Here is a 54,442-nt window from a genome sequence, read left to right as displayed (position 1 = left end):
CATGTGCCCGGGCAGGCGGCCCGCCACCGGGTGGATGCCGAACTTCACGTCGACGCCGCGCTCGCGCAGCTTGCGAGTCAGGTCGGCCACGGGGTACTGCGCCTGGGCCACCGCCATGCCGTAGCCCGGCGTGATGACGACGCTCGACGCGTCCTTGAGCATCTCGGCCACGCCGTCGGCGTCGATCTCGCGGTGCTCGCCGTAGTCCTTGGCGTCGCCGGCGGATGCCTCGATGCCGAAGCCGCCGGCGATCACGGAGATGAACGAGCGGTTCATGGCCTGGCACATGATGTAGCTCAGGTAGGCGCCCGACGACCCGACGAGGGCGCCGGTGACGATCAGCAGGTTGTTGCTCAGCAGGAAGCCGGCGGCGGCCGCGGCCCAGCCCGAGTAGCTGTTGAGCATCGAGACGACGACCGGCATGTCGCCACCGCCGATCGACGCCACGAGGTGCCAGCCGAGCGCGAGCGCCAGGGCGGTGACCAGGACGAGCAGCCAGATGTTCGGGTTCGCGACGAACACGACCGTCAGCACGAAGAACAGCACGAGCGCGCCGAGGTTGAGGTAGTTCTTGCCCGGCAGGACGAGGGGTGCGGACTTGATGCGGGCGCTCAGCTTGAGGAACGCGACGATCGAGCCGGTGAACGTGACCGCACCGATGAAGACGCCGACGAAGACCTCGCCCGAGTGGATCCGCTCCAGCGACTCGAGCGGGTACTCGGGGTGCTCGAGGTAGCCGTTCCAGCCCACCAACACGGCGGCCAGACCGACGAAGGAGTGCAGCAGCGCGATGAGCTCGGGCATGCCGGTCATCTCGACGACGCGAGCCCGCCAGAGACCGATCGCAGCACCGATGGCCACGGCGCCGACGAGCAGGACGACGCCCACGGTCTCGGCGTCCTCGACAGCCAGGATGATCGTGGCCACGAGCGCGATGGCCATGCCGGCGATGCCGTAGGCCACGCCCGACGACGCGGTCTCGTGCTTGCTGAGCCCCGCGAGGCTCAGGATGAACAGCAGGGCGGCGACGATGTACGCCGCGGTGGCGATGCTCTCAGCGGTCACAGCGATCAGCCCTTCGAGAACATGCCGAGCATGCGTCGGGTCACGGCGAAGCCGCCGAAGATGTTGATGGACGCGAGCAGCACCGCCACGAACGCGAGCAGGCGGATGGCCCACTCGTTGTCGGCACCCTCACCGACGCCGATCTGCAGCAGGGCACCGACGACGATGATGCCGCTGATCGCGTTGGTGACGCTCATCAGCGGGGTGTGCAGCGCGTGGTGGACCTTGCCGATGACGTAGTAGCCGATGACGATCGACAGCGTGAGCACGAAGAAGTGCTCGGGCAGCGGCGGCGGCGCGAACGCATTGATCAGGAACAGCGCGGCGATGCCCGCGGCGATGAGCAGGTACTTGCCGCGCTGCGTCAGACCGGGCTTCGGGGCGGGCGCCTCCTTGACGGCCGGCATCTCGGCGGTCGGGGCCGGGGCGGCCGAGACCTGCACCGGCGGCGGGGGCCAGAGGACGTCGCCCTCGTGCACCACGGTCACGCCACGCTGCACGACGTCGTCGTGGTCGAGGACCAGCTGACCGTCCTTGCCGGGCGTGAGCAGCGTGAGCAGGTTGACGAGGTTCTGGCCGTACAGCTGCGAGGCCTGCGTCGGCAGACGACCGGGCAGGTCGGTGTAGCCGAGGATCGTCACGCCGTTCGCGGTCACGACCTTCTCACCCGCCACGGACCCGGCCACGTTGCCACCCTGCGCCGCGGCCATGTCGACGACGACGCTGCCCGGCTTCATCGCGGCCACGTCGGCCTCGGTGAGCAGCCGCGGCGCCTGGCGCCCGGGGATGAGGGCCGTGGTGATGACGATGTCGACGTCGGCGGCCTGCTCCGAGTAGATCTCCGCGGCGCGTCGGTCGTACTCCTCGCTGGTGGCCTTGGCGTAGCCGTCGGTGGACTTCTCGACCTCCACGTCGACGGCCAGGTACTCGCCGCCGATGGACTTGACCTGGTCGGCCACCTCGGGGCGGGGGTCGGTGGCGCGCACGATGGCGCCGAGGCTCGACGCAGCACCGATGGCGGCGAGCCCGGCCACACCGGCGCCGGCCACGAGGACCTTGGCGGGCGGGACCTTGCCGGCAGCCGTGACCTGGCCGGTGAAGAAGCGGCCGAACTCGTGCGCGGCCTCCACGACGGCGCGGTAGCCGGCGATGTTGGCCATGGACGAGAGCACGTCCATCGACTGGGCGCGCGAGATGCGCGGCACGGCGTCCATCGCGAGGACGGTGAGCGGACGAGCGGCGAGGGCCTCGAGGAGCTCGGGGCTCGTCGCGGGAGCGATCAGGCTGACGAGCGTGGCGTGGTCGTTCAGCCGCGCGATCTCGTCGGTCGTCGGAGCGTTGACCTTGAGCACGACGTCGGCGGACCAGGCGTCGGCTCCGGGCACGACCGAGGCACCGGCCTCGGCGAAGGCCTCGTCGGCGAAGGCGGCGCGGGCACCCGCGCCGGACTCCACGAGCACCTCGTAGCCGAGCTTCTCCAGACGTACGACCGTCGCGGGAGTCGCGGCCACCCGGGTCTCCCCTGGGCGCGACTCGGCGACCACTCCGATCCTCATTCCGCGGACACTAGCGGAGGGCCTCGGGGGCGACCACCTCATGAGACGCGTGTCTCAGGGAGCGGATCCGTGCGACGAGCGGCGGGTGGCGCGGGACGAGTGGTCGCACCAGGGCCCTGCTCAGCAGCCTGCGAGCACCTCCCGGAGCGCGGACTTCTCGGCGGAGTCGACGGCCAGGCCCCAGCGGTGCTTGACCGCGATCCAGTCCGACACGTAGGTGCAGCGGTACGACGTGGAGGGCGGCATCCACGAGTCCGGGTCCTGGTCGCTCTTGGACCGGTTCGACGACGCGGAGACGGCGATGAGGCTGCGCCCGGCCCCCAGGTCGTTGGCGAAGTCCTCGCGCTTCGTCGCGCTCCAGCCCGAGGCGCCCGAGATCCACGCCTCCTTGAGCGGGACCATGTGGTCGATGTCCATGCCGCCCGCGTCGGTGAAGCGCACCCCGTCGTAGGCCGACGTCCACGACCCGCTGGTGATGGTGCACGTGCCGGTGTGGCCGGTCGACGTCGAGGACTCGTCCTTCAGCACCTCGGCCCGCGTGGTGCAGCCGTCGCCGTCGGCGTCGATCCAGTGCCGGAAGGCGTCACGGTCGTACGTGGTCCCGCCGGCCTCCGACCGGACGGTCAGCTCGGCCAGCTGGGTCTCCGGCGAGGCCGACGCGGCCGGGGCCACGAGCACGGTGGCCACGAGCGTGGCGGCGAGTGCGACGAGAAGCGTGCGAAGCCGCCGCCGTGGCCGCCGCCGTGGCACGAGGTCGGACGAGTGGTGAGCAGGCGCGATGACAGGCACCGACATGGTGGGACTCCCCCCGAAGTCACTGGTCAGGTCGAGAGGACCGTAGGCACGAGAACAGACCGAGGGGAAGGGATCGACGCGGTCGTTCACCAGAACGTCATGCCCCGGCGTCTCGACGCGTTGGTGTCGATCCATCGGCGACGGATCGACACCAACGCGTCAAAACGCAAGCCCGGCCCGCCGCGCAGAACTATTCATGATCTTGACTACTTGACTCCACGAACTACTCGCATCTACGGTCGCAACATGAGCGAACCGTCGGAGGCCGAGTGGCTGCGCGGGGCCCTGCCCTTCCTGGCCCTCCTCACGCTGCGCGACGGCGCGCTGCACGGCTATGCGATCGCGCAACGACTCGAGGAGCTGAGCCTGTTCGGGCTCAAGGTCGGCACGCTCTACCCCGTGCTCAACCGGCTGGAGTCGCAGGAGCTGGTGCGAGCCGAGTGGGTCGCGGGCGACGGTGGCCCCGGCCGCAAGCAGTACGGCCTCACCGACGCCGGCCGCACTCGCCTCGACTCGATGAGTGACGCGTGGGGCGACTTCGCCTCCCGGATGGCCGCCGCGATCGCCCCCACGACGACGAGGAGCACCCGATGAGCGCCACCGAGCTGACCTGGCCGCAGAAGCAGGACGGCGACTGGGCCGACACCTTCACCTGGCACGCAGCCTGGGCCACGGCCGCCCGCAAGGACGACATCCGAGGCTGGCTCGACGTCGTGCACGAGGCCGTCGTCGACTCCGGCAGCACGGCCGAGGACCTCTTCGGCCCCGCGCGCGACGCGGCGGAGACCTTCGCCCAGGACCTCCCCCCGGAGCAGCGCGCGGCCGGCGACCTCGACGAGGGCACGTGGTCCGACCTCCCACGCACGCTTCTGGCGATGGCGGGGTGGTTCCTGATGGCGCTCGGCATCGCCAGGCTCGTGAGCGAGGGCTGGAGCACCGACCTCACCGCCCCCGGGGCCGCGGTCTTCGCGGCGCTGGTCCTCGGCGCGGGAGGGCTGGGCACGGCCGGCCTGGCCTGGCGGTCGGGACGACCGGTCGCCACCGGCGCGTGGGTGCTCGCCAGCCTCGCGCTCGTCGTCGTGGCGGTCTACGCGGCGATGGAGCTCCTGGACCGGGAGCGGAGCCTCGGCTCGGTCCCGACCCTGACGCTCCCGGCGTTCGGCGCTGTCCTGCTCGTGGTCTGGTGGAGGCTGCCCGAGCGCAAGCCCGCGATCGACGACAGCTCCCGCACCTGGCCCGCCGAGCGCTGGTTCACCCGCATGGAGTGGCTGCTGCGCGGACGTCACAAGATGCCGCGCGAGACGGCCCGTCGACTCACGGCCGAGACGCGCGCCCACGCGGAGGAGACCGGCGAGCACCCGTTCGAGTCGTTCGGTCCGCCGCAGGTGCACGCGCTCGCCCTGGCCGAGGCCGACCTCCGCACGGTGGTCTACCGCGACCGGTCCGAGCGTCGCTGGCACCTGCTGTTCGCGATCTTCGCGGCCGCGGTCGTAGTGACCAACATCGTCAGCGGGACCATCGACTGGTCGACGTGGTTCTTCGGCGCGGCCGGCCTGCTGGCCCTGCTCCTTGCGCTTCCCCGCGGCGAGCGGACGACCGCGGGATAGGTCGTCCGGACATGACGGCGGGCAGGACCCGAGAGTCCTGCCCGCCGTCATGCTCCCAACCGGGAGGTCAGTTGCCGTCGTCACCCGAGGTGGTGTTGACGGTGATCTTGGCGATGCCCACGAGCAGCTCGGGGGTGACCGCGTCGGTGTCGAAGGTCTGGTTCAGCAGGTCGGCGGCGACCGGGCTGATGAGCACCTGGGTGCCCTCGAGGATCGCGGTCTCACCCTCGGACTGCAGCGGCTTCAGGGTGCTGCCGTTGAGGGTGAAGATGTAGGCGCTGGTCACGGCGGTCTCGCCGTTGACCGCCACGTCGCCGTAGACGCGCGAGACGCCCGGGTCGACGTTCAGGTTGGTGATCTCGACCTTCGTGTCGCCGGCCTCGAGCGAGAAGCCCGAGCCCTCGTGCTGGATCTGGCCGATCACGTAGGGCGAGACCTCGCCCGGCGTGAAGACCTCGACGTTGCCGCCGGTGATCGGGAAGACGAGCGAGCCGTCCTCCAGGGCGCCGTCACCGACGGTGCCGGGGGTGAGTCCGAGGGACTCGAGGGCGTCGGTGAAGCCGGTGTCGAGAGCGACGGCGGTGTCCTCACCGGTCAGCGCGGTGATCGAGGCGACGGCCTTCGGAGGCGTCGAGCTCGAGGAGCTGCTCTCCGACGAGGCGTCGGAGTCCGAGCCCGAGCTGCAGGCGGCGAGGGGGAGTGCGGCGACGGCCACGACGGCCAGGCTCGCGAAGAACTTCTTGGTGGGGTGCAGGGTGCTCATGGGAGCCACGTCCTTGATCGGGGGCACCCGCCATGTCTTGGCGGGTGGAAGTACCCCTAGTTCGCCACCATGTCGATCACGTATTGGTGTGGTGACCCGCGACACCCCGTCCAGGACGGCTCAGTAGTACCAGGGGAACTCCGACCAGTCGGGGTCGCGCTTCTCGAGGAACTGGTCGCGACCCTCCTGCGCCTCGTCGGTCATGTAGGCCAGGCGGGTGGTCTCGCCCATGAGCACCTGCTGGCCGACGAGACCGTCGTCGATCATGTTGAAGGAGTACTTGAGCATGCGCTGGGCGGTGGGGCTCTTGCCGTTGATCATGCGGCCCCACTCCAGCGCCGTGGCCTCGAGCTCGTCGTGCGGGACGGCGCGGTTCACCGTGCCCATCCGCACCCCGTCCTCGGCGGAGTACTCCTCGGCCAGGAAGAAGATCTCGCGGGCGAACTTCTGACCCACCTGGCGGGCCAGGTAGGCCGAGCCGAAGCCGCCGTCGAAGCTGCCGACGTCGGCGTCGGTCTGCTTGAAGCGGGCGTGCTCGGCGCTCGCGATGGTGAGGTCGGAGACGACGTGCAGGCTGTGGCCGCCGCCGGCCGCCCAGCCCGGCACGACGCAGACGACGACCTTGGGCATGAAGCGGATGAGGCGCTGCACCTCGAGGATGTGCAGGCGGGCCAGCCGCGCCTTGTCCACCGGGCTGGGCTCCTCGGCCCCGGTGTCCGACCCCGACGCCGACCCGTCCTCGTACTGGTAGCCGAACCGGCCGCGGATGCGCTGGTCGCCACCGGTGCAGAAGGATCGCTTGCCGTTCTTCTCGCTCGGGCCGTTGCCGGTGAGCAGCACGCAGCCGACGTCGGCCGACGTGCGCGCGTGGTCGAGGACCTGCAGCAGCTCGTCGACGGTGTGCGGGCGGAACGCGTTGAGCACGTCGGGGCGGTCGAAGGCCACCCGGACGGTGCCGTGGTCGACGGCGCGGTGGTACGTGACGTCGGTCAGGTGCTCGAAGCCGGCCACCTCGTTCCACGCGGAGGGGTCGAAGGTCTCGGACACGCCGGGCAGTGCACTCATGGCGTGACCGTATCGTTGACACGATGAGTAACCAACTGGTTACCTGTTGCGCATGGACGTCTACGCCGCGCTCGCCGATCCGGTCCGGCGAGCCCTGCTGGCCCGGCTCGCCGAGGGTCCACGACGGGTCGCCGACCTCGCCGCCGAGCACCCGGTGTCCAGACCGGCCGTCAGCAAGCACCTGCGCCTGCTGTCCGAGGCCGGACTCGTCACCGCCGACGAGCGCGGCCGTGAACGGCACTACCGCCTGCACACCGAGCCCCTCGGCGAGGTGCGGCGCTTCGTCGACGCCCTCACGCCTCGACCGCCGGTGCCCGAGCAGGCGCTCGACGCCCTGGCCACCGAGGTCGCGCGCACCCGGCGCGAACGTCGTGACCCCGCGACCGACCGCCCCGTCACCGACCGTCCCACCACCCGCACCCACGAGGAGTCGGCATGACCGCACCCACCCCCACCGGTCGCCACGAGCGACGCGGCACCGACGACCACCTCGTCTGGGAACGGACCTTCCGCGCCCCGATCGACGACGTCTGGGCGTCGGTCACCGAGTCCGACCGCCTGGCCCGCTGGTTCGGCACCTGGACCGGCGACCCGGCCGACGGGTTCGTGGTGGTCCAGATGAACGCCGAGGGCGACGCCGCCGAGCCGTCCCGCTTCGAGATCCGCGCGTGCGACGCCCCGACCCACCTCGCCGTCGACGTCGTGGACGAGGGCGGGGCCTGGTACCTCGACCTCGAGCTGCGGGAGTCCGACGGGACCACGACGCTCCTCTTCGCCCAGCGGATCCACGACGTCTCGATCGTCGAGCACACCGGCCCCGGCTGGGAGTGGTACCTCGACCGGCTCGTGACCTCGGCGTCGGGAGCGGACCCCGACGACCTCGACTTCGACGCCTACCTCGCCGCCACGCACGACCACTACCGCGCACTCCAGGAGACGCTCACCCCCGACCGACCCCGGTGACCCCCCCTCGCACGATGCGTCACACCTGCGTGACGAACTCAGATACCGTCGGTATGTTGACCGCATGGCACTCTTCGCCCGCAAGGGCTTCTCCGGCAAGGTCCTGGTCGTCACCGGCGCGGCGCGCGGCATCGGCGCCGGGGTCGCACGGGCCTACGTCGCGAAGGGCGGCCGCGTCGCGCTGCTGGGCCTGGAGCCCGACCTGCTCGAGGCGCTCGCCACGGAGCTGGGCCCCGCGGCGGCCTGGTGGGAGGCCGACGCCCGCGACGGCCGCGCCATGACCGCCGCCATCGATGCCGCCGCCGCCCACTTCGGCCGCATCGACCACGTGCTCGCCAACGCCGGGATCGCCTCGTACGGCACGGTCCGCCAGATCGACGAGGCCTCCTTCGAGCGAGTCATCGACATCAACGTCAACGGCGTCTACCGCACCCTGCACGCGTCGATCCCGCACCTGGAGAAGACCAAGGGCTACGCGCTCGTCGTCGCCTCCCTCGCCTCCTTCACGAACCTGGCCGGGCTCGCGTCGTACAACGCCAGCAAGGCCGGCGCGGAGTCGCTGGCGCTCGTCGCCCGCCAGGAGGTCGCGCACCTCGGCGTCAAGGTCGGCGTCGCCCACCCGTCGTGGATCGACACCGACATCGTCCGCGGCGCCGAGGCCGACCTGCCGACGTTCAAGGTCATCCGCGGCAAGCTCCCGTTCCCGGCGAACGCCACCACGACGCTGGCCGAGTGCGTCGACGCGATCGTCGCCGGACTCGCCAAGCGGAAGACCCGCGTCTACGTGCGACGCGGCGTCGTCGTGGCCAACTGGACCAAGCCGCTCGTGAACTCCCCGATCGGCTGGGCCGTCATGCGCCCGCAGCTGAAGAAGCACGTGCCCGACCTCGAGCGCGAGGTCGCGGCGCTGGGCCGCTTCCAGCACGCCCACGTCCCCTTGACCGACCCCAAGAAGCCGGTGGTCGAGGAGCCCGAGGGCCCCTGACAGCCCGGCCGGCCCAGCCGCGTCAGGCCTGGACGGACCCGGCGAGGCTCACCATGTGGCCCAGCCGGGCCAGCTCGGAGGCCAGGAACTCCGGTCCGCCGTGGCGTCCGACCACGACGACGAACACCTGACCGCTGCGGTCCTTCGCCTGGGTGCCGGCGAGCAGCGTCGACGACCAGGCGTCCACCGAGTCGAGCGCACGCGAGCTGCGGATCGACAGCCACGACGCCGCGTCGGGCACCAGCTTCGGCGCCGAGGGCGAGGCACTGAGCACGGCGGGCTCCCCGTCGACCCGGTGCAGCGCCATGGCCCAGTCGGTGCGGAAGGTGGCCGGCACGACCTCCACCAGTCGCTCGACAGCGTGCTCGGGTTCGGCCGTGAACGCCTCGACGGCCTCGAGGTCCATGCTGAGGTTCGCGCCGGCGTTGTAGCGGCTGATCCAGTGGACCCGCACGCCCTCCAGCTCGTGGCACGCGGTGATCAGCGCGTCGGCCATGACCTGGGGCGGCAGCTCGAGGAGCACGTCGTCCACGGCCTTGCCGTCGGAGCGGTGCTCCACGATCTCGATGGCCTCGATGTCGGCCCCGGCGCCACCGAGCGCCGACGCCATCGCGCCCAGGGAGCCCGGTACGTCGGGCAGCTCCACGCGCAGCAGGTAGGCCATGGGCACATCTCACCACGCCGGTGTTTCTTTTGCGTTGCGCCGCTACCCTGACCGCCGTGAACGCCGCCAGCCGCACCGATTCCCCCTCCCACGACGGCACCCACCCGGCCTGGGTCCGACCGACCTTCCGCGCGCTCGCGTTCGCCGAGGCCGTGTCGTGGGCCGTCCTGCTCGTCACGATGTTCTTCAAGTGGGTGGTCCAGGACGACCCGCACAGCGGCATCGAGGGTGGCGTCCCGATCTCCGGCCCCATCCACGGCGCCTTCTTCGTGGCCTACTGCGCGTCCGCCCTCGTCGCCTGGCGCACCTTCGGCTGGAACCTCAAGACGCTGGTCCTGGCGCTGCTGGCCGCGATCCCGCCGTTCTTCACGGTCGTGTTCGAGGTGCTGGCCGACCGACGCGGGCTCCTCGGCCGCCCGGCACGAGCCGACTCCCGGACCACATCCGCCCCCACGCCTCAGGCCTGATCCAGGCCCCGCCGGGCCTGCTTCCGCTCGTACATCCGCGCGTCGGCCCGGGCCAGCAACGACGCCGGGTCGTCGTCGGCCCGCGCCTGGGCCACCCCGACGGACCAGGAGGCGGGCGCTCCCTCGGCGAGCCGTCGAGCCACGACGTCACCCACCCCGTGGTCCGCGCCCGGAAGCACCACGAGGAACTCGTCGCCACCCAGGCGACCCACCTCGTCGCCGGGTCGGAGCCCGGAGCGCAGGTGGTCGACGATCCCCCGCAGCAACGCGTCGCCGGCCGGGTGACCGTCCCGGTTGTTCACCGCGCGCAGGTCGTCCACGTCGAGCGCCAGCACCGTGAGCGGCGTGCCGAGTCGCGCCCTGCGCGTCAGCTGCTGCGTCACGAGGGCGTGCGCACCTCGACGGTTGAGGGCCCCGGTGAGCTCGTCGGTGCGGGCCAGCTGGTCGAGCCGGGCCCGGAGCCTGCCCAGGACCTCCGTCGCCACCACGACCTGCACGGCCACGGTGACGGCGGGCACCAGCAACGTCTCGTCGGCGTGGCTCGCGATCGCGAGTCCCCACACCGCCGTGCCGACGTACGCGATCACCCGCGCAAGCCCGATCGCCAGGAACCAGACCGCGAACACCGAGAGCATCGGAACGCTGGAGCCGTTCGCGAACGCCGCCAGCTCGCGGTCCGTCCCCCAGGTGAGCGCGGCGAGAGCGCCGAACGCCAGGGCGACCATCACGGCCACGTCGCGCTGCTCGAGCAGCGCGCCGCGCGCCAGCGTCCAGACCAGGCCGGCGACCGCCGTGACGATCAGCGCGACCAGCGCGGACCTGGGGTTGTTGTCAGGGCGCCACGTGAGCAGCGTCAGCGACAGCATCGCGATGGCGATCAGGTTGAGCAGCACGGTGGCCACGGTCATCGCCGGGTACCTGCGGCCGGCGACGACGACGGAACCCGGCACGTGCACCCCTGCTTTCCCCACCCCGAACCGCTCGGCCCCGATCGTCGGGGTCCATGATCACCGATCAGCGAAGGCACCGGGGCCGGAACGGCCGGACGGGGGACCAAAGCCTCTGCCGGGCGCCGATACCCTGACGACGTGGAGCAACACGCGCGCGGCGCCCAGCGGATCAACCGGTCCAACGGCGCCCGGTTCCTGGCCGAGCCGCCCGTGCGGATCATCGGGGCCCTGACGATCCGCTCCGACACGCACGTGGGCGCCTTCACCGAGTTCGGCAAGATCGTCGAGATCCAGTCGGCCGACGTCGGTCGGTACGGCGAGATCGGTCCGGGCAGCATCCTCGGCGCCATCAGCCACCCCACGACGTGGCTCAGCGCCTCCGCGTTCCAGTACCGCGCCAGCACCTGGGGGTGGCACCCGAGCGCCGACGCCGTCGAGACGGTCGACCCCGAGGCGGACGGACGGACCTCGTTCCGCGGCACCCGCGGCGAGGAGCCCGCCGTCATCGGCAACGACGTGCACCTGGGTGCCAACGTGGTGGTGCTCAAGGGCGTGCGCATCGGCGACGGCTGCGTCGTCGCCGCCGGCGCGGTCGTCACGAAGGACCTCCCGCCGTACTCGATCGCCGCCGGGCTGCCGGCCAGGGTCCTGCGTCGCCGACTCCCCGACGACGTCGTCGAGGAGCTGCTCCGGCTGCAGTGGTGGCGCTTCTCCCCCAACCAGCTGAGCGGCGTCCCCTTCGCCGACCCCCGAGCGGCCGCCGCCGAGATCGGTCGCCGCGTCGACGCCGGCCTCGAGCCCTACGCGCCGGGGTTCGTCGAGATCGCCAAGCCGACCGCGCCGGCCCCCGCGTCTCGCTGGCGCCGCGCGGCCCGTCGCCTGCGCGGCTGACCCGAGAGTCCAGCACCGCCACAGGGTGCACCGCAGGGGCACCGGCGATAGTGTCGACAGCGAGAAGCACCATCGACCACCGAGGAGCCGTGTCAGCATGCCGCTGAGGAAGAACAAGACCGTCAAGGACAAGCTCCAGAGCCGCCTCGAGGACCTCCTCGCCCAGGCCGACGACGTCCGTCAGCAGCTCGTGGACCACGCTCCCGAGGTGCGCGACAGCGTCGTCGCCAAGACCCAGTCCGGTGCCGCCGACGTGCGCGACATCGTCGCGGCGAAGGCCAGCCACGGCGTCGCCGAGCTGCGCGAGCGCCTCCCGGAGCTGCGCGACGAGCTGCTCGAGCGCACGCCCGAGCTCAACGAGAAGACCTACGACAAGCTGCCGAAGCGCGTGGCCGACCGCCTGCCCGACGAGGTCAAGCCGAAGAAGAAGCGTCGTCTGCGTCGCATCGTCGGCCTGGGCCTGATCGCCGGCGCCGGTGCTGCCGCCTTCGCCACGCTCAAGGGCAAGCAGGCCCCGCCCCCGCCGCCGTACCAGCCGGCTCCGGCGCCTGCGCCGCGTCCGCCGTCGGGCTCGACGCCCCCCGGCGCCGCCCCCACCGCCGACTCGCTCGACGCGGTCGACGGACCCGGCTCCAAGTAGCCGCAGCAGCACGCCCACGTCGGGCCGGGACCATGGTGGTCCCGGCCCGACGTTCGTGTGCGGGCTGGCCGTGGCCCTTCCACTGAGGAAGACTGGATCCATGCGCTCGATCTGGAAGGGCTCGATCAGCTTCGGGCTGGTCAACGTGCCGGTGCGCGTCTACAGCGCCACCGAGAACCACGACGTGTCCCTGCACCAGGTGCACGCCGACGACGGTGGGCGCATCCGCTACCAGCGCCGGTGCGAGATCTGCGGCGAGGTCGTGGCCTACGAGGACATCGCGAAGGCCTACGACGACGGCGAGAACACGGTCGTCCTGACCCCGGAGGACTTCGCCTCACTGCCGGCCGAGACGGCCAAGGAGATCGAGGTCGTGGAGTTCGTCCCGGCCAAGCAGATCGACCCGATCCGGCTCGACAAGGCCTACTTCCTGGAGCCGGACAAGACGGCCATCAAGCCGTACACCCTCCTGCGGCGTGCCCTGGAGGACACCGACCGCAGCGCGGTCGTGCGGTTCGCGCTGCGGCAGAAGACGCGGCTCGCGGTGCTGCGGGTGCGCGACAAGACGCTCCTGCTGCAGACCATGCTGTGGGACGACGAGATCCGCGAGGCGGAGTTCGACGTGCTCGACCAGGTGCCGCGGATCAGCGCCAAGGAGCGCGACATGGCCGCCCAGCTCGTCGACTCCCTGGCGGCCGACTTCGACGCGTCGCAGTTCACCGACGACTACCAGGAGCAGCTCCGCACGCTCGTGGAGGCCAAGCTGGAGCAGGGCGACACCATTGACACCGCGGCCACGTTCGGCGAGAAGGACGACGAGGGCGAGGACGCCGAGGTCGTCGACCTGATGGAGGCGCTGAAGCGCAGCGTCGAGCGCAGCAAGGAACGGCGTGGCCAGGGCTCGGGTGACGCGACCAAGCCGCGCGCCCGCAAGAAGGCCTGACCGCGGTCGTGGCGGGTCGCGGGTCGTCGCAGACCGTGCAGGTCGACGGTCGCCGCCTGCGCGTCACCAACCTCGACAAGGTGCTCTACCCGGCGTCGGGCACGACCAAGGCCGAGGTGATCTCGTACTACGTGGCGGTCGCCGACCGGCTGCTACCGTGGGCGACCGGGCGCCCCGCCACCCGCAAGCGCTGGCCCGACGGCGTCGGTGTGCCGGACCGTCCCGGCGAGGTGTTCTTCGAGAAGAACCTGCCCGACTCGGCCCCCGACTGGGTGCGCCGGGTGGTGGTGCGGCACAAGAGCCACGTGAACGTGTACCCGATCGTGGACTCCCCGGCCACCCTGGCGTGGCTCGGGCAGGTGGCGGCACTCGAGCTCCACGTGCCGCAGTGGCGGGTCGACGCCGACGGCACGCCCCGCCATCCGGACCGCCTGGTGCTGGACCTCGATCCCGGGCCCGGGGCAGGTCTGGCCGAGTGCGTGGAGGTCGCACTCGCCGCGCGTGAGCTGCTCGACGACGTGGGGCTCACGGCCTGGCCCGTCACGAGCGGCAGCAAGGGACTGCACCTGTACGCCCGGCTCACCGGCGAGCACGGACCCGACTACGTGAACGCCTTCGCCAAGCAGGTCGCCGCGGCCCTGGAGGACGCGCTGCCCGACCTCGTGGTCTCGTCGATGAAGAAGTCCCTGCGCGACGGCAAGGTGCTCGTCGACTGGAGCCAGAACAACCAGGCCAAGACCACCATCGCTCCCTACTCGCTGCGTGGCCGCGCGGCGCCGGACGGCGAGGGCCCCTTCGTCGCTGCGCCACGGCACTGGGACGAGCTCGGTCCCGACCTGCGGCACCTGACGATGGCCGAGGTGCTGGAGCGCTCCGACGACCCCCTCTCCGGCCTGGGGGCTGGAAGCAGCGACACCGACACGGCCGCGTCCGCGACCGCCGCGCCCGACCGCCTGACGGTCTACCGGTCGATGCGCGACGCCAGCCGCACGCCCGAGCCCGTCCCCGCCGACGCCCCGACAGACGACGGGGCCGACGACGGGGCCGACCCGGACCGCGACGGGCCGGTCTTCGTCGTCCAGGAGCACCACGCCACCCGCCTGCACTACGACGTGAGGCTCGAGCGGGAAGGGGTGCTCGTGTCGTGGGCCGTGCCCAAGGGGCCGCCGGAGGACCCCGGGAAGAACCACCTGGCGGTGCCGACCGAGGACCACCCGATGGACTACGCCACGTTCGAGGGCACCATCCCGAAGGGTGAGTACGGCGCAGGCGAGGTGACGATCTGGGACCACGGCACGTACACGCTCGAGAAGTGGAAGGACGGCGAGGTCATCGCCACCCTGCACGGCAGCGAAGGCGGCGGGCTCGGCGGCAGCGTGCGGTTCGCGCTCATCCGCACCGGGGAGAACTGGCTCATGCACCGCATGGACCCGGCCCGCGCGCCGGTCGAGCACACGCCGGAGAGCGACGAGGCGAGCAGCGACGACAGCGCCGACGAGGGGGCGTCGCCGGACCCCGGACGGCTCGACACGGTCGCACCCATGCTCGCCACGCGCGCCGGCACGTTCGACGCCCACGCCCACGCCGACGCGGAGGCCTGGGCGTTCGAGATGAAGTGGGACGGGGTGCGCGTGGTGGCCACGTGCGACGCGGGCGCCGTGCGGCTCGTCGGGCGCAGCGGTCGCGACGTCACCGCCACCTACCCCGAGATCACCGAGGCACTGGAGACGCTCGACCTCGACGACACCGTGGTCGACGGCGAGGTGGTCGCCCTCGACGACGCCGGCGCGCCCTCCTTCGGACGCATCCAGCAGCGCATCGGGCTCACGAAGCCGCGCGAGGTGACCGCGGCCCGCCGCAGCGTGCCGGTGCGGTTCGTCGGGTTCGACCTGCTCAGGCTCGGCGGTGCCGACGTGACCGGGCTGCCCTACGAGCAGCGTCGCGAGCTGCTGCTCGGCCTCGACCTCGACGACGCCGACGGCGTGGACGTGCCGGCCGCCTTCGACGGTGACCTGGAGGCCGCGATGGAGGCCAGCCGGGAGCTGGGACTCGAGGGCGTGGTGGCGAAGCGTCGCACCAGCCGGTACCGGCCCGGTGCGAGGTCGGCGCACTGGGTCAAGCTCAAGCACGAGCAGCACGTGGAGGTCGTGGTGGTCGGCTGGCGACCCGGCAGGGGAGGCCGCGGCGGCGGCATCGGGTCGCTCCTCGTCGCCGTTCCCGACGCCGAGGGCACGCTCGTCTACGCCGGTCGCGTGGGCACCGGGTTCGCCGAGCGCACGCTGGCCGACCTCGCGGCACGACTGGAGGAGGCACGTCGTGACGAGGCGACGGTGGCGGCGCCACGCGACGTCTCCCGCGAGGCCGTGTGGGTGGAGCCCACGATCGTCGGCGAGGTGACCTCGGCAGGCTGGACCGACTCCGGCCACCTGCGCCACCCCGTGTGGCGCGGGCTCCGCGACGACAAGACCGTGGCCGACGTGCAGCCGGTCAGGCTCCCGGCGCGCTGAGCCGGATCATCTGGGCGGTGCGCCAGCCGGTGGGATCGGCCAGGTAGCGGTCGGTCTCGGCCACCCACGGCGACGTGGCGTTGGCCGAGGACCCCGTGACCCGCAGGCCGGCGGCCAGCGCGCCGTGGCCGAGCGCCGCGACGGCGCCCACGGGCGTCGTCTCGCGCAGCGACCCGGGCGACCGCCCGAGCGCGGCCGACGAGAGGCTCGCGGCGGCCACCGTGCCGGCCGTGAAGAGGGTGCGGTCGATGAAGCTCGCGCCGCTCCACCACTGGTCGAGCTGCTGGAGCAGTCCGGCCATCCACGCCTGGCCGGCGTCGGCCGCGGACTGGACGTCGTCGGCCACCGCCGGGGCGACGAGCATCGTCACCGCACCGAGCACGACGAGGGCCACCAGGGCCACCGAGCGGACCACCGAGGGGCGCGACGGAGCGCCATCCAGGTGCTGGACGATCTGTCGCATCTCTCGCTGCATGGCCAAGAGCGTACGAGAAGACCGCAGGATCGACCATCGGTTCGTCCCATCCTGGCTCCCGACGACCTCCGCGAGCTGGCGCACGTCGCGCCCGACCACGTGGCCGAGGTGGCCGGCGCTCTCCACCACGGGGGCTCCGAACCGCGCAGGGCCGTCCGCGGCGCGCCAGCGCTCCGTCGTGTCGAGCAGCCGGTCGAGCCAGGCGGGGGTGGGACCGTCCTCCAGGCTGGCGTCCCGCCAGCGGGCGAGACGTCGGGCGTCGACGAGCTGCACCAGCAGGAGCACCAGCAGCACCGTCAGCGTGCGTCCCCACGCAGGTGGCAGCAGCGCCTCGGTGAAGGCCATCGGCCCCGGCAGGTCGACGCCGACGCCGAAGGCGTTGAGCGCGGCGTGCCGCACGACGAAGAGCCACCACACGAGCACCGGGAGCGCGACGCCGGCGACGAGGAGCGCCGCCCTACGCCAGCCGATGTCGCGCCGTGCCCGACGCACCAGCGCGATGCCCAGCCCCACCGCTGCACCCGTGATGCCGGTGGCGGCGTGGTGGCCGGGATAGGCCACCGCCCCGTCGTAGGCCAGCTGCAGCCCGGAGACCCCGAACGACAGGAAGCTGTCCGGGACGCCACCACCCTCGAGACCGATGCTCGCGGCCCGTCGGATGAACTCCTCGACCGCCGTGAAGGCCGCGCCGCTCGCCAGGGCGACGAGCACCCAGTCGGCCACCGAGAAGCGGTGCACCCGTCCTGGGGCGAAGACCGCGATGAGCAGCAGGGGCGCCAGCTTCAGCGCCTCCTCGCCGATCGACGCGATGCCCACCGCCGGACCGGCTGCCTCGGCGCCCCCGGCGGAGACGGAGGAGGCGAGCGAGCCCAGACCGACGCTCGCGACGAAGGACCAGCCGAGCGAGACCGTGAAGATCCACCAGTACGTCGACCAGGCGACCGTCTTGGTGCGCAGCAGCACGAAGCCCAGCAGCGCCAGCCAGGCACCACCCAGCCACGCACCGAGTCCCGCACGCAGGACCGGCGAGACGCTGACCGTCACGACGAGCACGGCGAAGGCGACGAACAAGGCGGTGCGGACCACCCCGTCGAGGGTCCGTGCGGTCCCGACGTGACCCTCGCGCCACCGCTCACGCGCGTCGGCGAGACGCTCCCACCACTCCGCACCCCACAGGCGGTCCGTGTCGGGTCCGTCCATCTCGGCGTCGCTCACGGCCGCCCCTCCCCCGGGTCCCGGACGGCGTCCAGGCGTCGTCGACGCACCGTCGGAGCGTCATCGTAGCGACCACCCCGAGGCGTCGTACACGAACGAAAGTCCAACTTCGGATATGCTGCCCTGGGCACGCCCGCCTCCAGGGGTGTGGCGCGATGCCCGGACGGACGTCCCGGGGCCCTCGAGAAGCGCCGGGGCGTCCGATCCCTCTTCGTCGGACGCGCACCTTCGGCAGCGGTCGCCATGCGGCATCACCCACCCGCTCCTAGCGTGGGTGGTGCCCCTGCTCCCCCGACGCGAGGACGTGTCGTGCCTGACTCCCCCACCGCTCTGCCGCCGCACGTCGTCGTGCTCTTCGGCGCCACCGGCGATCTCGCCCGTCGCAAGCTGTTCCCCGGCCTGTACCGCCTGGCCGCAGCCGGCCGCCTCCCCGCCGACTATCGCGTGATCGGGTCCGGACGGCACGAGCCCGACGGCGACTTCGCCCAGCAGGTGCTCGACGGTCTGCGCGACACGGTCGACGAGCTCGACGCCGACGTCGCCGACGCCTTCGTCTCCCGCGTGACGTTCCAGACGTCGGACGCCGACGACGGCAGCGCCCTGGCGGCTGCGGTGCGCGATGCCGAGTCCGAGCTGGGCGGCGACGCCCGTCGACTGGTCTACCTGTCGGTGCCCCCGGCCGCGATGGAGCCGATGATCCGCATGCTGGGCACCGAGGGCATCGCCGACGACGCCCGCATCGTCGTGGAGAAGCCGTTCGGCACCGACCTGGAGTCGTCGCGCTCGCTGCAGGCCACGCTCGACGACGTCGCCGGCGAGGACGCCGTGTTCCGCATCGACCACTTCCTGGGCAAGGAGGCGGTGCAGAACGTGCTGGCGCTGCGGTTCGCGAACGGGCTGCTCGAGCCGTCGTGGAACGCCGAGCACGTGTGCGCCGTGCAGATCGACGTGCCCGAGGAGCTGACCATCGAGGGTCGGGGCGCGTTCTACGAGGCCACCGGAGCACTGCGCGACATGGTCTCGACGCACCTGTCGCAGGTCCTCGGCTTCCTGGCCATGGAGCGACCCGACGGCATCGACGCCGACCACCTGCGCGACGCGAAGGCCGCCGTGTTCGAGGCGGTGCAGCCGCTGGGCCCCGACGACGTGGTGCGCGGGCAGTACGAGGGCTACACCGACGAGGACGGGGTCGACGCCGACTCCACGACGGAGACCTTCGTGGCCGTGCGCGTGCACGTGGACACCGACCGCTGGCGCGGCGTCCCGTTCCTCCTGCGCACCGGCAAGGCCATGGCGGCGACCCGCCGCACGGTGACGCTGTTCTTCCGCGCACCCGAGCCGCTGTTCGAGTCGCGCGAGGACGGCGACGACCGGCTCGTCCTCGAGCTGGGCGAGGTGCCCGAGGTGACGGCGAGCCTCAACGTGAAGCGCCCCGGGCCGACGTTCGAGCTCGAGCGCGCCGCGGCCACGCTGACGCTTCCCGACGCCGAGGACGAGGACGCCGACCACCGGCCGCTCGAGGCGTACGAGCGCCTGCTGCTCGACGTGATGCAGGGCGACCAGATGCTCTTCACCCGGGGCGACGAGGTCGACCGGCTGTGGCAGGTCATCACGCCCGTGCTGGAGGACCCGCCACCGGTGCAGACGTACGCCCAGGGGTCCTGGGGACCGCAGGCGGCGCTCGACCTCGCCGGCGAGCGCGGCTGGCACCTGCGGTGACTCCCCCGACCACGCCACCGCTGCCGATCGCGGACCACGGACTGATCGGTGACCTGCGGACCGCCGCACTGGTGGGCACCGACGGCACGATCGACTGGTTCTGCCCGGGTCGTTTCGACGCGCCGAGCGTCTTCGCGTCGGTGCTCGACGCCGAGCGCGGGGGGTCGTGGCAGCTGTACCCGGTCGACGGCTCGGTCCGCTCGCAGCAGTTCTACTTCCCCGACACCGCCATCCTCGCCACGCGCTTCCTCACCGAGGAGGGCGTCGTGGAGGTGCACGACTTCATGCCGGTGCTGAAGGCCGAGGACGCCGACCACCGCCAGCGGCTCGTGCGGCGCGTGACCGCGGTGCGCGGCCGGTCGGTGGTGCGATCGCGTGTGGCGGCGCGGCCGCACTACGCACGGCAGGACCCCGAGGTCGAGGAGGTCGACGGTGGCGTGGTCGTGTCGGCTCCGGCGCTCGGCGACGACCCCGCCGTCCGGCTCGGGATCAGCTCCACGGTGGCGCTCGAGGTCGACGGCCTCGACGTCGTGGCCGAGGTGACGCTCGACGAGGGCGAGCACGCGCTGTTCGTGCTCGAGGTCCTCGACGTCGGCGAGGACCCGACGGGAACCTCCGACGGTGGGCCGTCGTCGCAGTTCCAGGCGTGCGGCGTCGAGGACACGTCGGAGCTGTTCGTGGCGACGTCGGCGTTCTGGCGCCGGTGGATCTCCCAGTCGACCTACACGGGCCGCTGGCGCGAGACGGTGCACCGTTCGGCGATCACGCTCAAGCTGCTCACGCACGAGCCGACGGGTGCCGTCATCGCGGCGCCGACGACGAGCCTGCCGGAGACCATCGGCGGATCCCGCAACTGGGACTACCGGTACGTCTGGATCCGCGACGCCGGGTTCAGCCTGTACGCGCTGCTCCGGCTCGGGTTCACCTCGGAGGCGAACGCCTTCACGCGCTGGCTCTCCGAGCGCCTGGGCGAGAAGCGCGACGACGCCGAGCGGCTGGGCCCTCTGCGGGTCCTCTACGACATCGACGGGTCGATGCCGGTCGAGGAGCACGCCCTCGACCACCTCGCGGGCTACGCCGACTCCCGTCCGGTCCGGGTGGGCAACGGCGCGGTCGACCAGCTGCAGCTCGACATCTACGGCGAGGTCATCGACGCGGTCTACCTGTTCGACAAGTACGGACCCGGGATCAGCCACGACGCCTGGAACGACCTGCGTCGCGTGCTGGACTGGGTGATGGAGCACTGGGACTCCCCCGACGCCGGCATGTGGGAGATCCGCGGCGACGTGCGGGCGCACACCACCAGCCGGCTCATGTGCTGGGTCGCGGTGGAGCGGATGATCCGCATGGCCCGCCAGCGAGGTCTGCCCGGCGACCTGTCGGCGTGGGCGCGGGTGCGCGACGCGATCCACGACGAGATCATGACGAATCACTGGGACGAGCACCACCGCACGTTCACCCTGGCCGAGGTCGACCCCGATGCGGACCAGGCCGACGCCCCCGTGCTCGACGCGGGCGTGCTGCTGATGCCGATGGTCAAGTTCTGCTCGCCGGTGGACCCGCGGTTCCTCTCCACGCTCGCCGCCGTCGAGGACCAGCTGGTCGCCGACAGCCTGGTGTTCCGCTACGACGTGCACGCCGCGCCCGACGGCATCGCCGACACCGACACCGACGGCGACGGCCTGCACGACGGCGAGGGCACGTTCAGCCTGTGCTCGTTCTGGTACGTGGAGGCCCTGACCCGGGCCGGACGGCATCGCGAGGCCGAGGTGGCGCTGGAGAAGATGTTCACCTACGCCAACCACCTGGGCCTGTACGCCGAGCAGATCGGCGCCACGGGCGACCAGCTGGGCAACTTCCCGCAGGCCTTCACGCACCTCTCGCTCATCAGCGCCGCGATCAACCTCGACCGCGCCCTCGGCTGACCCGCGCCAGTCCCTCCGTCTCGGACACTTCCGGGGCACTTTCGGGCCCCGGACACCCCCGGAAGTGTCCGAAACGGGGAGACGTTCGGGTCAGCGGCGGCGGGAGCGCAGGGAGTCGGACAGGATGCCGACGAGCGCCTCGAGCTGGACGTCGGTCGCCTCGACCTCCGTGTCCTCACCGTCGAGGGCACGGGCGGCGAGCCCGGCCTTGCTGTCGATGAGCTCGACGATGCGGCTGTCGATCGTCTGCGAGGCGATGATGCGCCACGCCGTGACGGGCTCGCTCTGACCGATCCGGTGCACGCGGTCGATGGCCTGCATCTGCTCGGCGTCGGTCCACGACAGCTCGGCCAGGACCACGTTCGACGCGACCTGCAGGTTGATGCCGACGCCGGCCGCGGTGAGCGAGCAGACGATGATCTGCGTGTCCGGGTCGTTCTGGAACGCGTCGATCGCCTTGGTGCGCGCGGCGGCGGTCTGGTCGCCCCGGATCGAGGAGTAGCCGATGCCGCGCTCCTCGAACGCCTTCTGCGCGGCGTCCATCACGTCGAGGTGCTTGGCGAAGAACACGACCTTGCCGACGCTGCGCGCCAGCTGGGCGGTGTAGTCGGCGGCGAGCCCGGCCTTGGCCTGGCCGATGCGACGCACCATGGAGAACACGTTCTCGCCCGTGGACTCGTTGGCCTCCTCGCGCTCCCACGCGGCGACCTTGCGCACGAGGTCGAGGTCGAGGACCTCCGCGACCGGGTGTCCGGCCTCGATGCGGGCGGCTGCGGCGCGGTCGTAGCGGGCCACCAGACGGCGGGCCAGCTCGGCCTCGGCCGCACGGATGGACCGCCCGGCCTCGCCGTCGAGCTCGACGGGCATGTCGGCGATGCGACGGGCGGGGATGTCGGCGGCGACGTCGATCTTGCGGCGTCGCACGATCCCGAGGTCGATGACGGCCTGGCGCGCGGCGGGGAAGAAGCCGGCGTCGAGCGGGGTCAGGCCCGTCTCGTCGAGCGCGTGCATGAGCTCGGGCATCGGCTTCTTCTCGTCGATCCACCCGAGGAACTGCCAGATGGCGCGGAAGTCGTCGACGTCGTTGATGAGGGGGGTGCCGGTGAGCGCCATCATGAGCGGCCGCGAGGTGCGGCTGCGGATGCGGTCGGCGATCTTGAGCACGTGGCGGGAACGCTGCGACGACGTGTTCTTGATGAAGTGGGCCTCGTCGAGCACCATGCCGCGGAAGCCCAGGTCGCCGAGCCAGCCGGCGTGCCGGTCGAGGATCTCGTAGTTGACGACCACGATGTCGGCGAAGGCGTCGATGTCGTCGCCGTTGCCGTGCACCACGGTGACGGGGCGGTGCGGCGTCCAGAGCCCGGCCTCGCGTGCCCAGTTGGCCTTGACCACGTTGGGGACGACGACGAGCAGCGGGAAGGCACCCGCGGCCTGGGCCGCGAGCAGCGACTGGGCCGTCTTGCCCAGGCCCGGCTCGTCGGCCAGCAGGAAGGTGCGGTGACCGTCGGCCGCAGCAGCGACGAGCTCGGCCTGGTGGCGCATCAGCTCCGGGCCGCGCACGATGCCGGGGATCGGCTCGGGCAGCTCCATGCAGGCCGGGGCGCCGGCCGCGGCGCGCTCGAACGACGACAGCAGCGGGCCGAGGAGCTCCCACGTGGCCAGGCGGCTGGGGCCGGTGCGCGGGGGAGGTTCGTCGGTGAAGTCGGGGGCCATGAAGGGGTTGGCCAGCTGGCGCGCGATGACGGAGCGGGGGACCACGGAGCGGTCGACACGCACGGCTGCGTCGGGGGTGGGCTCGGCGGCGAGCTCGAGGCCGGCGGCCGCCATGAGCTCGCGCTTGAGTGCCAGAGTGGAGCCGGAGACCTCGGCCTCCTCGGTGAGGAGCATGAGGAGGGCGGGCTCGCGGGTGGCGGTCTTGGCCAGGATGGTGGCCACGCCGTCGAGTCGCTTGAGCTGGTCAGCGCGCTGGGGCTCGGTGAGGTCGGTCGCGGTCTTGACGCGGGCGCGCTCCTCACGGACGAGCAGGCCGACGGCCTGGAAGGTGGCGCGGGTGGTGGCGGTGACGCGGCGTCGCTGGACGGCGTTCTCGACCTCGCGCACGGCCTTGGCGAGCACGGGCATGAGGCCGGTGTCGTCGTCGTGCTTCTTGCGCCGTGCCCCGTTGCTGCCTCGCTGCGCGTTCTGGCGCTGAGCATTCTGGCGCTGGGGGTTCTGGCGCTGGGTTCGTGTGGCCAACAGGCTCCTCCTCCGCGACCGGACGTCCGTCACGGTCGGCGGCGGACGGCTGGTCCGTCCCCCGCGGCAGGGCGTACGACGGCTCGCCCGCCAGTGAGATCGGCGGTGGGGCGGCGGCTGAGCGCCATCCCCACGAGCGCGGGCCGTGCGGCACCTGCTGCGCCAAGTGTAGACCGTTGAGGCCACGATGCCTGCGTGCGGGGCGTTTCGGGGTGCGGGAGCCTCTCAGCCGACCGTCGAGCGGACGATGAGGGCCACGGCCGATGCCCCGCTGACGAGCAGCACGAGGGGTCGCACGACGTGGGCCGGAAGCCGCCGCCGCAGCGGCCCGCTCACCGCGAAGCCGAGCACGAGCGCCGGCACGGCGGCGAGCGCGAACCAGGCCTCGTCGACGGTGAGCTCGCCGGCCCAGGCGAGCCCGGCGAGGCTGAGCAGGGACCCGAGCAGGAAGTAGACCGCGAGCGTGGTCCGGATCTGCCGGGGCGACCGTCGCTGGAGCAGCAGGGCGAGCGGTGGACCGCCGATCGACGACGCGGTCCCGGTGACGCCGCTGACGAATCCGGCACCGCTGAGGGTTCCTCGGTTGACCGGGATGACCACGGTGCGCGCGGTGAGGAGCACCGCCACCAGGACCATGGCGCCGACGGCGATGCCGAGCTGACGGTCGTCGACGCTCGCCACGACCCACACGCCGACGACGGTCCCGACGACGCGCGCCGGGAAGGCCCAGCCGAGTCCGCCCCAGTCGATCTCGTCGCGCTCACGGGCGAGCGTGACGATGGGCAGCAGCACGACCACCATGAGCATCCCGCCGGGCATGAGCTGCGGGGCCGCGAGCGTGACCACGGGAGCGGCGACCAGACCGAGACCGATGCCCACCGTCGACTGCACGAAGGCACCGAGGACGACCGCGAGGAGCACGACGACCAGCGCGACCGTGCCCATCTCCCCCACGCGACCACCCTAGGCACCGCCCCGTCACTCCCGCGCGGGGCCTCCGGGCTTGGGACGTCAGTGAACGGCGGGCGCGGGCTCGGCGTCGGGCTTGCGCAGGAACGGCACCAGCGCGACGAGCAGCAGGCTGAGCAGCGCGCCCACCAGGAACGCCCGTCGCACACCGTCGACGAAGGCGGGACCCTCACCCATGCCGGCGTTGACGCCGGCGCTGGAGACCACGGTCATGATCGTGATGAACAGCGCCGCTCCCGCAGCACCGGCCACCTGCTGGAGGGTGCTGACCACGGCACTCGCGTAGGAGTAGAGCCGCGGCTCCACCGATCCGAGGGCGGTCGTCATGAGCGGCGTGAACGTGGCCGACAGGCCGAGCATGAGCACGAGGTTGGCGCCGACCAGCCAGGCCAGCGACGTGTCCGCGTCGACGTCGACGAGCAGCCAGAGGCCGGCCGAGACGAGCACCGACCCGGGCACCGCCAGGACCCGCGGGCCGTACCGGTCGTACAGCCGGCCGACGAAGGGACCGGTGACGCCCATGACGATGCCGCCGGGCAGCGTGATGAGGCCGGTCTGCAGCGCCGAGAGCCCGAGGGCCTGCTGCGCGAACAGCGGCAGCAGGAGGAACGACCCGAACATGGCCGACATGCCGATGAGCATCGCGCCGAGCGCGATGCGGAACTGGCCCGACGTGAACACGCGCAGGTCGAGCAGGGCGCGGTCGGTGCGCTGCAGGTGGAGCTGGCGGGCGACGAAGGCGGCCAGCGCCACCGTGCCCACGACGAACGGCAGCCACGTGGGGGTGCCCGACGATCCCTGGGCGTGCTCGCCGATGCCCACGAGGCCGTACACGAGCCCGCCAAGGCCGAGCGCCGACAGCGGCACCGACACGACGTCGATGCGCTGGTTTCCCGTGGCCGAGACGCTCACGACGTAGCGGGCACCGATCACCAGCGCGCCGAGCGCGATGGGAGCGACGACGCCGAAGATCCACCGCCAGCCGAGGTGGTCGAGCACGAAGCCCGACATCGTGGGCCCGAGCGCCGGGGCAACCGCGATGACCACGGTGATGTTGCCCATCATGGCGCCGCGGCGGGCGGCCGGGACGATCGTCATGACCGTGGTCATGAGCAGCGGCAGCATGACCGCGGTCCCGGACGCCTGGACCACGCGGGCCACGAGCAGCACCGCGAACGTGGTGGAGAAGAACGCGAGAACGGTGCCGGCCGTGAACAGCGACATGGCCGCGACGAACAGCGTCCGCGTGGCGACCCGCTGGATGAGGAAGCCCGTGAGCGGGATGACCACCGCCATCGTGAGCATGAACGCCGTGGTGAGCCACTGACCCGTCGACGGCGGCACGCCCAGGTCCTCCTGGAGGACCGGGATCGCGACGCTCATGACGGTCTCGTTGAGGATCACCACGAACGACGCCACCAAGAGGGTGGCGATCACGAGCACGTGCTCGCGCGGCAGTGGCCCGCTGCCGGTCGTCTCCGGGCCGGACGTCTCGGCGTCGACGTCGTGCTGGGTCGTGCTGGTCATGCCACCCCTGGTGCTCGGTGCTGGTGCGCGTGGTGCGCTGGTCCGTGAGGTCAGTGTTCCTGATCGGAACACGATGCGGACCATGTCACCACGGTCCGCCGTCAGAACGTCTCAACACCGTCCCCCGACCAGGTGTTCCCCTTCCGGCGGCACACCGGACGGCGTCTCGGCTCAGAGCCCGTTGAGCACCCGCACCATGTCGTCCTCGGTGTCGCTGCCGATCTTCTCGAAGACCAGCTTGACGACGGGGGTGGCGAGCTTGGCCGCACCCTTCATCTCGATGTTCGCGACGTAGGTGATCTCGCTGCCGGTGCCGTGCGGCTCGACGGTGATCGTGTCGGTCGTGTGGGCGGTCTCGTTGGTGCCGACGAACTGCACGTGGCGGTCGTCGAGCTCGGTGAGCTCGTACGTCAGCTCGGTGCTCACGCCGGCGATCTTCGAGGTGTTGTGCCACGTGGTGCCGACGACGACGGGACCGGCGCCGTTCTGCGTGCACGACTCGGTGCCGGGGTCCCACTGCTCGGCGTGGGAGAAGTCCTTGAGGTACTCGAGGACGGTCGCGGGGGCGGGCTCGACGGTGAAGGTCCTGCTGATCTCGGTCATGTCTCCAGCCTGCGCGACGATCCGGAAGCGGGCATCCCGACGAGCGACTCGCTCGGGCTGCGGCCCCCCGGAGCCCGACCTACGTTGGAGGAAAGACACCACGACGAGGGGAACGAACATGAGCACCGAGGACGAGAAGACGCTCGACGACCTGCTGACCGACCTGCGGATCGGCATGTTCACCACCACGACCGACGACGGCACGCTGCGCAGCATCCCCATGGCGCGCCAGGACACCGACCTCGACCCCGCCGAGCTGTGGTTCATCACGGCCAAGGACACCGAGCACACCCAGGACGTGGCCAAGCGTCCCGACGTGCAGCTGACCTTCAGCTCCTCGGATTCGTGGGTGGCGCTGACCGGTCGCGCCGAGGTCGTCGACGACCTGGACAAGCTCAAGGAGCTCTGGAACACCTTCGCCGAGGCCTGGCTTCCCGAGGGCCCCGAGGGCAGCAACTCGACGCTGATCAAGGTCACGGTCGACAAGGGCGAGTACTGGGACACGCCCGGCAGCAAGGTCGCGTCGGCCATCAGCCTGGTGAAGTCCAAGATCACGGGCGAGCCGTACAAGAGCGACCACGGCGTCGTCGAGAACCCCTGAGCCGATGAGCGGCAGGCACCAGCCCCCGAAGGGCGTGCAGGAGACGGCGCAGCGTGCGGTGCGGTGGATCGATGACGGCAAGGCTGGACGGAACTTCACCGACACCGGCCGGCACCGTGCCCACCAGCTGGCGAACGGCGAGAAGCTCAGCGACGAGCAGGCCACGAAGATGCGCGCCTACTTCGCTCGGCACTCGGTCGACAAGGACGCCGAGGGCTTCACGCACGGCACCGACGGCTTCCCGTCACCCGGGCGCGTCGCCTGGGACGCCTGGGGCGGCGACGAGGGCGAACGCTGGGTGGGCACCCTCGACCTCTGACAGACGCCTTCACGACCCAGCACCACCGACAGGCCGCGCCGGGCACCGCGCCCGGGGCGGCCTTCCGCTGTGCGGGACGTCGTGGTTGACCGGCTCTACATCGGGTACGCCCAGGACGGCGGATCGAGTCCGCCGCGATGGACCGAGAGGACGGACGCATGACGTTGACCGAAGCCGTGGACGCCGCCACCGCTCGCCCCTGGCTGCGCGTCGCGTCGGTGCCCGCCTCCCACGTGTACGTCCGGCACCTGTCCGCCCCCGACCCGTTGCACGACGACGGGGTGCGCCGACTGAGCGACCCGTCTCCCGAAGGAGGGACGCTGGTCCCGGGCACCCCGTGGTGGCCGCCGGCGATGCTCGATCCCCAGTGGATCGAGCGCCACCACGACGAGTTCGACCTGATGCACCTGCAGTTCGGCTTCGACGCGCTGGCACCGTCGCAGCTGGAGGAGGTCGTGCACGCGCTCGCCGTCCACGACAAGCCGCTCGTGCACACGGTCCACGACCTGCGGAACCCGCACCACCCGACGCCACACCTGCACGACGAGCAGCTCGACGTGCTCCTGCCCGCCGCCGACGTGGTCGTCACCCTCACCTCCGGTGCGGCCGACGAGATCCGACGCCGCTGGGGACGGGACGCCGTCGTGCTCCCGCACCCGCACGTGGTGGACCTCGCCGAGATGGAGCGGCGCGCCCGCGTGCGCGAGGCGCCCGCCGCGCGGATCGCCCGATCCGGGGGCGAGTTCCGCGTCGGCCTGCACGTCAAGAGCCTCCGTGCCTGCATGGACCCCATGACGGTGCTGCCGGTGCTGGTCGACACCGTGGGCCGGCTGCCCGGCGGCGTGCTGCAGGTCGACGGGCACACCGACGTCCTCGATCCCGACGGCGCCCGCTTCGAGCCCGAGCTCGCAGGGATGCTCGCCGACGCCCCCGACCACGTCGATGTCCGGGTGCACGACTACTTCTCCGACGACGAGCTCGTCGACCACCTGGCCGGGCTCGACCTCTCGGTCCTGGCGTACCGCTTCGGCACCCACTCGGGGTGGCTGGAGCTCTGCCGCGACGTGGGGACGCCCGTGGCCGCGCCGACGTGCGGCTACTACGCCGACCAGGCCCCGGTGCACTCCTTCACCCTCACCGAGGACCGGTTCGACGCCGCCAGCCTGGAGGCGGCCGTGCACGACGCCTTCACCGCGACGCCGGTCCCGGCACCGACGGCCGCCGAGCGCCTGCGCGAACGCCAGGACCTCGCAGCCGCGCACGCCGAGATCTACGGCGGCCTGGTCACCGACGCGTGCACGCTCCCCGCGGCGGGACGGCGATGAGGGTCTGCCTCGTCGCATCCTCACGCTTCCCGATCGCGGAGCCGTACCAGGGCGGTCTCGAGGCTCACACCGCCACGCTCGCGACCGCGCTCCGGGCCCGGGGCCACCGGGTCAGCGTGTTCGCCGCGCCGGGGTCGGACCCCGCGCTCGGCGTCGAGGAGCTGCCGGTGCGACGGTTCCACGCGAGCGACGCCGCACGCGCCGACGTCGGGGCGCACCCGGACGCGTGGATGCAGGAGCACCACGCCTACCTCGCGCTCATGCTCGACCTGGTGCACCACGGGCACGAGCGCTACGACGTCGTGCACAACAACAGCCTGCACCACCTGCCGATCGCCATGGCGTCGGCGCTGAGCCTGCCGATGGTGACGACGCTGCACACGCCGCCGCTCGGCTGGCTGGAGTCGGCGATGTCACTGGCGCCGCCCACGACCCGCTTCGCGGCCGTGAGTCGTCACACCGCCCAGGCGTGGTCGCACGTGGTGAGCGCCGACGTGGTGCCGAACGGCGTGGACACCGACCGGTGGCGTCCAGGTCCGGGTGGTGACCGAGCCGTGTGGACCGGCCGCATCGTCCCCGAGAAGGCTCCGCACCTCGCCATCGCCGCGGCCCGCCGCGCCGGCCTGCCCATCGACCTCGCGGGCCCGGTGCTGGACCAGGGCTACTTCGCTCGCACGGTCGCGCCGCTCCTCGGTGCCGACGCGCGCCTGCTCGGCCACCTCGGCACCGACGAGCTGGCCGACGTGGTCGGCCGCGCCCGGGTGGCGCTCGTGTCACCGCAGTGGGACGAGCCGTACGGGCTCGTGGCCGCCGAGGCGATGGCGTGCGGCACCCCGGTGGCCGCGTTCGCCCGCGGCGCTCTGGACGAGGTGGTGGGGGTGGACGCCGGCCGACTGGCACGACCCGACGACGTCGACGACCTGGCGCGCGCGGCACTCGAGGCCGCGTCCCTCGACCGCACGGAGGTGCGTGCCCACGCCGTGCGGCACTGCTCGCTCGACCGGATGGTCCGCCGCTACGAGGACCTCTACCGCCGCGCCGGGGCGCCCCGTCCGTCGAGCACCGTGTCGTCGGTCGTGGAGACGTCGGCATGATCGGCTACTACGTGCACCACCACGGCCGCGGGCACGTGACGCGCGCCGGCTCCCTGCTCGCCCACCTGCCGTCGGGCACGGAGGTCACCGGACTGTCGTCGTTGCCGCGTCCGCCCGGGTGGCCCCAGCTGTGGGTCCAGCTCGACCCCGACGCGGACGCCGACCCGTTCGAGCTGCCCGAGGACGCCACCGCGGGTGGGACCTTCCACTGGGTCCCGCGCGGGCACCCTGGGCTGCGCTCGCGCATGTCGACGATCTCGCGCTGGATCGACGCGACCCGGCCCGACGTCGTCGTCGTCGACACGTCGGTCGAGGTGGCCACGCTGTGCCGGCTGCACGGCGTCCCCGTCGTGTCCCTGATCCAGCCCGGCGACCGGACGGACCCTCCGCACACCCTGGGCCTGGGCCTCGCTGAACGGCTCGTGGCACCGTGGCCGGCCGACGTCGCCGACGTCGTGCGCGGGGTGGCACCCGACGACCCGCGCCTCGTGCACGTCGGGGCCTTCTCCCGGTTCGACGGCCGCGAGCCCGTGACGACCGCGGCGCCGTCCGAGGACGGGACGCGGAACGTCGTGGTCCTGTCCGGCGCGGGGGGCAGCGCACTCACGACCAAGGGCCTCGACCTGGCGCGGGCGTCGACACCGGGCTGGACCTGGACGCTGCTGGGCGGACCCGACGGCACCTGGGTCGACGACCCGTGGGCCGCACTCTGCCTTGCCGACGTCGTGGTGACCCACGCCGGGCAGAACGCCCTGGCCGAGGTGGCCGCGGCCCGCCTTCCGGCCGTGGTGATCCCGCAGGAGCGTCCCCACGACGAGCAGCGCACGAGCGCGGCGGCCCTCGGTGCCGACGGTCGCCTGCCCGTGGTGGTGCTCGACGAGTTCCTCGACGCCGGCTGGCCCGACGTGCTGGACCGCGTGGCCGCCCGGGACGGAGCCGGCTGGGCGGTCTGGAACGACGGCAAGGGTGCCCGACGTCTGGCCGAGGTGGTCCTCGAGGTCGCGGGACGGGTGGGCGCGTGAACCCGGACGCCGGAGCCCGCATCGCCGTCGTGACGGTCTCGCACGGTCGCCACGACCACCTGCAGCTGCAGCACCGGTCCCTCGGTCGCTCGGCCGTGCTCCTCGACGACTGGATCGTCGTGGCGATGGACGACCCGTGGCCGGCGCGGTGGCGGACCGGCTTCCCGCCCACGCCGCACGTCGTCGAGATCGACACCGGGGACGCCGGCCTGCCGCTGGCCGCGGCCCGCAACCTCGGAGCCCGCACGGCGCTCGAGCGAGGGGCGGACCTGCTGATCTTCCTCGACGTCGACTGCCTGGCCTCGCCCGGTCTCGCCCTGGCGTACGACGTCGCCTCCCGCCGACCCGACTGCGACGGCGCACTCCTCTGCGGACCTGTCGCCTACCTGCCGCCGGCACCTCCCGGCGGCTACGACCTGCGCTCCGTGGCCGAGCTGGGCAGACCGCACCGGTCGCGTCCCGCGCCCCCGCCGGGCACGGTCGAGCTCGACCCCCACGGGCACCGGCTGTTCTGGTCGTTGTCGTTCGCCGTGACGGCCGCGACGTGGGAACGCATCGGTGGCTTCGACGAGGCCTACGTCGGCTACGGCGGGGAGGACACCGACTTCGCCCAGCGCGCGGCGGCGGCCGGGGTGCCGATCGCGTGGGTGGGTGGGGCGCGCGCCGCCCACCAGCACCACCCGACGCAGGACCCGCCCGTGCAGCACCTGCACGACATCGTCCGCAACGCACGCGTCTTCCGCGACCGGTGGGGCTGGTGGCCGATGGAGGGCTGGCTCGACGCGTTCGTGCGACGCGGCCTCGTCCGTGCCCTCGACGACGACTACCGCGTGGTCCCCACGGACGTCGCCGACGCCCGGTGAACGACGTGGGAGGTCCGGTCGGGTGCTACGGGAAGGAGTGGTGGACCGCCTCGACGTTGTTGCCGTCGAGGTCGCGGAGGAAGACGCCGTAGTAGCCGCGGTGGTACTCCGTCCACACGCGTGGCTCGTGGAGGATCTCGGCTCCCGCGTCCACGGCCGCTCGGTGCACCTCGTCGACGGCGTCGGTCGTCGCAGCGGCGAGCGCCAGGTGGACGGGCCTGTGACCGGCGTCGACGAGAGGACCGAGCCACAGGTGCGGGAATCCGTCGGGTCCGGACAGACCGACGACGGTTCCCTCCGGCCGACCGACGCGCATCGCCTCGACGACACCGAGCGCCGCGAACACGCGCACGTAGAAGCTCGCACTGCGCTCGACGTCCGAGGTCTGCAGCGAGACGTGGTCCAGCATGGTTCGACCCTAGACCGGGAGCGGCGCCGTGACAGGTCGTCGGGGCCGAGGTCGTGCGCCGACCGGCGCGTCCGGCGAAAGAAGACCCCCGTCGCCGCGAGGACGCCGGGGGCCTTCGTCTGTCCGGGTGGCCAGGTACTGCACTCTGCGCGCCCGTAGGGATTCGAACCCCAAACCTTCTGATTGGGTGTCTGTCCAGGTCAGCGACTTCACCGCGTGTGGCTCGTGCTTCGAACGGGGTTGGACGTGCCCGCTCGACGGCCAGCCGACCTGCCCCGGCGAAGTGTGCGCCTCGTGCGACTACCGATGGACTGACGACGTCGTGGTCGATCTGGCGGCGTACCGCGAGCGGGTGGCCTAGTGGCCGAGCTGCGGGTTGTCCTCATCGTGGACGACGGGCGCGGGCAGTCCGCCCTCGTGTTCAAAGACCAGGAAGCGGCGCAGGCGTGGCTAGACCACGCCGGTCCCGAGGTCGAGGACACGGCGCAGGGCATCGTCCCGATCGTGTCTCGCCGGTCGGTCCTGCGTGAGGTCAAGCGGTCCAGGACGAACCCGGACGAACGTCCCGGTCCGACCTGCGAGGGGTCATGAGTCGGGTCACCGTCGGGGGTATGACTTGGCACAACGCAATCAGCATGTACGTGACCTATCTCCAGAGCGGCGGAGCGTCGCCGGGGACGATCGCCACGCGGCGTCAGCACCTACGGCAGTGCGCTCGGGCGGTGGGTGAGGACGCTCGCCCGTGGGACGTCGACCCGCTCGCGCTAGTGGCGTGGTTCGGGGCGCAGTCGTGGGCGCGTGAGACGCGGCGGAGCGTCCGGAACACCCTGTTGGGGTTCTACCGGTGGGGCGCGTCCCACGGGGCCACGACGCTCGACGTGGGGGCATTGCTGCCCATCGTCAAGCCGTCGCCCCCGTCCCCTCGTCCGGTGACTGACGAGGCGTACCGCTACGCCCTGGCCCGAGCCGACGAGCGCGAGCGTCTCATGCTGCGCCTGGCGGCTGAGTGCGGCCTGCGCCGCGCTGAGGTCGCACAGGTCCACACTCGGGACCTGGTCCAGGACCTCGACGGGTGGAGCCTGCGCGTCCTCGGCAAGGGCCAGCGCGAGCGCGTCGTCCCGCTGCCCCGTGGGCTCGCTGCCGAGCTGCGGTCGCGACCCAAGGGCTACATCTTCCCCGGGGACGATCACGGGCACCTGTCACCCCGCTGGGTCGGGACGCTCGTGGGCAACGTCCTGCCGGACGGCTGGACCATGCACAAGCTGCGCCACCGTGCGGCGACCCGCTGGTACGCGGTCGACCGCGACACATTCACCGTGCAGGACCTGCTCGGGCACGCGAGTCCGGCGACCACGAGGGCCTACGTCGCCATTCCGAACGACTCCCTACGCCGCACCGTGGAGGCTGCCGCATGAGCCAGACCGTCAAGGCGGGCTTGACGCCCAAACGCACGAGGGAGCATCACGAGTACATCGGGATGCTGCGTCGGATGATCCGGGCCGGAGGGCGGCGAATCGGTGACGCCGACGAGGTCGACCTCCAGGACTTCCTGACCCTGCGGTACGCCCTGGAGGAGGCCATCACGGAGGCCGTGAGGGGCCAGCGGAGGGCCGGTCAGTCGTGGTCCTACATCGGGCGTGGGTTGGGCGTGACGAAGCAAGCCGCGCAGATGCGGTACGGGCACGTGGACAACGACTAGAGGTCGGTGGGGTCGCCCCCGGCCTCCAGGTACTTCTGGCGCAGGTCCTCGATCTGGGCCGGGATGCGGTCGCGGTTCGCGCGGCGCTCCTGCTCGTTGATGCACGCGTTCAGGAGGTCGTTGAGCTTGTCGTCGTCGTAGTTCTCGATGGCGGGGAGGGCCATGATTCGTTCTCCTGTCAGAGATTGGGGATAGCGCCATTGGCGGCGCCCGGGAGGGTCGTGGGCCAGGCGTCTGCGGTCATCCAGGCGCCCGAAACGATCACGCTCGCGGAGCGGGTGGTGATTCCCGCCGAAAGCTCCCCGTTCCATCGCGCAAGGGCGTTCAGGTCCTGCGCGTTGGCGCCCGCGCTCGCAACCCCCTTGATCGGAATCACCGAAATCGTGGACGGGCGGAAGCCGACAGGGAGGTTGGCATAGGCCGCGGCGGACGCATTGGCCGAGTCAAGGTTGAAAGCCGTCAGGTAGACCATGACCCCGACGCGGCGAATGAGGACGACCCCGAGCGAGCCCAGTGCCCAACCGTTGACGAGCAGTGAGGACACGTCCCGTAGGCCGGTGTCCCCGTAGACGAGCTGGTCTCGACCGTTGAGGTCGTCCCAGGTGTAGATGGCCCGACCTGCGGTCTGGTCGACGCGCTGCGACGGGATGAAGCGCCAGGGGTCCCACGTGCCGCCGTTCTGGCGACGCTGCCAGATGCCTCGGGCGGCGGAGAGGATGCCTCCGGTGGGCGTGATGCGCTGGAGGGTGAACCCGACCCCGAGGCGGTAGACCTCCAGGATGCAGAGCGCCGAGGCAAACGGGTAGTTAGTAGCCAGGGTGGCGTTGGCGGGGGTGCCCTGAATGTAGATGCCGGGCGAGACGACGGTATTGAGGTCCTGCGTTCCCAGGGCGGTGCCGTTGAAGCTGAGGGCCTGGACGGCGGCCCTGGCGGCCTCGGCGGCGGCGCGCTCTGACTGCGCTCCCGCGCGTGCGTCCTCGGCGCCCGTGCGGGCGACCTGGGCGGCCTGGCGGTGGCCGTCGGCCTGGTCGCGTGCGGCCTGGGCGGCGGCTCGCTGGCCGTCGGCGTAGCTGGCGGCGGCCTGGGCGTTCTGGCGGTGGGTGTCGGCCGCGAGGGCGTCCTCATCGGCTGCGAGGGCGAACCGGCGGGCGTCCTCCACGAGGTCGAGGACCTGGTCGTAGACGGGGGTGCCGTCGGGCAGGGCCGGTGGGCCGGAGCCGAGGACGGTGTCGACGTCGAGGGGCTCGGGGTCGCTGTCGGCGTAGAAGGTGGCGGTCGCGGCGACGCGGGCGGCGGGGTCGGTGCCGTCCTGGATGACCGCGACGTAGGGGAACCGCTCGATGATGCCGCCCTGGGCGTCCACGAGGTCGAGGGCGTCGGAGGCGAGGACCTGGACCTCGGTGGGCTCGTCGGTGGCGTGGACGACGACGGACTCGACGGTGATGGGGGTGCCGGTCGGGGCGTGCATGATGCGGCGGGCGTCGCCGAGGGCGGGGCGGATGGTGACCCGCACCGGCCCCGGCGTCCCGCCGACGGCGAGGACGTCGGGGCGGATGCGGACGGCCCGGGTGGGGGCGTCGGGGTAGAAGTTCACGGGTGCTCCTCGCGGCCCACCACGTTGGCGTCGGCGAGGCCGAGGGCGGGGGCGATGAGGGCGACCCACAGGAGGCTCTTGGCGTCGCTGATGGCGCCGTAGCCGACGAGGAGGCCGACGACGGCGAGGGACAGGCGGTAGAGGTACTGGCGGGTCGCGGGAGCGAGACGGGTGGGACGAGGGAGACGGTGACGCATGGCGGGTTCCTTTCAGCGGGTGAGGGTGCGGCGGATGCGGAGGCCCTTGTGGTCAGACAGCTCGGGGCCGCCGATGGACTCCATGACGGCGTCCCCGGAGGAGAACCCGTAGTCGAGGCGCTTGCGGGAGGGGATGAACGTGGCGACGTTCTCGTACTTGGTGCCCTTGGCGACGTTGCGCAGGCCCATGGGGGCGAGGACGCGGGCGACGAGGGCCTCGCTGTTGGTGTCTCCGGCGTAGAGGACGTTCTCGTCGCGGACGCCGTACCTCTTGGCGAGGGTGCGGGCCTGGGCGATGATGCTGGTCATCTGGTCGACGCGCTTGGAGTCGGCGAGGGTTCCGGACTCGGACTCCAGGTGGAACGAGACGTCCATGCCTCGGACGCCCTCGACCTCGTAGACGACCCACCCGGCCTGCTTGTCGTCGCCCTTGTACCAGGTGGACTTGGAGGCGGTGATCATGCCTCCGGCGATGCGCTTCAGTCGCTTTCCGATGCGGACGTAGCGGCCCTCGCCGCCCCCGACACGGGTCATGAATCCCTTGAGCTTGGAGTCCAGGGTGGGCCGGATGCCGGAGGCGACGGTGTCCTCCTGCGTGAGGAGGACGTCTGTGGGGACGTTGCGCCGGTGGGCGGCGTAGGCGGTCGCGCGGCTCTTGCCCGTCTTGGAGAGGACGGCGTTGTTCCCGCCCATGTTCTGGACGGCCGTGGTGACGACGGGGCCCTTGGAGGCGGAGACGGTGAGGAACCTGGGCGTTCGGTCGGACTGGTAGTGGTACTTGGTGAACTCGGCGTAGTGGAGGTGGGCGCCGGTGACGTTGCCGGTGGCGCCGGATAGGCCGATGTGGTCGCCGATGCGGACGGTCTGGTTCTTCTTGACGTCGGCACGGCTCAGGTGGGCGTACAGGTGCCAGACGCCGTCCGTGAGGATGATGACGTGGATGCCGAATGCGGGGCCGAGGCCGCCGCGTCCTGCGTGGACGACCTTGCCGCCGATGGTGGCGTTGACCTTGGTGCCGGAGGGGACGCCGTAGTCGACGCCCCGGTGGATGTACTTGGGGTCGAAGCGGGCCTTCTGGCGGTAGCCGAGGGTGATGGGGTGCTTGCTGGAGACGGGGAGCATGTCAGTCCTTCCTGGGGGTGAGGACGGCGTCCTCGAGACGGGTCAGGCGGTCGCCGTGGTCGAGCTGACCGCGCTCGATGCGGCCGAGGGCGGCGCGGACCTCCTGGGCGAAGCCGTTCCCGGTGGGCTTGGAGCGGGCGGCGGCGAGCTGCGCGGCGGCCTCGGTGCGCTTGCTGCGCTGGTCGAGGTACCAGCCGAGGAGGAGCGTGCAGACCGCCGTGACGAGAGGCGCGAGGATGCCGCCGAGGGTGATGTAGTGCTCAAAGCCGAGGGCGGTGACGAGGGCGGTGTAGGGATGCACGTGGCGCCTTTCAGGGGGAAGGGTGCCCGCCCGGGCGGCCGAGGAGGAGGGCGACGGCCCGGGCGGGGGTCATGACTCGACGCTGGCGGTGACGGTGCGCGCGGCGACGACGGGCTTGAGGGTGTAGGTGGCGCGCCACGAGTCGGGGGTGACGGCGTGGGACTCGCGGATGATCCGGTAGACAGCGTCGTGACCGCTCGGGGTGTGTTTGATCCGGATGGGGGTTTGGTAGAGGAGGTCCGTGGGGACGCTGGTCACGAGCTGGCGGGCCTTGTGCATGTCGACGCTGATGGACTTGACGCGGAACGCGGGGGCAGGCTTGGTGGCGAAGATGTCGCGGACTCGCTGGGCGACGGTGTAGCCGCCCGTGGCTGTGCCGGGGACGATGGTGGCTGCGCCCTCGGAGCGTCCCCACTCGCTCGTGAGGGACTGCTCGCTCCAGGTGCGGTTCAGGTCGCCGACGGGCTCGGTGACGGCGAGGGAGTTGCGGAACGTCTCCAGGTCGTGCGTGAGGTCGATGGCCGTGTAGGAGAGTGCGCCTGCGGCGACGTCGACGGCCTTGTCAGAGAAGGTGTGGACAGCGTCCGTGGGGATGACTGTGGTCTGCCCGAACCCCCGGAACCCGTAGGTGTTCCACCGGCTGGCCCAGAGAGCGCACAGGGGCCACGAGTCGAGGACGACGCCAATGCGGGCCAGCATGGTCTGGTCGCCCGCGTCCACGAGGTTCGTCCGGGTGATGTCGTCCGAGGATGAGCCAACGTTGGGGTCGATGATCTGCCCGCCCGGCCGACGCGAAACGGCGTCGAAGATCTGTTGCCGAAACGACCCGGTGCGGTACATGGTGACAGCGGGCTTGTTGTTCGAGACGAGGTTGACGGCGTCCGTGGCAGCGACAGCGCTGACGACTCGTCCGGCGTCGTCGTAGGAAGCGCTCGGGATGCCGAGCTTGCCGCTCCAGATCGTGTTCCAGGAGCCACCGGCGTCCATCGCCTGGACCTCCGCCGCTCGCGTGGGGCGAACGACTGGGTCCGGGAGGGAGGGGTCTCCGGTCGCGCCGAGGAAAGCGGCGGCCAGGGTCCCGACGGTGGGCTTGTCGACGGAGTCCGTCTGCTCGTTGCCGCGCTCGAACGTGAGGGTAGTGGAGTCGCCGAGGACGTTGACCCACGACCTGCCGGGGATGAAAACCTGGAGGCGGATTACATCGCTGGACTTGGTCACAGGGGGGCTCCGATCAGGAGGCCCTGGGAGCGGGCGGCGCGGATGAGCTTGGCAAGCGCTGCGCCCTGCTGGGCCTCTGTCATGTTGGTGTCCAGGTGGACGGTGAGGGTGATGTAGTTGACGACTTGGCCGACGGCGCGGGTGATCTTGCCGGGGAGGGTCACGGCGCCGGACAGGTTGAACGGGGTGGCGGCGACCACGCCCGCGATGGCGCCGGAGGCGGTGGCGAGGGCGCCCCGACGATCACGTAGGCCGAGGATGAATCCCTGGACGGTGTCGCCGCCCATGGCGCGGAACACCTTGGACGGGGATGCGATCCCAAGGGCCTTCTTCACGGGGCCGGGAATCTTGTCGATGACGTAGGACTTGATGGCCCTCACGAGCGATCCGGCCATACCTCGGATGCCGCTGATAAAGCCTCGGACGACGTCGCCGCCTGCGCTCTTGAGCCAACCACCGGCGCCGGAGACGGCGCCTCTGATCTTGCCGGGCAGGCCACGAAAAGCGCTGGAGACGTTGCCGAGGGCGGAGCGCACGGCGGGCCAGATGGCTCGGGCGCCGGAGGCGACCAGGCGGAACGGGAGCGTGTAGAGGGAGACGGCGCCTCGGATGATGGCCCCGACGGCTCGGAACCCGGCGCCTACGGCTCGGATGGCCCCACCGGCGACGGAGCGGAGGACTCCGGCCGCTGCCTGGATGGCGGAGAATGCGCCCTGGACGACGTTGCGGAAGGTCTGCGAGCGGCGGTACGCGTAGACGAGTCCGGCGGCGAGGGCTGCCACGCCGAGGACCACGAGCGTCACGGGGTTGACGGCCATGACGGCGTTGAGGATGCCCTGGGCGATGGCCCACGTCCGGGTGACGGCGGCAACTCCGGCGATGACGCCGACGAAGGTGCCGACGACCTCGACGTTGTTCCCGACGAAGGACAGGACGGGGCGGATGGCGTTGCCGATGCCGTCGAACACTGGGGAGATGGCGGCGCCCGCTGCGGACACCTTGCCGAGGGCGCCGGGGAGGGTGTCGGCGGCGTAGCTGGTGACGCGGTAGAACAGCGGCAGGACCTTGCGGACACCGGACTCTACGAACCCGTCGAACATGTCCTTGAGGCGCTTGACGCCACCGTCGGCCTTGGCGGCAGCGGCGGCCGACCCGGCGAACTGGGTATTGACCTCCTTGAGGATGATCTTCTGCGCGCCGAGGGTGTCGCCGGACTCGACCAGCGACTTGATGAGGTCCTTCTGCTGCTGGGTGAACCCGACGCCGCTCTTGGACAGGGCGGTGACGCCCTTGATGGGGTCGTTCAGGGCCTTACCCATGAGGATGGCCGAGGACTTCATGTCAGTCTTGAGCGCGGTCGACATGTCCAGGGCGGCTTGGGTGCCCTGGTTGAAGATGTCGTTACCCTTGCCCGCCTCGTTGCGAATCTTGGTGAACGTGAGGAGGACGTTTGCGCCGTTCTGGACCTGCTCGGCGTCGACCATGGACTTGCGCTCCATGGCGTCGCTCATCTTGACGATCTGCCCGGCCGAGACTCCGGCGGCGTTGCCGGTGGACTTGAGGACGGCCTTGGTCTGGCCGAGGAGGGCGTCCTGCTCGCGGACGGCGGCGATGGCGCCGACGACGGAGTCCTTGAGGAGCTGCGCGCCCTTGAACGCGGCGTAGGCGACGCCGACCTTCTTGAGGACGCCCATGGCGCCGGAGCCGAAGCGGCTGACGGCGCCCTGCGCCTCGCCGGTGCCCTTGCGGACGCCTGCGGCGTCGGCTAGGAGGGCGATGGCGACGGTCTGCCTGGCGGCCATGGGCGTCCTCTCAGGTGGTGGTTTGCTGCTGTTCGTTGACGAGCTGCGTGAACGCGTTGAGGTCTGCCTGGGTCAGCCGGTCGTACTCCGAGGGCTGGATGCCGGTGGCGAGGCAGAACCGGGCGCGGTCCATGCGGTAGGTGGCGACGCGCTGCGCGTCTCGCTGCGCCCTACTCGTCGTCGCTTTTGGGCGCGGCGTGGGGGTGCGGTCGCTGGACGGCCGTCTGTGCCGCCTCCAGGTCGACGCCGAGGGCGGTCAGGAGCTTGGTGGCGGAGAGGCTGCCGTACTTGTCCCAGCGCCAGAACGCGGACGCGCGGGCGTCCTCGACCACGGCGACTGCGAGGGCGGCGAGGGCCACGTCTCCCTGGATGGAGTGCGAGGGCATGTCGAGTTCGCGGACGACGGCGAGCCACTCCAGGGCGGTGAACTCGTCGCAGGCGGCGATGACGTCGGCGATGGTGCGGGCGGGTACGACGTCCTCGGGGGCCTGCGGTGCCGGGTCCGGGACCTCGGGAGCCGACGGGGCGATGTGGCGGGGGGTGACGGGCTCGGGCTCGGTGGCCGGGGCCTCGGGGGTGATGGGCTGGGTGGTCATGTTTCCTCCTAGGTGGTGAAGCCGAGGCCGCGTGCGATGGCGCGGAGTTCGGCTGCGATGAGGTCGAGTGCCTCGGGTACGGACTCGTCGGCGGGGACGGACAGGTACTGGTTGCCGCGCTGGGGGTCCCAGTGCTGGACGACGGCGTAGGGGAGGCGTGCGCCTCCGGCCTTGAGGACGGCCTTGTTCTTGGTGCGGCTGGGTCGGATGCTGGCGGCGAGGGCGCCGGTGGCGCGCCGGACGCGGTTGGCTGCCTTGCGGTGGACAAGGCTGGAGATGGCGGAGAACGCGTCCTTGAGGTCTGACGCCTCGGCGCCGTACTTCTCCAGTGCCCGGACGGTTTCCCGTAGGCCGGTGACGCGTGCCCCCGCCATCAGGTCAGCTCGTGACCTTGGTGAGCGTGCCGCCCTTGGCCTTCAGCTCGACCTCGGACTCGTAGCCGACGGCCTCCTTGTTGACGTCGCCACCGATCTCGGGAATGCCCTCGATCTTGAGGTTGGTCACCTTGAAGTGAGGCTGAGTGGCGGAGGCGGTGGCGTTGCCGTGGGGGGCGTACACGGCCTCGACCAGGGCGCCCTGGTTGTCCAGGAGGAACTGGTGCAGGCTCGTGGAGGCGGTGGACTGGATGAACTTGAGCTTGAGGACGGGGTCCTGGATGGAACCGGCGTCGACCTCGGCGAAGGTGAGGTCTCCGGCGTCCTTGTCCTCGCCGCCGATGCGGACGCCCTTGCAGTCGTCGCCGAAGCCGGTGGCGGTGCCGGTGGACTTCTTGAGGGTGAGGACGATGTTGTGGTTGCCGTAGATGCGGGTCGACGTGGTCATAGGGTCTCCTGTCAGAGGGTGGTGGTGAGGGTGAGGCGGGTCCCGTACATGACCCATTCGCCGTACTTGAGGACGTCGGGCTCGTCCACGGCCTCGATGAACCAGGGCGGGCTGGAGGCCCGGGAGCCGTCGTGGAGCGCGACGAGGAGGCCGTCGAGGGTCTCGGCGTCGTGCCGGTCGTTCTTGGGCTTGACGAGGGCGTAGGCGTAGACGCGCATCTTGAGGTCACCGCCGAACGTGTCGGCCTGGTCGACGTAGTCCGACGCGGGCGCGAAGCTGATGAGCGTGGACGAATTGACCTTGACCGGGAGGACTTCCGCCGTGGGTGCACCCGTGGCGGCGACGGCGGCCACAAGGGCGCGGCGGGCGACGGTGAGACGGTTGGTCACAGGGCCACCCGGTAGCGGTCGAGGATGGGGTACACGCGGTTCAGCGGGTCCCGGGGACCCCGGACGGGCTGCCCGCCGTCCATGTCGACGTACTGGGAGCCGCTGGAGGGCCGGTCGAGGCGGGCAAACTCCTCGGCGGCGACCTCCAGCCGGAGGGAGTCCAAGACGCCGGCCTCGATGGGGCGGAACGCGTCCTTGAGCTGGAAGTTGAGTTCTGCCACGGCTGCCGCCCAGGACCGCTTGATCTTGGGACCGTCGGCCTCGTCGCCGAGGTCGAGCCCTAGCTCTGCGGCTAGCTGCTCGACCCCGACGAGAGGGGTTCCGATGACCTCGACGGACACGTTGCTCAGGCGGCCGTCTTGATGGGGACGATGCCCTTGGGGTCGTCCACGGTCGTGGCGATGTAGCCGTACATGCTGAACGCCTCGGTGAGGTTGATGACGTTCTCGTCGGTGAGCTGGAAGGGCGCGCCGGGCGACTCCAGGACCGTGAGGGCCTCGGCGGAGCATGCGCGGGCGTTGGCGTTGGCGGCCATGCCGGGGTCGAGGACCCACGGGACGCCGCCGACGTTGATGGACAGGGCCTTGACGTTGACGGAGCCGACCGCGTTGACGGCGGAGCCGGGGGTGCCCGCCACGGAGAACTGGAGGCGCTCGTCCAGGTCCACGAGGGTGGCGAGGTTCTTGAACTGCGTCTTGTTGCAGAGGACGAAGTCCAGGCCGAGGCCGAGGCTGTTCTCCTCGATGGCGTCGGTGGCGTCGATCATGGCGCCGACGTAGGCGGCGGCCTTGGTGGCGAAGCCGCTGATGTCGATGGCGGCATTGGAGGCGCCGGTGCCGGTGGTCGGGACGGCGAGGAGCGCGGCACGGACGATGTTGTTCGTGTTCTTGCCGTAGCTGATCTTGATCATCTGGAGGACCTTGGACAGGTACGACGCGGGCATGCGGTCGATGACCTGCTTGCTCAGCTCGGCGGCGCCGCCCTCGGTGGTGACGTTGGCCGTGGCGTTCTTGATCTTGAGCTTGAGGAGGTTGAGCGCGGCGGCCTCGGTGGACTGCCGAGCCACGTCGCCCGTCTTGGCGTCGAAGACCGGGTAGGTGATGCTCATGCCCTCGCCGGGGAGGGCGTCGCGGTTGAACAGGTTGACGATGGGGCGGCGGGTCTCCACGAGCTTGACGTCGCGGTCCACCCACGTCGGCCGGACGCCCGGGGACACGTCGCCGACGACGTTGCCGGTGTCGGCGAACGCGCGGTTGAGGGCCTCGACGTGGTCGCGGGCCTCGCCGGTGGCGAGGGCCTTGAGGAACTCGCCGTGGCTGCGGTACTCCAGGATGGGCGAGTCCTCGCGGGCGTCGCCGCCGCTCTCGGCGAGGACGGCCATCTGGCGCTCGATCTTGGTCACGTGCTCGGTGACCTCGGCGAGGTCTGCGCGGGTGAGGGTCTCGGGGGCGTCGGGCATGCGGGTGTCCTTTCGGGAGGTGCCGGGCTCGCGGTCGCGGACCTCGGTGATGTCGGCCTTGGAGTAGGCGGGGAACGGGACGACGGAGACCTCGCGCTTGAGGACCTCGGTTCGGACGAGGACGTCGACCTCGGGGCTGTTCTCGTCGGCGGGGTCGAGGCGGACCTTCTCGATGTGCGCCTCGACCGGGTAGAAGCCGATGGAATGCTTGGTGAGGACGCGGTCCTTGAGGAGGGTGTGGACCTCGCGGCCCCGCGCGGTGTCGCTGATGCGGTTTGTGACCTCGTGGCCGCCCTCGACGTCGACGGAGGCCAGCTCCAGGCCGATGGGCTCGGCGTGGCCGTAGAGATACATGACGCCGTCGGGGTGGTTCTTGACGGCGCCGGGCGCGAACATCTCGTAGTCGGTGCCGTACTCGGCGTCGTATCGCTGGATGATCTGGCCGTAGGGCACGGCGATGCCGGTGACCTCGCGGGACTCGGGGGCGCCGGTGGCGCGGACAGTGAATTCGCGGGTGAGGAGGTCAGACATCGGCGGGGGTTCCTTCCGGGAGGGGGAACTTCTCGCGCTCTGCGACGTAGGCCGGGCTGAGGACCTTCTTGTCGATGTAGAGGGCGTCGATCTTGGCGCGGGTGAACGCGTCGGGACGCAGGAGCGCGGAGAGGTTGAACTTGGCGGACTGGCGGCCTGGGAGGTCGGCGCTGATGCCGTCCTCAATCTCGTTGAGGTAGGCCATGAGGGTGGTCCGCGCGAACTGGGTGTCGACCTGCTCCAGGTTCTGGTAGGTCAGGTTCGATCCCTCGACGGCGGCGAGGAGGTAGGACGCGGGGATGCCGAACAGGCGGGCGACGTCTGTGACGGAGAACTGCTGCGCCTGGAGCCACTGGGCGTCCTCGGGCTTGAGCATGATCGGCGAGTACGTGGTGCCGTAGCCGAGGACGGCGACGTTGTGGTTCTCGACGCCCTTCTTGAACATCTTGCGAATCTGGTCCGCGATGGTGGGCGTGATCTGCTGATCGGTGGACAGGACGCCGTTGGGGACGCCGGAGTCCTGGAACCAGTTGGCGGCGTAGTCACGGAGGTCGGCCGCCCCGGCGAGGGAGAGGCGCCCGGCCTGGATGGGGCCGATGCCGTCGTCGTAGCCGGGGACCTCCAGGAGCTTGAGGTGGCGGACCTCGGACGCGGGGAGCGTCAGCGTCTCCATGCGGCCGTTGCGGCGGACCTGGGTGCGGTAGACCCGACGCCCGGCCGTGTCGAAGTCGGGGTAGGTGGTGAGGGGGTTGAGGACCTCGTAGGAGGCCACGGTTCCGTCGGCGAACCGGTACTTGCGCCAGTAGCACTTGCCGGTCGCGGCGAGGGAGACGACGGAGCGCTTGACGAAGCGCGACGGCGTGAGGTTGACGTCCGGGGCCGCGACGAGCGGGGGACGAGCAATCTCACGGCCGTCACGCTCGGCGTCCAGTACGCACTGGCCCGCGACGGTGGCGAGGATCTGCAACGACCTGTAGACCGGCACGAGCGAAACGGCGGTCGTGAGAGGCAGGGCGCGCGATGCAACTCGGGCGGGGGGCGTGACGCCGGTGGGCTGATGTCCCTCAGCCGGGGACGGGTCGGGGTAGTCCCCGTCACGACGGCCGGGCGTGCGGCCGAACATCTGCTTGATTCCCACAGAGATAATGCTCCGGATAGGGTCCGGACGCCCTCCGTATACTCGCGCGCGAGGTCAGAACACTTGGAGCCCGATGGGCTCGGTGGTGTCGGCAACGTAGAGGCCGAAGATCATCGCGCGGACGGCGTCGATGTGGGTGGTGGAGTCCTCGGCGGAGAGGCGCCAACCCTCGCCGACGTTCTTGCGGCGGGCGCCTCGGTTCTGGAGGGCGAGGAGAGGGTCGTGAGCGTGGGCGACCTTCCCGGCCGCGATGAGCGCGTAGGCGGTCGAGTGCGCGGTGACGACGTCGGCGCCGGTGAGGGTGACAACGGTGGCGCCCTTGGCCTTGAGGGCGGTGGCGACGGACTTGAGGTTGAGGCCGTCCATGGCGAACGTGGCGTCGGGGTGGCCGACGCTGAGGTCCTCGCACGCCTGGAGGAGGCGGGTGTGGTTGGGCTTGACGATCTGCCGGAGGAGCTGCGTGGCGAGGGTGCCGTCGTCGCGCTTGACGGTGACCGTGATGTTGCCGTGGGACCAGTCGGGGGCGCGCTCGACGGTGAACACGACACCGGAGGTCCCGGGCGTGACGCGGTCCTCGGGCGCGTCGGACCACAGGTGCGTCGGTAGCCACGCGTTGGTCGAGGAGATGAACCGGTTGTGGAGGTAGCGGCGCTGGTCGGGCTCGGGCTGGAGGGCGGCGTCAGCGAGGACCTGGGACAGGTCGATCCGTCCGCACGCGACGGAGGGGTTGGCGGCGATGACGGCGGCGGGGTCGTCCAGGCGGGCGTCCTCGGGGGCCTCCCAGATGAACCCGCCTAGGCGCTCATGCTTGCCGTCGATGGCGGCGTCGACCTGGCCGTAGAGGCTGAGGAGGAGGGCGGAGTCCTCGTCGCCCGCCGTGGTGATCCCGACGAGGATGGAGGACGCCTGCGCTCGCTGGCCGTTGACGATGGCGGCCCACAGGCCGGGGGGGATGATGTGCAGCTCATCGCCGAGGCCGAACGTGATCGGGATGCCCTGGGCTGCGTCCTCGTCGGCGGGGATGGTGATGTACTCGCCGGACCCGTCGTGGCGGGTGATGCCCTGGGTGAGGGTGTACTTGAGGAGCCGTCGGAGTTCGGGGCTGCGGCGCACGGCGTAGCCGAGCCGCTTGTAGACGATCTTGGCTTGCTTCTCGCTGGACGCGAAACCGACGACCGACGGCCCGCCGACGTGCATGGTGAGGGCCCACATGGCGAACAGGGCGGCGATGAGGGACTTGCCGTTCTGGCGGCCCATGCTGATGACGACCTGGCGGAACCGGAGTTGCCCGCGCAGGCGCTCGTCGGGCCAGTCGTCGGGGTACTTCTCCAGGACGTGGCGGATGAGCCATCGCTGCCACGGGTCGAGGGTGAACCGGGCGACGCCAGCGGCGCGGAAGTATCCGGCGTCGACGGCGGCGAGGAGGCGGTCGCCCGCCGAGGGGAACGTCTCGTCGCCGGACAGGCTCGGGGTGAACCGGGTCGGGTGCCAGTCACCGATAGGCACGGCCTCGCGCTCGGTGAACTCGGGCGCGAGGACACTCACGAGGCGCCGAACTCGGGAGAGAGGATGTCGGTCTGGCCGGGCATCTGGCCCGCCAGCGGGTCGGGCGGGGGTGCGGGTCGACGCTTGTTCAGCTCCGCTAGGACCTTGTGGAACGTGGACGCCAGAGCGGACTGGACCTGGCCCGTCTCGCCGAACTGGGCGTCGAGCGACGCTGCGATGCGTCGGAGGTGAAGCTTGTGCGGGGCGTCGGCGGGGGTCAGCCAGCGGGCCTCTGCCAGATAGGTCTGGACGACCCCGGCATAGGTCAGGTCGTCGTCGGTGTCGGTCATGGTTGGTCCTGGTCTGGGATTTTTCGGGCCGGAAATCTGAAAACGGAGACAGGGGCGCTCCCTTCTCGGGGCTCCCCTAAGAACGGAAGACGTGTGTCCACGCGGGATCGGTCCAGTTGACGCGGACGACGTCGTTCGTTCCCTTGCGGAGGTTGCAGGGTCTGCACAGGGTGCGGAGGTTGGACTCGTCGGTCGGCTCGCCGCCCTTGATGATGGGGATGATGTGGTCGACGGTGAGGTCGTCCTCGCTGCCGCACGCCACGCACCTGTGTCCGTCCCGCTCCATCGTGGCCTTGCGTGCGCGCTTCCACGCTGCCGTGTTCTCGAAGCTGCGGGTTGCCATCGGTTGTCCTTGCGGGGCGGTGGGTGGTTGTGCATCGGTGGTGGTGGGTGTACCTCACATGTGAGGTAGGTGTCCGGGCTATCGCCCGGCGCCGGTCCCCCACCACCGAGGCGGCGGTGCAGCGTGGCGGGGGCAGAGTTACCCCGTTACGCACGAGGCAACTCACCACCACGTCAGCATTGGATTGCTTAGTCGTGCGTCGTTACCGTCGTCCGGGGATTACTCGGACGACCAGGGCCGGGATGTGAGTGCGGGGTACTACAGCTGCCACGCTGTTCCGGTTCGGGCCTGCCTTCACCCGGTGACACCGTCACTCTCGAAATAGAGCGGATGCCCCTCTGACGGGCGACGGCCCCGGTGGCGAGCCGGGCTACCCGTGATGACCTACGGGCACAGAGGCGACGTCTTGCGCGGACGCAGGGCGCCCCTCCTGTGTTCAATGCTCCGGGGGGCGTCCGGACGGTGTCCGTACAATGCGGCGTGCCTGCCGAGGTCGTGGGCCTCGGTGCCGGGCGGTCCCGGTCAGGCTGTTACGCGGCTTCCTCGTGCCGCTGGCGGTGGCCCGTGAGCCAGTCCTTGAACGTGATGAGCGGGTGGTCCGCGACGTACTCGGCGTACTCGGTGGCGTAGCCGATGGACGCCTCATCGGCGAGGGCCTCGTCGTTGGCCCGGGCGATGCGGTAGTCCTCGACTAGGCGCCGGTGGAGGCAGTCGACGCGGCACCCCGTCATGCGGGGCGCGCAGGGCACTAGCCCGCGCGGTCCTTGCGGAACCCGACCTTGGTGTGGCCGAGGAGCCACTCACACTGCGCGCGCATCGTGAGGGGCCTGGAGCCGCCGGACTGCCACCGCTCGGGGACGCCCCGGATGATCTGCTCTACGTAGAACGTCTGGTAGTCGGTGAGGGTGATCCCGGCTTCCTCGCACAGTGCGCGGATGCGGGCCATGTAGATGTCAGCGTCAGTGTCGGCCACGTCGGGGGCCTCCTGTCCTGTCAGGTCGAGGCCACCGGAGACGGTGCCCCCGGGGCGTGTTCGGAAGGTCCAGGCGGCGCAGTCCTGGAGCATGGGGCACCGCTGGCAGACCTCCAGGGCCGCCGTCACGCGTCGGCGGCGGTCCCCGGACGTCTCTGCCTCGGTGATGTCCTCAGAGGGGGCGTGGAGGTGGATCGAGTCGACGCACGCCGCGCCCCCTCCCGTCCAGTCCGGATCGGACGCGTAGAGCATCACGAGACAACCCACCAGTCCCCGACGCGCCTCACGCGGTGATGGGTGCCGCTCCAGCGCGACCGCGCGAACGCGGTGACGTAGGCCCGCCGCCAGGTCGGGAACCGCGTGTGCAGCACCAGGGCGGAGAACACCGTGCGGGGAGGGCCGCAGTACCGGCTACACATCGGCGGGGACCTCCCCCATGGCTTCCAGGTGCGCCCGGGCGTCGTCCAGGCGCCCCGTGGCGGCGAGGAGGCACCGCTCCGCCTCGGTGAACACGTCGGCGAGGTCCTCGACGCGCTGGCGACAGAGCTTGTACTCCAGCCGGGCCACCATGCGGTCGGCCTCGTCGTACTCGCGCGCCATCAGACGGACCCCGCCGTGGAGAGGAACGCGTAGGCCGTGACGAACGCCAGGGCGACCGCCGACAGCGCGACGGCGCGCTCCCCCTTCTCGTCGGCCACGGCCGCGAGGATCACGACCCCGAACGTCAGGTGGACGAGGCCGAGGAGGACGAACAACGCGGTCATCATCGGCGCTCGTCCTCTCGCGTGAACAGCGCGACGAGCCCGAACAGGAGCCCCATGGTCCCCGCGACGGCCATCGAGAGCGCACCGTCCGAGACCTTGCCGAGGATGATGAAGAGGATCGAGAACATGAGGTAGACCTCGCGGCGCGTCATCGCCCACGCCCTCCGTCCAGGTGGACGCGAGCGGGGGTCGACTTGGAGCCGTTGCGGAACCCCACGGGGAACATGCCGTAAACGCGCCAGTTGGCGAGCGTCTCCTGCGTCAGGCGTCGACCAACGAGGCGCTTGGCCTCACGGCGGCCCTTGCGGCGCGTCGCCATGACGTGGAGGACGATCTGCTCGACCTCGGCTTCGAACCCTCCCCGGGAACGAGCGACCCGGCGCATCACTCCTCACCTCGCACGAGGTGGAGCGCGCCATCGGTGGCGTCAAACAGGCGCTCTCGGACGACCTCGACGGACCTCTCGAACTCGGCGGCCGAGAGGGTGACGGAGTCGTGGCCGCCGAGGATGAACTCTGCGAGGGTGATGAGGTCGAACGCGTCCAGGGCGCGCTCGGCGTACTTGCCGGCCTTCACGAGGAGGACCTCACGAGCGGCGAGGAGGGCGTCCTGACGCTCGACTGCGGTGGGCTGAATCACAGCCATGTCGTTTTCACTCATGGACAGATAGTCCATTCAGATTTGAAGCGCACCACGGCGACACGCCGGAAGGATCGCAACTTTCTTGCATAGGTTCCCCACGGATGGGGCTATGCTGCTGCCATGACGATCGACACCACGCCGGGACCCGACCCGCTCGTTCAGCAGGTCGGGGAGAACGTGACCACGCTCATGTTCCGCATGGGCTGGAGCCAGACGGCGGCGGCTGCCGCCTGGGGCATGAGCCAGCCGAGCCTCTCGCGCAAGCGACGCGGAGACAACGAGTGGACCCTAGGAGAGCTGGCGGCGATTACCGCCACCACCTACGTGGAGCTGCCAGAACTGCTGAGCGTGCTGCCTTCATTCGATGTGTGGTGCGCCCGGAGAGATTCGAACTCCCAACCTTCTGATCCGTAGTCAGATGCTCTATCCGTTGAGCTACGGGCGCACGTCCCGAAGGACGGAGTAGAGCATACGGGACGGTGTGCGCCCGGGTGAAATCGGGCCGACCCTTCCGGCCGACGACCTCGGGGCTCGTGCGCGTCAGCCGGTGTTGCGCAGGCCCGCGGCGATGCCGTTGATGGTGAGCAGCAGCGCGCGCTCGGTCTCGGCCGACGGCGACTCGGCAGCGCGGGCCTTGCCGAGCAGCGAGACCTGCAGGGCGTGCAGCGGGGCCAGGTAGTGGTCGCGCAGCTCGAGCGTGCGGCGCAGCACCGGCGCCTGCTCCAGCAGCGACGTCTGACCCGTCACGCGCAGCACCTGCTCGACCGTGCGCTCGTGCTCGACGCGGATGACGTCGAGCAGGTGTCGGGCGTCGTCGGGGACGAGCGCCTCGACGTAGGACGCGGCGATGTCGAGGTCGGTCTTGGCCAGCGTCATCTGCACGTTGGACAGGAACGTGCGGAAGAACGCCCACGACCCGTACATCTCCTGCAGCGTCTCGCCGCGGCCGTCCTCGAAGGCGGCCGCGAGTCCGGACCCGACGCCGAACCAGCCGGGCAGGATGATGCGCGACTGCGTCCAGCCGAACACCCACGGGATGGCACGCAGGTCGTCGAGGCCGCCGGCTCCGCCGGGGCGCTTGGCGGGGCGCGAGCCGATGTTCATCTTGCCCAGCTCGTCGACGGGCGTGGCGGCCACGAAGAACGGGACGAGCGCGTCGTCGCGCACGAGCGCCCGGTAGGCGACCTTCCCCTGCTCGGCGACCACGTCCATCGTCGTGTTCCAGCCGTCGAGGACCTCCTGCGGCAGCAGCGACGTGCGGTGCAGCGTCGACGCCTCGATGACGGCGGCGAGCGCCCCCTCGAGGTTGTGCCGACCAAGGCCGGGCAGCGCGTACTTGTCGGAGATGACCTCGCCCTGCTCGGTGATCTTGATCGGTCCGTCGAGCGACCCGTAGGGCTGGCTCATGATCGCCTCGGCCGTGGGTCCGCCACCGCGGCCCACCGAGCCGCCGCGGCCGTGGAAGAGCCGCAGCACCACGCCGTGCTCGCGGGCCACGTCGCGCAGGGCGCGCTGGGCCCGGTGGATCTGCCACTGCGACGCCGCGATGCCCGCGTCCTTCGAGGAGTCGGAGTAGCCGAGCATGATCTCCTGCACGTCGCCGCGCGCGGCGACGATCCGCCGGTACGACGGGTCCGAGAGCAGCGCCTGGAGCAGGGGGCCGGCGGCCTCCAGCTCGGCCACGGTCTCGAACAGCGGCGCGAAGCCGGTGCGCGCCACCGCCGCCCCGTCGACGCCTCCGACCAGGTCGACGAGCCCGGCCTCACGGGCCAGCACGACCACGGCGAAGAGGTCGTCGACGTCGTGGGTCATCGACACGATGTACGTCTCGACCACCTCGGGACCGTAGGTGTCGAGGGCGACGCGGATGGTCTCCATGAGTCGGAGCGACGCCGACGCGGCCTCCCCCAGCCGGGCCCGGTCGACCGACGCCCCGAGGAGCGGGCGGGCCGACGTCATCTCCTGCTGCAGCCGCTCGATCCGCTGCGGTCGCTCGAGGTCGCCGTACCCGGGCTCACCGAGCCGCTCGTAGAGGTCGGCCAGGGCGGCGTGGTGCTTCGCGGAGTGCTCACGCACGTCCATGGTCGCCAGCCCTGCTCCGAACGTCACGGCGGTGCGGATGAGCCGACGGATGGCGCCGTCGCCGGTCAGCGCGTCGCCGGCGGCGAGCATGGACCGGCGCACCAGCACCAGGTCGCGCACCATCTCGTCGAAGGACAGGTAGTCGCGGCCGGGCTCGTGCGGGGTGTCGTTCACGAGCCGGTCACGGGTGCGCAGCAGGCGCACGCGCACGAAGCTGAGCTTGAGCCGGTAGGGCTCGTCGGCGTTGAGCCGGCGGATGGTGCTCCACGTGATCGGCAGGGCCTCGGCGTCCTCGGCGAGGCTGTCGAGCAGCTCGGCGCTGGCCTCGACGATGCGGGTGGAGGCGGTCATCTCGGTGAGCAGCTCGTCGACCATCGCCACCAGCTCGCTGATCCCCGACGTGTGCTGCAGGTGCAGCACCTCGAGGGTGACGTCGGGCGTGACGTTCGGGTTGCCGTCGCGGTCGCCACCGGCCCACGTGCCGAAGCGCAGCGGTCGCGACGTCTCGGGCAGCTCGACGCCCACCCGGGCGGCCTGCCGGTCGAGCTCGTCGAGCAGGCCGGGCACGACCTCCGAGGCGATGGAGCGCAGGTAGTACACCGCGGTGCGGGCCTCGTCCTGCGGCTCCGGGCGCACGACGCGCAGCTCGTCGGTCTGCCACAGCAGGTCGATCAGCTCGGCCAGGCGACGCTCGCCCGTGGCGGTCTCGGACGCCGGACGCCGGGGGTCCTCGAGCTCGCGCACCGCCTCGGCGACCTTGCGCAGCAGTCGCAGCACGGTGCGTCGGCTGGCCTCGGTCGGATGGGCGGTGAACACCGGGCGGTACTCCACGCGCGCCAGCACCGACGTGAGAAGGTCGGCGTCGACGCTGCCGTCGGCCAGGGCCTCCTCGATGCGCCCGAAGGTGCCGGCGAGCGGACCCTCGGAGCCGATGGTGAGCTCCTGCCAGCGGTGCAGCTGCTCGGTGATGTTGACCAGCTGGAAGTACAGGGCGAACGCCCGTGCGAGCACCACGGCGCGCTCGGGCTCCAGGTCGTCGAGCGCCGCCCGCAGCTCGGCGGCGCCCTGCCCGCTGTCGGGGGTGCGCGCGAGGTGCCGCACCCGTTCCACGAGGTCCAGCAGCTCCGGCCCCTCGTGCCGCGTGAGGGCCTCGCCGAGCAGGGTCGTCAGCTGGCGCACCGACGCGCGCAGCGCGGCGTGCTCCTCGTCGGAGGCGACACCGCCGGCGAACAGGGCGGCGTCGGGGGCGCGGCGGTCGGACTCAAGGATCTGCTCGGTCGTGCGGACGTTGGCGGAGCTCATGGGTCCATCCTGCCGGTCCCGTGTTGCAGGCGTGTGGCGCATCTCAGGAACCTGCGCAGAGGCTGCTCAGCGGTTTCTCGGCATGCGGTTGCGCCCACCGGTGTCTACCGTCGAAGGATGATCGCCGAGGAGCACAGGATCGCGTCGCCACAGACGCGCTCACAGCTGTGGGCGAACCTGCTGCGCCTGGAGACGCTGGGCGAGTGGAGCGCGGTGAGTCGGTGCGCGTCGACCGACTCCGACCTCCTCGCTCGCGCACAGTCGTACCTCTGCTCGCTGCAGCACGGCGCGGACCAGCTCGACGCCACCGTGGTCGTCACGCACCTCGACCCGCCCGAGGAGCTCCGGCTGCGCACCACGTCGCCCATGGCGGTGGTGAACGAGCGCATCGTGCTCGAGCCGGACGGCCGCGGCACGATCGTGCGGTACTCCGCATCGGCCTCGTCGTCGATGTTCGGCCCGGCGGTCACCGTGTGGCTGCACGACCACGTGCGCCTCGTCCAGGACCGGCTGAGCCGCTACGCGCAACGCACCGACTTGCTGCTGCCCGACGAGGGCTGACCGACACGGCGCGGAGGTGATGTCCCCCGCCGCCTCCTCCAGGGGTGAATAGAAGCGGCGGGGGCAGGGAGACCATACCGAAGGTCACCGCCGGTCCCAGGAAGCGACTCGGTCCCGTCGACGTGTCGTGTCGCGGATGGTGGCGCGACCGACGGACACGTCGCGGACACCTGGGCCCTCTACGCTTCCCTTATGAAGATCGCAGTGGTCGGCACGGGGTACGTGGGACTCTCGAACGCCGTCATCCTGGCGCAGCGTCACGAGGTGGTGGCGGTCGACGTCGACGCTGCGAAGGTCGCACAGATCAACGCCCGCACCTCGCCCATCGACGACGTGGAGCTGCAGCAGTATCTGGCGGAGAAGCCGCTGGACCTCACGGCCACCACGGACGCCGACGCGGCCTACGCAGGCGCGGACTTCGTGGTGGTGGCCACGCCCACCGACTACGACCCGCGGACCAACTTCTTCGACACCAGCTCGGTGGAGAGCGTCATCGCGGCGGCGGGCTCTGCGAACCCCGCGGCGGCTGTCGTCATCAAGTCGACGGTGCCGGTGGGGTTCACGACACGCATCCGGGACGAGCACCCGGGCAGGACCATCATCTTCTCGCCGGAGTTCCTGCGGGAGGGTCGCGCGCTCCACGACAACCTGCACCCGTCGCGGATCGTCGTGGGCTCGGAGACGGCCGAGGGCAAGGCCTTCGCCGAGCTGCTCCGCGAGGGTGCCCTCGACGACGACGTGCCGGTGCTGCTGACCGGCTCCACGGAGGCCGAGGCGATCAAGCTGTTCGCCAACACCTACCTGGCGCTGCGGGTGGCGTACTTCAACGAGCTGGACACGTACGCCGCGCTCACCGGGTTGGACACCCGACAGATCATCGAGGGCGTGGGTCTCGATCCGCGCATCGGCA

General features: G+C 71.2%; 61 protein-coding genes and 1 tRNA gene (2 of these 62 cut by a window edge). 22 read left to right on the top strand and 40 right to left on the bottom strand.

The window, feature by feature from the left end:
- From pntB to RQG84_RS16665, 3 genes are all read right to left on the bottom strand, one after another.
- Positions 1-1,065, bottom strand: partial view of a Re/Si-specific NAD(P)(+) transhydrogenase subunit beta gene (gene pntB, locus RQG84_RS16675; protein ID WP_311210946.1) — the 5' portion only. The gene continues 324 nt to the left of window position 1, outside the view; the window shows 1,065 of its 1,389 coding nt (coding positions 1-1,065); the start codon lies at positions 1,063-1,065; its stop codon lies beyond the left edge, outside the window.
- A 5-nt stretch (positions 1,066-1,070) separates the two neighbouring features.
- The gene (locus RQG84_RS16670; RefSeq protein ID WP_311210945.1) at positions 1,071-2,621 is read right to left on the bottom strand and encodes a Re/Si-specific NAD(P)(+) transhydrogenase subunit alpha; all 1,551 of its coding nucleotides are present in this window, start codon (positions 2,619-2,621) and stop codon (positions 1,071-1,073) included.
- A gap of 120 nt (positions 2,622-2,741) precedes the next feature.
- Positions 2,742-3,416, bottom strand: coding sequence for an HNH endonuclease family protein (locus tag RQG84_RS16665; protein WP_311210944.1), 675 nt, complete (start codon positions 3,414-3,416; stop codon positions 2,742-2,744).
- A 246-nt stretch (positions 3,417-3,662) separates the two neighbouring features.
- On the opposite strand from RQG84_RS16665, the gene RQG84_RS16660 reads away from it, so the two are divergent.
- On the top strand, positions 3,663-4,010 hold the full coding sequence (locus tag RQG84_RS16660; RefSeq protein ID WP_311210943.1) for a helix-turn-helix transcriptional regulator: 348 nt from the start codon (positions 3,663-3,665) through the stop codon (positions 4,008-4,010).
- The gene (locus tag RQG84_RS16655) at positions 4,007-5,023 is read left to right on the top strand and encodes a hypothetical protein (RefSeq protein ID WP_311210942.1); all 1,017 of its coding nucleotides are present in this window, start codon (positions 4,007-4,009) and stop codon (positions 5,021-5,023) included. Before RQG84_RS16660 ends, RQG84_RS16655 begins: the two co-directional genes overlap by 4 nt.
- Positions 5,024-5,090: 67 nt before the next feature.
- Here the strand turns inward: RQG84_RS16655 and RQG84_RS16650 are convergent, their stop codons facing one another.
- Positions 5,091-5,786, bottom strand: coding sequence for a hypothetical protein (locus tag RQG84_RS16650; protein WP_311210941.1), 696 nt, complete (start codon positions 5,784-5,786; stop codon positions 5,091-5,093).
- A 120-nt stretch (positions 5,787-5,906) separates the two neighbouring features.
- Positions 5,907-6,851, bottom strand: coding sequence for a 1,4-dihydroxy-2-naphthoyl-CoA synthase (locus RQG84_RS16645; RefSeq protein ID WP_311210940.1), 945 nt, complete (start codon positions 6,849-6,851; stop codon positions 5,907-5,909).
- 52 nt (positions 6,852-6,903) lie between these two features.
- On the opposite strand from RQG84_RS16645, the gene RQG84_RS16640 reads away from it, so the two are divergent.
- The 3 genes from RQG84_RS16640 to RQG84_RS16630 all read left to right on the top strand — a co-directional run bounded on the left by RQG84_RS16640 (position 6,904) and on the right by RQG84_RS16630 (position 8,799).
- On the top strand, positions 6,904-7,290 hold the full coding sequence (locus tag RQG84_RS16640) for a metalloregulator ArsR/SmtB family transcription factor (protein WP_311210939.1): 387 nt from the start codon (positions 6,904-6,906) through the stop codon (positions 7,288-7,290).
- Positions 7,287-7,814, top strand: coding sequence for an SRPBCC domain-containing protein (locus RQG84_RS16635; protein ID WP_311210938.1), 528 nt, complete (start codon positions 7,287-7,289; stop codon positions 7,812-7,814). Before RQG84_RS16640 ends, RQG84_RS16635 begins: the two co-directional genes overlap by 4 nt.
- A 64-nt stretch (positions 7,815-7,878) precedes the next feature.
- A complete protein-coding gene (locus RQG84_RS16630) occupies positions 7,879-8,799 on the top strand; it encodes an SDR family oxidoreductase (RefSeq protein ID WP_311210937.1) in 921 nt (306 codons plus the stop codon).
- Positions 8,800-8,821: 22 nt separating this feature from the next.
- Here RQG84_RS16630 and RQG84_RS16625 read toward each other — a convergent pair whose 3' ends face one another.
- A complete protein-coding gene (locus RQG84_RS16625; protein WP_311210936.1) occupies positions 8,822-9,463 on the bottom strand; it encodes an amino acid-binding protein in 642 nt (213 codons plus the stop codon).
- Positions 9,464-9,519: 56 nt separating this feature from the next.
- On the opposite strand from RQG84_RS16625, the gene RQG84_RS16620 reads away from it, so the two are divergent.
- The gene (locus RQG84_RS16620; RefSeq protein WP_311210935.1) at positions 9,520-9,930 is read left to right on the top strand and encodes a DUF3817 domain-containing protein; all 411 of its coding nucleotides are present in this window, start codon (positions 9,520-9,522) and stop codon (positions 9,928-9,930) included.
- Here RQG84_RS16620 and RQG84_RS16615 read toward each other — a convergent pair.
- Positions 9,921-10,880 (bottom strand): GGDEF domain-containing protein, encoded by a 960-nt coding sequence (locus RQG84_RS16615; protein WP_311210934.1) that lies wholly within the window; start codon positions 10,878-10,880, stop codon positions 9,921-9,923. The two genes, RQG84_RS16620 and RQG84_RS16615, sit on opposite strands and share 10 nt — an antisense overlap.
- 138 nt (positions 10,881-11,018) lie before the next feature.
- Between RQG84_RS16615 and RQG84_RS16610 the strand changes: the two genes are divergently transcribed.
- From RQG84_RS16610 to RQG84_RS16595, 4 genes are all read left to right on the top strand, one after another.
- A complete protein-coding gene (locus tag RQG84_RS16610) occupies positions 11,019-11,771 on the top strand; it encodes a CatB-related O-acetyltransferase (protein WP_311210933.1) in 753 nt (250 codons plus the stop codon).
- Between the two features lie 97 nt (positions 11,772-11,868).
- Complete coding sequence (locus RQG84_RS16605) at positions 11,869-12,411, top strand: hypothetical protein (RefSeq protein ID WP_055961495.1); 543 nt, start codon at positions 11,869-11,871, stop codon at positions 12,409-12,411.
- Between the two features lie 100 nt (positions 12,412-12,511).
- Positions 12,512-13,354, top strand: coding sequence for a Ku protein (locus RQG84_RS16600; RefSeq protein ID WP_311210932.1), 843 nt, complete (start codon positions 12,512-12,514; stop codon positions 13,352-13,354).
- Positions 13,355-13,362: 8 nt separating this feature from the next.
- Positions 13,363-15,861 carry an ATP-dependent DNA ligase gene (locus RQG84_RS16595; protein ID WP_311210931.1) on the top strand — a complete coding sequence of 833 codons (2,499 nt, stop codon included), beginning with the start codon at positions 13,363-13,365 and terminating at the stop codon, positions 15,859-15,861.
- Here RQG84_RS16595 and RQG84_RS16590 read toward each other — a convergent pair.
- Positions 15,842-17,551 carry a hypothetical protein gene (locus RQG84_RS16590; protein WP_311210930.1) on the bottom strand — a complete coding sequence of 570 codons (1,710 nt, stop codon included), beginning with the start codon at positions 17,549-17,551 and terminating at the stop codon, positions 15,842-15,844. The genes RQG84_RS16595 and RQG84_RS16590 overlap by 20 nt on opposite strands.
- Before the next feature lie 309 nt (positions 17,552-17,860).
- On the opposite strand from RQG84_RS16590, the gene zwf reads away from it, so the two are divergent.
- Positions 17,861-19,270: a glucose-6-phosphate dehydrogenase gene (zwf, locus tag RQG84_RS16585; protein ID WP_311210929.1), complete on the top strand. Its 1,410-nt coding sequence runs from the start codon at positions 17,861-17,863 to the stop codon at positions 19,268-19,270.
- Positions 19,267-21,195 carry a glycoside hydrolase family 15 protein gene (locus tag RQG84_RS16580; RefSeq protein WP_311210928.1) on the top strand — a complete coding sequence of 643 codons (1,929 nt, stop codon included), beginning with the start codon at positions 19,267-19,269 and terminating at the stop codon, positions 21,193-21,195. Before zwf ends, RQG84_RS16580 begins: the two co-directional genes overlap by 4 nt.
- Positions 21,196-21,285: 90 nt before the next feature.
- Here the strand turns inward: RQG84_RS16580 and RQG84_RS16575 are convergent, their stop codons facing one another.
- The 4 genes from RQG84_RS16575 to RQG84_RS16560 form a co-directional block, all read right to left on the bottom strand.
- Positions 21,286-23,430 (bottom strand): DEAD/DEAH box helicase, encoded by a 2,145-nt coding sequence (locus tag RQG84_RS16575; protein WP_311210927.1) that lies wholly within the window; start codon positions 23,428-23,430, stop codon positions 21,286-21,288.
- Between the two features lie 225 nt (positions 23,431-23,655).
- Entirely contained in the window at positions 23,656-24,375 is a 720-nt protein-coding gene (locus RQG84_RS16570) for a sulfite exporter TauE/SafE family protein (RefSeq protein ID WP_311210964.1), read from the bottom strand.
- A gap of 66 nt (positions 24,376-24,441) precedes the next feature.
- Entirely contained in the window at positions 24,442-25,926 is a 1,485-nt protein-coding gene (locus RQG84_RS16565) for an MDR family MFS transporter (RefSeq protein ID WP_311210926.1), read from the bottom strand.
- Positions 25,927-26,097: 171 nt separating this feature from the next.
- Positions 26,098-26,529, bottom strand: coding sequence for an SRPBCC family protein (locus tag RQG84_RS16560; RefSeq protein ID WP_056552084.1), 432 nt, complete (start codon positions 26,527-26,529; stop codon positions 26,098-26,100).
- A gap of 118 nt (positions 26,530-26,647) precedes the next feature.
- Here RQG84_RS16560 and RQG84_RS16555 point away from each other — a divergent pair, with 118 nt between their 5' ends.
- The 6 genes from RQG84_RS16555 (at position 26,648) to RQG84_RS16530 (ending at position 31,753) form a co-directional block, all read left to right on the top strand.
- Positions 26,648-27,130: a pyridoxamine 5'-phosphate oxidase family protein gene (locus tag RQG84_RS16555; RefSeq protein WP_311210925.1), complete on the top strand. Its 483-nt coding sequence runs from the start codon at positions 26,648-26,650 to the stop codon at positions 27,128-27,130.
- A 4-nt stretch (positions 27,131-27,134) separates the two neighbouring features.
- Entirely contained in the window at positions 27,135-27,449 is a 315-nt protein-coding gene (locus RQG84_RS16550) for a hypothetical protein (protein ID WP_311210924.1), read from the top strand.
- 158 nt (positions 27,450-27,607) lie between these two features.
- Entirely contained in the window at positions 27,608-28,774 is a 1,167-nt protein-coding gene (locus RQG84_RS16545; RefSeq protein ID WP_311210923.1) for a glycosyltransferase, read from the top strand.
- Entirely contained in the window at positions 28,771-29,868 is a 1,098-nt protein-coding gene (locus RQG84_RS16540; protein WP_311210922.1) for a glycosyltransferase family 4 protein, read from the top strand. The genes RQG84_RS16545 and RQG84_RS16540 overlap by 4 nt, the downstream gene beginning before the upstream one ends.
- Positions 29,865-30,890 carry a glycosyltransferase gene (locus RQG84_RS16535; RefSeq protein ID WP_311210921.1) on the top strand — a complete coding sequence of 342 codons (1,026 nt, stop codon included), beginning with the start codon at positions 29,865-29,867 and terminating at the stop codon, positions 30,888-30,890. The genes RQG84_RS16540 and RQG84_RS16535 overlap by 4 nt, the downstream gene beginning before the upstream one ends.
- Positions 30,887-31,753, top strand: a complete 867-nt coding sequence (locus RQG84_RS16530) for a galactosyltransferase-related protein (RefSeq protein WP_311210920.1) — start codon at positions 30,887-30,889, stop codon at positions 31,751-31,753. Before RQG84_RS16535 ends, RQG84_RS16530 begins: the two co-directional genes overlap by 4 nt.
- A 25-nt stretch (positions 31,754-31,778) precedes the next feature.
- On the opposite strand, the gene RQG84_RS16525 is transcribed toward RQG84_RS16530, so the two are convergent.
- The gene (locus tag RQG84_RS16525) at positions 31,779-32,162 is read right to left on the bottom strand and encodes a VOC family protein (RefSeq protein WP_311210919.1); all 384 of its coding nucleotides are present in this window, start codon (positions 32,160-32,162) and stop codon (positions 31,779-31,781) included.
- Between the two features lie 929 nt (positions 32,163-33,091).
- Between RQG84_RS16525 and RQG84_RS16520 the strand changes: the two genes are divergently transcribed.
- Both RQG84_RS16520 and RQG84_RS16515 read left to right on the top strand, forming a co-directional pair.
- A complete protein-coding gene (locus tag RQG84_RS16520) occupies positions 33,092-33,577 on the top strand; it encodes a site-specific integrase (RefSeq protein WP_311210918.1) in 486 nt (161 codons plus the stop codon).
- The gene (locus RQG84_RS16515) at positions 33,574-33,861 is read left to right on the top strand and encodes a hypothetical protein (RefSeq protein WP_311210917.1); all 288 of its coding nucleotides are present in this window, start codon (positions 33,574-33,576) and stop codon (positions 33,859-33,861) included. The genes RQG84_RS16520 and RQG84_RS16515 overlap by 4 nt, the downstream gene beginning before the upstream one ends.
- Here RQG84_RS16515 and RQG84_RS16510 read toward each other — a convergent pair.
- The 27 genes from RQG84_RS16510 to ppc all read right to left on the bottom strand — a co-directional run bounded on the left by RQG84_RS16510 (position 33,858) and on the right by ppc (position 52,971).
- Positions 33,858-34,025, bottom strand: coding sequence for a hypothetical protein (locus RQG84_RS16510; RefSeq protein ID WP_311210916.1), 168 nt, complete (start codon positions 34,023-34,025; stop codon positions 33,858-33,860). The genes RQG84_RS16515 and RQG84_RS16510 overlap by 4 nt on opposite strands.
- Before the next feature lie 14 nt (positions 34,026-34,039).
- Positions 34,040-35,455: a pyocin knob domain-containing protein gene (locus RQG84_RS16505; RefSeq protein WP_311210915.1), complete on the bottom strand. Its 1,416-nt coding sequence runs from the start codon at positions 35,453-35,455 to the stop codon at positions 34,040-34,042.
- Positions 35,452-35,652 (bottom strand): hypothetical protein, encoded by a 201-nt coding sequence (locus RQG84_RS16500; protein WP_311210914.1) that lies wholly within the window; start codon positions 35,650-35,652, stop codon positions 35,452-35,454. The genes RQG84_RS16505 and RQG84_RS16500 overlap by 4 nt, the downstream gene beginning before the upstream one ends.
- Positions 35,653-35,664: 12 nt before the next feature.
- Positions 35,665-36,774, bottom strand: a complete 1,110-nt coding sequence (locus tag RQG84_RS16495) for a M23 family metallopeptidase (RefSeq protein WP_311210913.1) — start codon at positions 36,772-36,774, stop codon at positions 35,665-35,667.
- Position 36,775: 1 nt separating this feature from the next.
- On the bottom strand, positions 36,776-37,075 hold the full coding sequence (locus RQG84_RS16490; protein ID WP_311210912.1) for a hypothetical protein: 300 nt from the start codon (positions 37,073-37,075) through the stop codon (positions 36,776-36,778).
- A gap of 69 nt (positions 37,076-37,144) precedes the next feature.
- The gene (locus RQG84_RS16485) at positions 37,145-38,293 is read right to left on the bottom strand and encodes a hypothetical protein (protein ID WP_311210911.1); all 1,149 of its coding nucleotides are present in this window, start codon (positions 38,291-38,293) and stop codon (positions 37,145-37,147) included.
- A complete protein-coding gene (locus tag RQG84_RS16480) occupies positions 38,290-40,095 on the bottom strand; it encodes a hypothetical protein (protein ID WP_311210910.1) in 1,806 nt (601 codons plus the stop codon). The genes RQG84_RS16485 and RQG84_RS16480 overlap by 4 nt, the downstream gene beginning before the upstream one ends.
- A gap of 10 nt (positions 40,096-40,105) precedes the next feature.
- Positions 40,106-40,228 (bottom strand): hypothetical protein, encoded by a 123-nt coding sequence (locus tag RQG84_RS16475; protein WP_311210909.1) that lies wholly within the window; start codon positions 40,226-40,228, stop codon positions 40,106-40,108.
- Between the two features lie 37 nt (positions 40,229-40,265).
- Positions 40,266-40,691, bottom strand: a complete 426-nt coding sequence (locus RQG84_RS16470; protein WP_311210908.1) for a hypothetical protein — start codon at positions 40,689-40,691, stop codon at positions 40,266-40,268.
- Positions 40,692-40,699: 8 nt separating this feature from the next.
- On the bottom strand, positions 40,700-41,065 hold the full coding sequence (locus RQG84_RS16465; protein WP_311210907.1) for a hypothetical protein: 366 nt from the start codon (positions 41,063-41,065) through the stop codon (positions 40,700-40,702).
- A 4-nt stretch (positions 41,066-41,069) separates the two neighbouring features.
- Positions 41,070-41,513, bottom strand: coding sequence for a hypothetical protein (locus tag RQG84_RS16460; protein WP_311210906.1), 444 nt, complete (start codon positions 41,511-41,513; stop codon positions 41,070-41,072).
- Positions 41,514-41,524: 11 nt separating this feature from the next.
- Positions 41,525-41,902 carry a hypothetical protein gene (locus RQG84_RS16455; RefSeq protein ID WP_311210905.1) on the bottom strand — a complete coding sequence of 126 codons (378 nt, stop codon included), beginning with the start codon at positions 41,900-41,902 and terminating at the stop codon, positions 41,525-41,527.
- Positions 41,899-42,243, bottom strand: a complete 345-nt coding sequence (locus RQG84_RS16450) for a hypothetical protein (RefSeq protein WP_311210904.1) — start codon at positions 42,241-42,243, stop codon at positions 41,899-41,901. Before RQG84_RS16450 ends, RQG84_RS16455 begins: the two co-directional genes overlap by 4 nt.
- Before the next feature lie 5 nt (positions 42,244-42,248).
- Entirely contained in the window at positions 42,249-43,892 is a 1,644-nt protein-coding gene (locus RQG84_RS16445) for an HK97 family phage prohead protease (RefSeq protein ID WP_311210903.1), read from the bottom strand.
- Positions 43,885-45,015, bottom strand: coding sequence for a phage portal protein (locus RQG84_RS16440; protein WP_311210963.1), 1,131 nt, complete (start codon positions 45,013-45,015; stop codon positions 43,885-43,887). The genes RQG84_RS16445 and RQG84_RS16440 overlap by 8 nt, the downstream gene beginning before the upstream one ends.
- Positions 45,016-45,084: 69 nt before the next feature.
- A complete protein-coding gene (locus RQG84_RS16435) occupies positions 45,085-46,575 on the bottom strand; it encodes a terminase large subunit domain-containing protein (protein WP_311210902.1) in 1,491 nt (496 codons plus the stop codon).
- Positions 46,572-46,865, bottom strand: coding sequence for a hypothetical protein (locus RQG84_RS16430; protein WP_311210901.1), 294 nt, complete (start codon positions 46,863-46,865; stop codon positions 46,572-46,574). The genes RQG84_RS16435 and RQG84_RS16430 overlap by 4 nt, the downstream gene beginning before the upstream one ends.
- A 76-nt stretch (positions 46,866-46,941) precedes the next feature.
- Positions 46,942-47,208, bottom strand: a complete 267-nt coding sequence (locus tag RQG84_RS16425) for an HNH endonuclease (protein ID WP_311210900.1) — start codon at positions 47,206-47,208, stop codon at positions 46,942-46,944.
- A gap of 530 nt (positions 47,209-47,738) precedes the next feature.
- Positions 47,739-47,939, bottom strand: coding sequence for a hypothetical protein (locus RQG84_RS16420; protein ID WP_311210899.1), 201 nt, complete (start codon positions 47,937-47,939; stop codon positions 47,739-47,741).
- A 17-nt stretch (positions 47,940-47,956) separates the two neighbouring features.
- Positions 47,957-48,436, bottom strand: coding sequence for a WhiB family transcriptional regulator (locus RQG84_RS16415; protein WP_311210898.1), 480 nt, complete (start codon positions 48,434-48,436; stop codon positions 47,957-47,959).
- A gap of 156 nt (positions 48,437-48,592) precedes the next feature.
- Entirely contained in the window at positions 48,593-48,781 is a 189-nt protein-coding gene (locus RQG84_RS16410) for a hypothetical protein (protein ID WP_311210897.1), read from the bottom strand.
- On the bottom strand, positions 48,781-48,948 hold the full coding sequence (locus RQG84_RS16405) for a hypothetical protein (protein ID WP_311210896.1): 168 nt from the start codon (positions 48,946-48,948) through the stop codon (positions 48,781-48,783). The genes RQG84_RS16410 and RQG84_RS16405 overlap by 1 nt, the downstream gene beginning before the upstream one ends.
- Positions 48,945-49,097 (bottom strand): hypothetical protein, encoded by a 153-nt coding sequence (locus RQG84_RS16400; RefSeq protein WP_311210895.1) that lies wholly within the window; start codon positions 49,095-49,097, stop codon positions 48,945-48,947. The genes RQG84_RS16405 and RQG84_RS16400 overlap by 4 nt, the downstream gene beginning before the upstream one ends.
- Positions 49,094-49,330, bottom strand: coding sequence for a hypothetical protein (locus tag RQG84_RS16395; protein WP_311210894.1), 237 nt, complete (start codon positions 49,328-49,330; stop codon positions 49,094-49,096). Before RQG84_RS16395 ends, RQG84_RS16400 begins: the two co-directional genes overlap by 4 nt.
- The gene (locus RQG84_RS16390) at positions 49,330-49,620 is read right to left on the bottom strand and encodes a hypothetical protein (RefSeq protein ID WP_311210893.1); all 291 of its coding nucleotides are present in this window, start codon (positions 49,618-49,620) and stop codon (positions 49,330-49,332) included. Before RQG84_RS16390 ends, RQG84_RS16395 begins: the two co-directional genes overlap by 1 nt.
- A 336-nt stretch (positions 49,621-49,956) precedes the next feature.
- A tRNA-Arg gene (locus RQG84_RS16385) sits at positions 49,957-50,032 on the bottom strand.
- Positions 50,033-50,127: 95 nt separating this feature from the next.
- Positions 50,128-52,971 carry a phosphoenolpyruvate carboxylase gene (gene ppc / locus RQG84_RS16380; protein WP_311210892.1) on the bottom strand — a complete coding sequence of 948 codons (2,844 nt, stop codon included), beginning with the start codon at positions 52,969-52,971 and terminating at the stop codon, positions 50,128-50,130.
- A 117-nt stretch (positions 52,972-53,088) separates the two neighbouring features.
- Here ppc and RQG84_RS16375 point away from each other — a divergent pair, with 117 nt between their 5' ends.
- Together RQG84_RS16375 and RQG84_RS16370 are read left to right on the top strand one after the other, a co-directional pair.
- Positions 53,089-53,532 (top strand): hypothetical protein, encoded by a 444-nt coding sequence (locus tag RQG84_RS16375; RefSeq protein ID WP_311210891.1) that lies wholly within the window; start codon positions 53,089-53,091, stop codon positions 53,530-53,532.
- 192 nt (positions 53,533-53,724) lie between these two features.
- Positions 53,725-54,442: the 5' portion of a nucleotide sugar dehydrogenase gene (locus RQG84_RS16370; protein ID WP_311210890.1), read on the top strand. 449 nt of this gene lie beyond the right edge of the window; the window shows 718 of its 1,167 coding nt (coding positions 1-718); the start codon lies at positions 53,725-53,727; the stop codon falls past the right edge of the window.

Source organism: Aeromicrobium sp. WCS2018Hpa-31, from assembly GCF_031843905.1.
Taxonomy (GTDB): domain Bacteria; phylum Actinomycetota; class Actinomycetes; order Propionibacteriales; family Nocardioidaceae; genus Aeromicrobium.
Note: the sequence above shows the minus strand (reverse complement) of the source record. Positions and strands in the feature narration are given on the sequence as shown.

Bases quoted from the DNA above. Each gene is read 5' to 3' on its own strand.
- RQG84_RS16635 (WP_311210938.1), top strand. From the start codon at position 7,287: ATGACCGCACCCACCCCCACCGGTCGCCACGAGCGACGCGGCACCGAC.
- RQG84_RS16510 (WP_311210916.1), bottom strand. From the start codon at position 34,025: ATGGCCCTCCCCGCCATCGAGAACTACGACGACGACAAGCTCAACGAC.
- RQG84_RS16430 (WP_311210901.1), bottom strand. From the start codon at position 46,865: ATGACCGACACCGACGACGACCTGACCTATGCCGGGGTCGTCCAGACC.
- RQG84_RS16550 (WP_311210924.1), top strand. From the start codon at position 27,135: ATGAGCGGCAGGCACCAGCCCCCGAAGGGCGTGCAGGAGACGGCGCAG.
- ppc (WP_311210892.1), bottom strand. From the start codon at position 52,971: ATGAGCTCCGCCAACGTCCGCACGACCGAGCAGATCCTTGAGTCCGAC.
- RQG84_RS16670 (WP_311210945.1), bottom strand. From the start codon at position 2,621: ATGAGGATCGGAGTGGTCGCCGAGTCGCGCCCAGGGGAGACCCGGGTG.
- RQG84_RS16480 (WP_311210910.1), bottom strand. From the start codon at position 40,095: ATGGCCGCCAGGCAGACCGTCGCCATCGCCCTCCTAGCCGACGCCGCA.
- RQG84_RS16655 (WP_311210942.1), top strand. From the start codon at position 4,007: ATGAGCGCCACCGAGCTGACCTGGCCGCAGAAGCAGGACGGCGACTGG.
- RQG84_RS16540 (WP_311210922.1), top strand. From the start codon at position 28,771: ATGAGGGTCTGCCTCGTCGCATCCTCACGCTTCCCGATCGCGGAGCCG.
- RQG84_RS16405 (WP_311210896.1), bottom strand. From the start codon at position 48,948: ATGATGACCGCGTTGTTCGTCCTCCTCGGCCTCGTCCACCTGACGTTC.
- RQG84_RS16390 (WP_311210893.1), bottom strand. From the start codon at position 49,620: ATGGACTATCTGTCCATGAGTGAAAACGACATGGCTGTGATTCAGCCC.
- RQG84_RS16645 (WP_311210940.1), bottom strand. From the start codon at position 6,851: ATGAGTGCACTGCCCGGCGTGTCCGAGACCTTCGACCCCTCCGCGTGG.
- RQG84_RS16470 (WP_311210908.1), bottom strand. From the start codon at position 40,691: ATGACCACCCAGCCCATCACCCCCGAGGCCCCGGCCACCGAGCCCGAG.
- RQG84_RS16660 (WP_311210943.1), top strand. From the start codon at position 3,663: ATGAGCGAACCGTCGGAGGCCGAGTGGCTGCGCGGGGCCCTGCCCTTC.
- RQG84_RS16400 (WP_311210895.1), bottom strand. From the start codon at position 49,097: ATGACGCGCCGCGAGGTCTACCTCATGTTCTCGATCCTCTTCATCATC.
- RQG84_RS16665 (WP_311210944.1), bottom strand. From the start codon at position 3,416: ATGTCGGTGCCTGTCATCGCGCCTGCTCACCACTCGTCCGACCTCGTG.
- RQG84_RS16630 (WP_311210937.1), top strand. From the start codon at position 7,879: ATGGCACTCTTCGCCCGCAAGGGCTTCTCCGGCAAGGTCCTGGTCGTC.
- RQG84_RS16560 (WP_056552084.1), bottom strand. From the start codon at position 26,529: ATGACCGAGATCAGCAGGACCTTCACCGTCGAGCCCGCCCCCGCGACC.
- RQG84_RS16525 (WP_311210919.1), bottom strand. From the start codon at position 32,162: ATGCTGGACCACGTCTCGCTGCAGACCTCGGACGTCGAGCGCAGTGCG.
- RQG84_RS16640 (WP_311210939.1), top strand. From the start codon at position 6,904: ATGGACGTCTACGCCGCGCTCGCCGATCCGGTCCGGCGAGCCCTGCTG.
- RQG84_RS16565 (WP_311210926.1), bottom strand. From the start codon at position 25,926: ATGACCAGCACGACCCAGCACGACGTCGACGCCGAGACGTCCGGCCCG.
- RQG84_RS16445 (WP_311210903.1), bottom strand. From the start codon at position 43,892: ATGTCTGACCTCCTCACCCGCGAATTCACTGTCCGCGCCACCGGCGCC.
- RQG84_RS16625 (WP_311210936.1), bottom strand. From the start codon at position 9,463: ATGGCCTACCTGCTGCGCGTGGAGCTGCCCGACGTACCGGGCTCCCTG.
- RQG84_RS16465 (WP_311210907.1), bottom strand. From the start codon at position 41,065: ATGGCGGGGGCACGCGTCACCGGCCTACGGGAAACCGTCCGGGCACTG.
- RQG84_RS16460 (WP_311210906.1), bottom strand. From the start codon at position 41,513: ATGACCACGTCGACCCGCATCTACGGCAACCACAACATCGTCCTCACC.
- RQG84_RS16600 (WP_311210932.1), top strand. From the start codon at position 12,512: ATGCGCTCGATCTGGAAGGGCTCGATCAGCTTCGGGCTGGTCAACGTG.
- RQG84_RS16495 (WP_311210913.1), bottom strand. From the start codon at position 36,774: ATGCTCCCCGTCTCCAGCAAGCACCCCATCACCCTCGGCTACCGCCAG.
- RQG84_RS16375 (WP_311210891.1), top strand. From the start codon at position 53,089: ATGATCGCCGAGGAGCACAGGATCGCGTCGCCACAGACGCGCTCACAG.
- RQG84_RS16515 (WP_311210917.1), top strand. From the start codon at position 33,574: ATGAGCCAGACCGTCAAGGCGGGCTTGACGCCCAAACGCACGAGGGAG.
- RQG84_RS16420 (WP_311210899.1), bottom strand. From the start codon at position 47,939: ATGACGGGGTGCCGCGTCGACTGCCTCCACCGGCGCCTAGTCGAGGAC.
- RQG84_RS16410 (WP_311210897.1), bottom strand. From the start codon at position 48,781: ATGGCGCGCGAGTACGACGAGGCCGACCGCATGGTGGCCCGGCTGGAG.
- RQG84_RS16555 (WP_311210925.1), top strand. From the start codon at position 26,648: ATGAGCACCGAGGACGAGAAGACGCTCGACGACCTGCTGACCGACCTG.
- RQG84_RS16545 (WP_311210923.1), top strand. From the start codon at position 27,608: ATGACGTTGACCGAAGCCGTGGACGCCGCCACCGCTCGCCCCTGGCTG.
- RQG84_RS16395 (WP_311210894.1), bottom strand. From the start codon at position 49,330: ATGCGCCGGGTCGCTCGTTCCCGGGGAGGGTTCGAAGCCGAGGTCGAG.
- RQG84_RS16535 (WP_311210921.1), top strand. From the start codon at position 29,865: ATGATCGGCTACTACGTGCACCACCACGGCCGCGGGCACGTGACGCGC.
- RQG84_RS16605 (WP_055961495.1), top strand. From the start codon at position 11,869: ATGCCGCTGAGGAAGAACAAGACCGTCAAGGACAAGCTCCAGAGCCGC.
- RQG84_RS16475 (WP_311210909.1), bottom strand. From the start codon at position 40,228: ATGGACCGCGCCCGGTTCTGCCTCGCCACCGGCATCCAGCCCTCGGAG.
- RQG84_RS16650 (WP_311210941.1), bottom strand. From the start codon at position 5,786: ATGAGCACCCTGCACCCCACCAAGAAGTTCTTCGCGAGCCTGGCCGTC.
- RQG84_RS16440 (WP_311210963.1), bottom strand. From the start codon at position 45,015: ATGTTCGGCCGCACGCCCGGCCGTCGTGACGGGGACTACCCCGACCCG.
- RQG84_RS16570 (WP_311210964.1), bottom strand. From the start codon at position 24,375: ATGGGCACGGTCGCGCTGGTCGTCGTGCTCCTCGCGGTCGTCCTCGGT.
- RQG84_RS16500 (WP_311210914.1), bottom strand. From the start codon at position 35,652: ATGCGTCACCGTCTCCCTCGTCCCACCCGTCTCGCTCCCGCGACCCGC.
- RQG84_RS16425 (WP_311210900.1), bottom strand. From the start codon at position 47,208: ATGGCAACCCGCAGCTTCGAGAACACGGCAGCGTGGAAGCGCGCACGC.